Raw genomic sequence first — 55456 nt, forward strand, 5'->3', positions numbered from 1 at the left:
GTTGCATGGTGTCGTCGCCCTGGGCGAAGGCATCCAGGTGGGTGTTGATTACCGCCATTTGGCCACCGTCGCGGATCGGCAAGTAGCTGACCAGCATGGCGCGCTTGAGGTTGAACTGGCGCGTGAGCAAATCAGCCGGCGGCGTTGGCAGCTGCAAACGCTCGGCCTGGCTGATGCGGTAACGGCTCAGGGTGCCGAGTTTCATGCCCACGCTGCCGCGAATTTTCGGGTGCGGCACAAACGAGGCTTTCCAGTAGAACGCTTGGCTGCTGCACGGATAAAGGTCGGCCAGCCGCTCATGCAGCAGGGCCATCTGGTCTTGGTAATCGGTGGCCTTGGTGTTCTCGTGCAGCTCTTGCAGCAGCACGACATCGGCCTGTTCATCACGCAGGATGCGCACCACTTCGTCCAGGCTGTAGGCCAGGTCCGCGGCGGTGGGGCGGGTGTCGGGGCCGCTGCCGTCGGCCAGGTCGTACCAGAACACGTAGCGCTTGCCGGCCAGGTATTGCACGTTCCAAGTCACCACCTTGAGCGCCTGACCGGGTTGCAACGTGGCGGTATTCGCCTCGCAACTCAGCGCAGCGGGTTCGCGGTCGGCCGGGTGCCAGGTGATGCTGTACACCAGCACGCAAAGGGCAACGGCAAACAATACGGTGATCAGCAGTAGTTTTCGGAACGGAAACGGGCGTAACACAGGCATGAGCAGTGGCCAATTGGCGAGAAAGATGCGAACCGGAGCATAACCGAGCACAGCGTTTAGCCCAAATGGCCCGGGTGGCTGGCGAATGTCATAGACAGCACTGTAGATTACGCCGCGGTTGTACGATCTCTCGACAATCCCGCCCGAGCCAAGGGTACGGGCCTCTTATTAAGGATGATAAATGCGCTGGGCATTGTTGCTGCTCACCGTGCTCTGCCAGCTCGTGGTTGCTGCCGAGCGCGCGCCGTTGCGGGTGATGACCGACCTCTGGCCGCCGTTTCGCATGCTCAATGCGCAGGGCGAACTGGTGGGGCTGGACATCGACGTGCTGAACGAAATCGGGCGCCGTAGCGGGCTGCACTTCGACATCCAGCGCGCACCGTGGGCGCGGGGGCTGGCGGACCTGCAACAAGGCCGCGCGGACCTGATGATCGGCCTGGCGAAAACCGCCGACCGCGAACAGTACGTGCAGTATCTGCCCACCCCGTATTACGCCTGCGCACCGCGCTTCTATACCGCCAGTGCGGCGGCCGGCCAGGTGCAGCGCTACGCGGACTTGCAAGGCAAAGTGATCGGCTTCGTCCATGAGTCGGTTTATTTCGAGCCGTTCGACTCCGACACCGCCTTGGTCAAACACGGCGTCAACAACGAGCAGCAGTTGCTGGAAATGTTGCTGCGTGGAAGGTTGGCCGCGTTTATTGGCACCGACTGCCAGGTCGACTATGAGCTGCTGCAGCCGCAATACGCCGCCACCATCGCCAAGACCCGCTATCAGCCCCTGGCAAAAACAGAGCTGTTTATAGGTTTTTCCCGCGTGCTGGAACAGTCCAGCGAGCAGGCGCTGATGAGCGCGGCATTGAAGAAAATGCTGGCGGAGGGCTGGATCACGCGCCAGGCCAAGCGCTACCAGGCGCAGCGCTAGGGCGCTTCAGCCTGCCGGAGGCTCTACATAGATTTCATACAGCGAGGTCGCTTCCCAATAGGTGGCCTCGATCTTGTGGCCGTCCAGGTCGCGCACAAAGCAGCCGTAGTACTGCTCGCCATAGTGCGGGCGCGGGCCGGGTGGGCCATCAGCGCTGGCACCGGCGTTGAGGGCAGCGGCGTAGAAGGCGTCTACCGAGGCTTTGTCTTGGGCGACAAAGCCAATGTGCGTGCCGTTGCCGACCGTGGCGGGTTGCTCGTCGAAGGGGGTTTGCAGCCAGAACTCGGGGTACATGCGGCCGTACGCCACGGCGCCGGGATGCTCCAACAGCCGCTGGCAACCCAGGGTCGCCAGCACCCGGTCGTAAAACGCCACCGCGCGCTCGAAGTGATTGGTACCTACAGACACGTGGGAAAGAACGCTGGGATTGCTCTCGGGCATGGTTTGGGCTCCGGAAACGGCACTCCCCAAGCCTAGCTGGAAATCAGCCGCGCGCCGTTTCGCTGCTGATCAGCATAAACAGCCGGAACGTCACCACACTGGCGAACAACTGCAGGAAGCCGTTGGCGCAATCCAGCACGAACAGCATCAGCTCGTTGTCTTTGCCAGCGAGGTTGAAGCTCAGCAGATCCAGCGCCCAGAGCGGCACCATCACGCAGAGCACGCACAGCAGAATCCGCGCGAAATGGCCGTTGGTTTGGCTGAAGCTGTCCCGCATCGCCGCCAGCGGGCTGAGGCCACGCAGCACCAGCAGGTATTCGGAAAAGGCCAGCTTGACGATCACATACAAGCCGGGAATCACCATCAGGCTGATGCCCACCATGATCAACAACGTGCTGAGCGCCGCCAGCACCGCAAAGCACGGCCACAGGCTGAGGGCCAGTGCCCACACATTGCTGCGCGCCGGCTGTTCACCACTGCTGCGCGCCGCCAGGAAAATAATCAGCGAGCCGGTGTACAACGGGTAGAAAAACAAGCCGATCACCACGCTGTAAGCCGGCGAGGTATCCGGCCCGCTGGCGCTGGCCAAGGCGTATTGCGCCAGGCTTTCCAACATGATCAGCGGCAGACAGAGCAGGGCGATGCTCAGCAGGTTACGGCTGAAAAAGAACCAGGCATCGCGGATAACGGGAAAAGGATTCATCGCAAACGGTCACGGCAGCAGGAGCAAGGCCGCCACTGTAGCCGAAGGGCGGCGGTGCACCAACGGGCCAATTGTGGCGACCGGTTGGCAGATTGCTTCGGCCATTTCCTACGCGGTGATGGCATACTGCCCACACTTTGGCCGCCCAGGAGTTAGGGCTGGTGAAAAGAATTGCCGTGTTCGCCGATGTGCAGAACCTTTACTACACCGTACGTCAGGCCCATGGCTGCCACTTCAATTACTCGGCGCTATGGGCAGACATCGCCCAGCACGGGGAAATCGTCGAGGCGTACGCCTACGCCATCGATCGTGGCGATCCCAAGCAGCAGCAATTCCAGCAAATTCTGCGCAACCTCGGCTTTACCGTGCGGCTTAAACCCTACATCCAACGCAGCGACGGCTCGGCCAAAGGCGACTGGGACGTGGGCATCACCATCGACATCATGGACGCCGCCCAACGCGTCGACTGCGTGGTGCTGGCCTCCGGCGATGGTGACTTCGACATGCTGCTCGACAAGGTTCGCAGCTACGGCACTGAAGCTGTGGCGTACGGCGTGCCGGGCCTTACGGCGCAATCATTGGTGCGGGCTGCCACACGCTATGTACCCATCGAAGGCGCGCTACTGCTGCGGTAACTACCGGCCGGCTGCGCGTCGGCTGCGCGGCGTTAAAAATGGTTTTTGAATGCTCATTGGCTACAGCCAACTGCGCTTCAAAAACCATTTTTGCCTTGCGCAGCTCTAGCTCGCTCGGCCTTGAGCGGCGTTAGAAGGCGAAAACGCTGTTAACCTACGCGGCCGTTGAAACCGCCGAGACCGACCGTGGAACCCATCGCTGTAATCGACTTTGAAACCACCGGCATTTCCCCTGGCCAGAGTTGCCGTGCGACTGAAATTGCAGCGGTAATCGTCGAAGACGGGCGCATCGTCGGGCGCTTTCAAAGCCTGATGAAAACGGGCGTGTGGGTGCCGCCGTTCATTGAGAACCTGACCGGCATCAGCAACGCCATGTTGCGCGCCGCGCCGCCGGCCGATGAGGTGATGGAGGCGGTGGCCGAGTTCGTTGGCGACATTCCGCTGGTGGCGCACAACGCTTCGTTCGACCAAAAATTCTGGGACGCCGAGCTCGCGCTGATCCGCCGTCAGCGCCGGCAAACCTTCGCCTGCTCCATGCTCCTGGCGCGTCGGCTGCTGCCGCAGGCGCCGAACCATAAGCTCGGCACGCTCAACAGCTGGGCGCGCTTGCCCGTCACCGGCAAGGCTCACCGGGCCATGGCCGACGCCGAAATGGCCGCCAACCTCACCCTGTTTATGACCGGTCAACTGCGCGACGAGCACGGCATTCAAGCCATCTCCCACAACCTGTTGTGCCGCCTGCAAAAAGTGCCGGCCGCGAAAATTGGCGAAGCGCTGAAACTGGCGCGTAACGCCTGAAGAAGCGGACAGGGTAAACTGCGCGCTTTCCTGGCAACGCCCCCTGGTTACCCTTATGACTTTCGCCGCCCTTGGTCTGATCGAACCCCTGCTGCGCGCGCTCGAAGCGCTCGACTACAAAACCCCGTCGCCGATTCAGGCCCAGGCCATTCCGGCCGTGCTGGCCGGCCGCGACCTGATGGCCGCCGCCCAGACCGGCACCGGCAAAACCGCCGGTTTCGCCTTGCCGCTGCTGCAGCGCTTGACCCTCGAAGGGCCGACCGTTTCCAGCAACTCGGTGCGCGCGCTGGTGCTGTGTCCGACCCGCGAGCTGGCCGAGCAGGTGCACGAAAGCATTCGTGTGTATGGGCAGAATCTGCCGTTGACCACCTACGCGGTGTACGGCGGCGTGAGCATCAACCCGCAGATGATGAAACTGCGCAAAGGCGTCGATATTCTGGTCGCCACGCCGGGGCGGCTGCTTGACCTGTTCCGCCAGAACGCCGTCAAGTTCGGCCAGCTGCAAACCCTGATCCTCGATGAAGCCGACCGCATGCTCGACTTGGGCTTCTCTGAAGAACTGCGCGATATCTACGCGGCGCTGCCGAAAAAACGCCAGACGTTACTGTTCTCCGCCACCTTCTCGGACGCCATCCGCGCGCTGGCCGGCAACACCCTGAACGACCCGCTGAGCATCGAAGTGAGCCCGCGCAACGTGGCGGCCAGCAGCGTGAAGCAGTGGGTTATTCCGGTGGATAAAAAGCGCAAGCCTGAGCTGTTTTCCCACCTGCTGAAAAAGCACCGCTGGGGCCAGGTACTGGTGTTCGCCAAAACCCGCAACGGCGTCGATCAGCTCTGCGAAATGCTTCAGCAGCAAGGCGTCAACGCTGATGGGATCCACGGCGACAAACCGCAAGCCACCCGCCAGCGCGCCCTGGACCGGTTCAAAACGCGTGAGGTTCAAATACTCGTGGCCACCGACGTAGCGGCGCGTGGGCTGGACATCGACGACCTGCCGCTGGTGGTCAACTTCGACCTGCCTATCGTCGCCGAAGACTACGTGCACCGCATCGGCCGTACCGGCCGCGCGGGCAACAGCGGTCAGGCGATTTCCCTGGTGTGTGCCGATGAAGTGCAGTTGCTATCGGCCATCGAAGTGCTCACCCGCCAGACCCTGCAACGCAGCGAAGAGCAAGACTTCGAACCCGAGCACCGCGTACCGATGACCGACCCCACCGGCCAGGTACTGAAAAAACCGAAGAAACCGAAAAAGCCAAAAACCGGCGGCGGTGGCGGCAAGAAAACCCTGGGCAAATGGACCGAAAGCGCCGAGCCGCTGGACGCACCGGTGAAAGCCATTCGCAAAGTGCCCAGCTTTAACACCGGGCCGCGCAAGAAGAAATGACCGACCGCCCCGCTTTTTGTAGGAGCGGCTTCAGCCGCGATTGGCCGGGCCTGGAACCGCAGGGGTTAAGGTCAAGAGCATCGCGGCTAAAGCCGCTCCCACAGGTGCAGGGCGATAAGTGTGGGAGCGGCTTCAGCCGCGATTGGCCTGGACAAAACGAGCGCGAAGCGCGCGGCGGGGCTCACGACACGCGCTTGTGCACCGCCGCCTCAGTCGCGTCGTAGATCACCACGCAAATGTGCTCCACCTGCCCGCCGCTAGAGGCTAGCGGCAGCAGGGTGACGTTCTGGTACATAAAGTCGGCGCGGCCGGTGATGGGTTGGTAGTTTTTGAAATGCACCAAGTACGGCCGCTGCTCCCACAGGCTGAACGCCCGCGTGCCGAGGGTGACCACGGTGTCGACCTTGCGCCGAAACCAGTCTTCGTCAATTTCCTTAAACAAGTCGAATAACGACTTGCCGTGCACCTCATCCGGGCCCAAGCCGGAGTGGTTTTCCATAAAGCTGTTAAACACTTCCACGCGGTATTGGCGGTCGAGCACGATCACGCCCACATCGATGCATTGCACGATATCCAGCAGCCAGTGAACTTCTTTGATGTCGATCTGCGCAGGCATGGGCCGGGTCTCAGTTCATCAGGTAATTGATTTTGTACGTCAGGCGCTGAATCGAATCTTCGGTAAACAGCAGCAGCAAGTCGAAGTGCACGTTGTGGCCTTCCAGGCTGTAGCTGATTTCCACCGCCAGGGTTTTGCGCCAGCGCTGTTTGTTCACCGTGATCAGGCTTTCAATCGAGCTGTGCAGGCCGAGCAGTTGCGGGTGGCCTTGGGAAAAGCGTACGTCGATCTGTTCGGAAATGCCGCTCAGGCACGCGCCGATCAGAATACTCGCCAGGTCCAGGAGCATTTCCGATACATCGTGTTCGTCCTTGGGCTGCCACTTGAACAGGCGGCCGATATCGGCAATTTCCGAATCGTGAAACAGCAGCAGCGCTTCGCCAGCGATGCCGTCGCCGATGAAGCCCTGGCACAACGCGCTGTAGCGCTCGCCGCGTTGCGCATCGGCCAGGGTCATGTGCAATTCGCTGACTTCGAAGATATTGACGGTCGGCACCGGCAGCTCGACAAACACCCCCAGCACCTTGGCCAGCAACGCGGCGGCGCGGCCCATGGCCACGTTGGTGATCTCGCGCAGGGCATCGCGGAAATTCACTTTCAGCTCAAACGCCGGACGCTCCGGCACGTCAGCCGGCGGGGCAGGCTGGCCCAGCAAGTTCAGGCGTTCGAGGGTTTCGCGCAGCTTTTCGGGCTCAGCCGGCTTCTTGATAAAGGCCAGCGCGCCCAGTTCCATCACGCGGCGCATGGCCTCTTCTTGCACGTCGCCGGAGACCACCACCACTTTCGCCGCCAAGCCTTCAGCGCGCAGGGCGGCAAGCACTTCGTAGCCGTCCATCACCGGCATCGTCAGGTCGAGCAACACCACCTGGCCGAGGCCTTGGCGAATCGCCTGCATGGCTTCCTGGCCATGGGCGGCTTGGGTGATAGACACCGGCCAATCCGCTGGGAGTGAGCGGATCAACTGTTTGCGGGCCATCATGGAGTCGTCGCAGACCAACAAAGGAATCACTATCGCGTTACCACCATGAGCAAGAAGAAATGCGGCCAGCCGCTGACCGAATGAAAGCAAGCATAGTCGTCAGTGCTGGTTGCCGCTCAGCGGAGCAGGCGTTACCTGCAGTGACGTTTACTGGTGCCGATTGGCCCATGCTGGTGCATTACCGAGCCGGTTAAAAGCGCCATCGGGCGCCAGGCTGGGGGTTTCAGGATAATGGCGCAAAACCTGCATTCTCGTTCGCTATTCTGAACATTGGCTGAAGCCCCACCGCTATGCGCCACAAGGACCTGAAACACTGGACCACCGGATTCGCCCATTTGCTCACCCTGCCAACCGGCCGGCCGCGCTTGCTGGGCCTTAGCCAGTGGTTGAAGCAAATCTGCCCGGTCGATCACTTCGTACTCTTCATCTATGAAGGCAACCACCGCCCGCTGGCGCTGTTCGACACCTTTGCCGCAGACAAACGCAAAATCTACGTCGACGACTACCAGGTTGGCCCCTATTTGCTGGACCCGTTCTACCTCGCCTGCACCCGAGATCAGCCGCCTGGCCTGTGGCGTTTGCGCCAATTCGCGCCGGACCACTTTTACCTCGGCGAGTATTACCTCAACTATTACCAACTCACCGGACTGGCCGAGGAAGTGGCGTTTTTCGTCGACCTCGCCGACGGCGCCAAGGCCGTGCTGTCGCTGATGCGCAGCACCACCAGCCCGGCATTCAGCCGCGACGAAGTGCAATTGCTGGAATGTGCCGAAGCGGTGGTCAGCGAGGTGGTGCGTGAAGCGTGGCAAGCGTGTCGGGTCCAACGCCCGGCGCAAGACCTTGACCATAAAATTCGCGCCGCCTTCGACCAATTCGGCGCCCACAGCCTGACCGCGCGCGAGCAGGAAATTGTGCAGCTGTTGCTGCGCGGCCACTCCAGCGCCTCGGTGGCCGAGCAGCTGGAAATCAGCCCCGGCACGGTGAAAATTCACCGCAAGAACATCTACGCCAAGCTGGGTATTGGCAGCCAGGCCGAGTTGTTGGGCTTGTTCATTCGCGAGCTGGCAGGGTCCGAAGGCGGCGAAGAGTTCGCCTTGCGCCACGCTTCGTGAGCCATCAATCGAGGCTAAAGCCTCTCCCACACTGAATCGCGACTCTGTAGGAGAGGCTTCAGCCTCGAGCTTTTGCTTTCATGGGCTCTCTATCCCCCAAGGGATATATACGCCCGCAAACCCCCGTTGCTAGTTTCTCCCCAACGCAGATAAGAACCAGAAAGGGGCGAGCGGTGAGCGATTCCAGCCAAGCATTCGATATCGAATTCCGTCAGGTGGTTAAGCGCTACGGCGCCACGCCGGCGGTGAACGGCGTGAGTTTCCAGGTGCGGCGCGGCGCCTTTCATTCGTTTCTCGGCAGCTCAGGCTGCGGCAAAACCACCACCTTGCGCATGATTGCTGGCTTCGAGCAGCCGTGCGAAGGCGAGGTATTGCTCGCCGGTCGTTCGGTGGCGGGCGTGCCGGCGTTCCAGCGGCCGGTGAACATGGTGTTCCAGAGCTACGCGCTGTTCCCGCACCTGAGCGTGGCCGACAACATCGCCTATGGCCTGCGCTACCAGACCCCGCGTCCAGACAAAAAACAACAGCGCCGCCTCGCCGACGAAGCCCTGGAAATGGTTCGCCTCAGCGGCTACGGGCAACGCAAACCGAGCGAGCTGTCGGGCGGGCAACAACAACGCGTGGCCCTGGCCCGCGCGCTGGTGAACAAGCCAACCGTATTGCTGCTCGACGAACCCCTGGCCGCGCTGGACCGCAAGCTGCGCAAGGAAATGCAGTCCGAATTGCTGCGTTTGCAGCGCGAGGTGGGCATCACCTTTGTGCTGGTTACCCACGACCAGGAAGAGGCGTTGTCCATGAGCGACAGCATCAGCGTGATGCAGGACGGCCTCATCGTGCAGACCGCCAGCCCCGAGCAACTCTACGAAACCCCCGCCAGCCGTTACGTCGCCGACTTTATCGGTGAATCCAACCTGTTCAACGGCACCGTGCGCCGTATCGACGGCGACAGCGTGGTACTAGAAACCGCCCAGGGCCTACAACTGAGCAGCCCGCGCAGCCCGAAGCGGCGTGGCCTTGAGCCCGCAAGTGGAAGGCTGCATCGCGGTGCGCCCCGAGCTGATCAGCATCGGCGCCGCCAACACACCGCTGGGCCGGGAAGTGACCCTGAACGGCCGCGTGGAAGACCGCATTTATCTGGGCAACCTCACTGAATACCGCGTGCGCACCGATCCCTTCGGCATCGTCTGCGTGCGCGTTCCGCGAGTGCGCGAACACAACCAGGCAAGTTTCGAACACGGCGCCGCCGTGCAGATTGGATGGGACCAGGCCAATGGCTTGGCGATGGGGCTTTGATAGGCAGCGCAGTTCAGCAGGTACACCAATAACTAACCGACACGTTTAAGGGGATGACCGATGGATGGCAAAGACTTCATAAAAACGATGCGTAGCTGGCAGAACGGCTCAATCACCCGTCGCGACTTCCTCGGCCGTACCGGCCTGGGCGTGGCCGCCGCGGTGGTCGCCACCAACATGCCCGGCATGCTCACCAGCAACGCCTTCGCTGCCGAAAAAGGCGCCATCGGCGACCGCGTGGCCATCGCCACTTGGCCCAACTACCACAACGCGAAAAACCTCGAAGCCTTCGCCAGCCAGACGGGCGCCAAGGTGCAAATGAGCGTGTTCGGTTCCAACGAAGAAATGCTCGCCAAACTGCAAGCCGGTGGCAGCGGCTGGGACGTGTTCGTGCCCACCAACTACACCATCAGCACCTACGTCGAATTGGGGCTGATCGAGCCGCTGGACCTCACGCGCCTGAGCAACTTCGACCCCAACGCCTACGAAAAGCGCTTTATGGAACAGGGCATCGTCAACGGCAAGGTGTACGCCGTGCCGAAGAACTGGGGCACCACCGGGTTTGTTTACGACGACCAGAAAATCAAAGGCAAACCCACGTCCTGGAAAAGAATTCTGGGACCTGGCCAAAGGCCCGGCCACCGGCCGCGTCATGGTCCACGACTACCAGCTGACAGCGATTGGCAACGCGCTGAAATCGTTCGGCTACAGCTTCAACTCGCTGGATGAGAAAGAACTGGCTGACGCGGAAAAGCTGCTCATCGAAGTGAAACCGCACCTGTTCGCCATCAACTCCGACTACCAGCCGAGCATGCGCAGCGGCGATGCGTGGATGTCTATGTGCTGGACCGGCGACGGCTCGCAGTTGCACCGCGACCTGCCGAATCTGCAATTCACCCTGGGCAAGGAAGGCGGCGAATTGTGGAGCGACTTCTTCGCCATTCCCAAAGATGCCGAACACCGCGACGCGGCGTACGCCTTTATCAACTTCCTGCTCAACCCGCAGGTGAACAAACTGGAAGTCGAAGCCCACGGCTACCCGAGCGGCGATAAACGCGTAGACGCCTTGCTGCCCCAAGAAATGCTCAGCGACCCGATCATGTACCCGGCCGCTGAACTGCTCAGCGCCCTGGAATTTGGCGCCGCGGCCACGCTTACCAGCCCGGTGCGGGCGGAATTGATGGCGCGGTTCAAAGCCGCGTAACGCCACCACGGTCTGTCCCCTCTGCCCGCTTGCGGGAGAGGGGCTGACCGAGTGAGACTGACATATGCCCAAGGACAATCCCATGAACATTGCCGTTAGCGCGCCGCTCTCCACGGCGGCCGCGCCTGCCCCGGCGCAACCGGCCAGCCTCGGTCGGCGTATCACCTGGCTGCTGCTATTGCCCTCGACGCTGTGGTTCGTGCTGCTGCTGTTGATGCCACTGGTGGTCATTCTGCTGTTCAGCGTCGGCGAGCGCAGCGCCGTCGGCGGTTACAGCCCGGCGTTTACCTTTGCCAATTACCTGAACCTGGCCTCGCGCGCGGCGGCGTTCAGCAACACATTGATTCTGGCGCCGCTGGGCACATTGGTGTGCCTGCTGGCGGCCTATCCGCTGGCGTATTTCCTCGCAGTGAAGGTGCGGCGCAACCGCTCGTTGCTGCTGACGCTGGTCATCGTGCCGTTCTGGACCAGCTTTCGATCCGCACCTATGCGTGGATTTTTATCCTCAGCGGCAAAGGCATTCCCGCGCTGCTGGCCAGCCTGGGGCTGGACGACGTGCGCCTGATCACCACGCCGACGGCGGTGCTGATCGGCATCGTTTACGGCTACCTGCCGCTGATGGTGTTTCCCATCTACGTGAGCCTGGAAAAACTCGATAAGCGCTTGCTTGAGGCGTCCCACGACCTAGGCGCCGGCGCGCTGGAAACCTTCCGCCGCGTGACCTTGCCGTTGTCTGCGCCGGGCGTGATTACCGGCGTGATGCTGGTGTTCATCCTGCTGATGGGCGAGTTCCTGATTCCGGCGATTTTGGGCGGCGGCAAGGTGTTCTTTGTCGGCAACGCGCTGGTCGACTTGTTTCTGCAATCGCGCAACTGGCCGTTTGGCAGCGCGGTGGCCATGACCCTGGTGGCGATGATGCTGGCGATTATCGCGGTGTATCTGAAACTGGTGGCGCGCTACGGCGGCCGCCAGCAAGACGGGATGCTCTGACATGAACGACAAAGCGTTATGGCTGCGTGGCTACTCCACGTCGGTGTACCTGTTTCTGTATGCGCCCATCGCCCTGATCATGCTGTTCAGCTTTAACGCCGGGCGCAGCGGCCTGTCGTTCGAATGCTGCTCGACGCAGTGGTTTGGCCGGGCGTTTGAAAACCCGTTCATCATAGAAGCGCTGGGCAACAGCGCGCTGATCGCCCTGTGCTCGGCCACGCTGGCGACGCTGTTTGGCACCTTGGCGGTGTTCGGGTTGCAGCGCGTCAGCGGCCGCGTGCGGATGCTGTTCGATGCGCTGACGTACTGCGCGATCATCGTGCCCGGCATTGTGATTGGCATCGCCACGCTGATCGCCTTTATCACCTTGTTTGACCTGTTCAACCCGCTGCTGGCGGCGCTGGACATGGGCATTCCGAAACTGCGCATGGGCTTTTTCACCGTGGTGGCGGCGCACTCGCTGTTCACTATGGCGCTTGTGATGGTGATTGTGCGCACGCGAGTCGATGCGCTGGATAAATCGCTGCTCGAAGCCTCGGCCGACCTCTACGCGCCGCCGCTGGAAACCTTCTGGCGGGTGATTCTGCCGCAGATTGCGCCGGCGATCATGGCCGGCTTTCTGCTGGCGTTCACCTTCAGCTTTGACGATTTCATCATCGCGTTTTTCGTTGCAGGTTCGGAAACCACCTTGCCGATTTACATTTTTTCATCGATCCGCCGGGGCGTTACCCCGGAGATCAATGCCGTATCCACGGTGATCATCCTCGCCTCACTGGCGCTGTTGTTCACCTCCCGTTATTTGCAAAACCGCCGTACCGGCGTGTCGGCGTAAGGAGAGCGTCATGCGCGATCAGCTGTATATCAACGGGCAATGGGTGAGCCCCGATTTGGGCGGCCATTTCGAAACGTTGGACCCGGCCACCGAAACGGTCATTCAGCGCGTGCCAGCAGGCACCGAAGAAGACATCGACCACGCGGTGCGCGCGGCGCGGCGTGCGTTCGACAATGGCTGGGGGCAAACCACCGGCGCCGAGCGCGCGCAATGGCTGGACGCGCTGGCCAGCGAACTGGAAAGCAGCCAGGACGACCTCGCGCAATTGGAAGTGCGCGACAACGGTAAACCCCTGCCCGAAGCGCAGTGGGATATTGGCGATGCCATCGGTTGCTTTCGCTACTACGCCGACCTGGCGCGCGAGCTGGATGGCCAGCAGAACGAACCGTTGGCATTGCCAGATGAGCGCTTTCGCTGCCATATCCGCCGCGAGCCGATTGGCGTAGCCGGACAGATAATCCCGTGGAATTACCCGTTGCTCATGGCCTCGTGGAAAGTCGCCCCGGCGTTGGCAGCGGGCGCCACCGTGGTGCTCAAGCCTTCCGAACTGACGCCGCTCACCGCCCTGGAACTGGCCGCCGCCGCTGACCGTATCGGTTTGCCGGCGGGCGTGCTGAACATCGTCACGGGGCTTGGCGCGGAGGCGGGCAGTCCGCTCAGTCAGCACCCACAAGTGGACAAACTAGCCTTCACCGGCAGCGTGCCGACCGGGGCGAAAATCATGTCGGCCGCGGCTGCCGACATCAAAAACATCAGCCTCGAACTGGGGGGCAAGTCAGCCTTTATCGTTTTCGACGACGCCGATGTCGAGGCGGCGGTGGAGTGGATTCTGTTCGGTATTTTCTGGAACCAGGGCCAAGTGTGCAGCGCCACGTCGCGGCTGCTGGTGCAGCAAGGCATCGCCGATAAATTGCTCGAACGTCTGGTGGAAGCCGCGCGCGCCATCACCATTGGCAACGGCATGGAGCCGGGCGTATTGCTCGGCCCGTTGGTAAGCCAAGGGCAGTTGGAAAAGGTGATCGGCTTTGTGGAACAAGCCAAGCTAAGTGGCGCGAAATTGCTCACCGGCGGCAAACGCCCAGCGCATCTTGATCGCGGTTATTTCATAGAGCCGACCATTTTCGACGAGCCGGCCGAGAACAGCATTATCTGGCGCGAGGAAGTCTTCGGTCCGCTGTTGTGCGTAAAGCGTTTTACCACCGAGGCCGACGCCATTCGCATGGCCAACGCCAGCCGCTTTGGCCTGGCCGGCGCCGTGATGAGCGCCGACCCGCAGCGCGCCACGCGCGTGGCTAATGGTCTGCGCGCAGGCATCGTGTGGGTGAATTGCTCGCAACCCACCTTCAACCAGGCGCCATGGGGCGGCATGAAACAAAGTGGCATCGGCCGCGAGCTGGGCCGCTGGGGCCTGGACAATTATCTGGAGGTGAAACAGGTCACCGAATACATCGGCACCGAGCCGTGGGGGTGGTACCTGAAGTGACTCGGTGACGCGCCCGCCGCGCTGCGGGCGAGCGCAGCGTGTGAAGCCGCGGACCGGCTACTGCCGATCCGCGTGTGTGGCGCACTGAAGTCATTGCGAAGATCAGTCGTCCCACTTTGCACTTAGGTCTTCAAGCGCTTTCTGAAGCTCAGATGGGTTAGCGGCGTAGAACCTCAGATTGGCGACAGGCGCGCTATTTTGCTTGGCAATCTTGTCCGCCAGTAGTCGTTTTTCCGGTTCCGTCATGGCCGTGTTAGCAGCCAGTTGCTCGTTTATTTGCCGAAGCGAAATAAGTACTCTTTTTTCAGTTTGCAGCTTTGTTATCTGTTGTAACGCTGTTCGCGTGTAGGTGCCGTCTTCTTTCATCAAATTGGCTTGTTTGGCGAATGTGATGAACGCTTCATTTTTTTCCAGCGCGCCGGATAAAAGCGGGCGCATGCCGAATACTTTTTTCTTTGCCGGCAGTGCCTGGGTTGCAGGTGGCGTTGTGCTTGAATCACTTGACCCAGATTGAGCGGGTGTTGGTGCGCTGGGGGGCGTTGGCAGCATAGTCTCGCCGCTCGTGGAGACGACGGCGGGCGGCGGTGTGGCAGACCGTTCAGTTGCTGAAGGCGGCATCAAATGTTCAAACCCGACGAGTAAATCTCGCTCGGTCAAGTTGTCCGTCTCAGTAGAATGGATCGGATTCTGGGACACCAGTTGGATGTCTGCCCCTGCCGGCAAAGTGATCGGCGAGGTGGCCGCTACGTTATCCGCTGTATCGGTGACGGGCCCGTCCTGGATGACCCCGTGCAGTAACGCCCAGTTGCGCCAGCCACCCACACTTTCTTGTTGTGCTGGGGTCAGGTTGTTCCAAGCGAGTATCTGCTCAGGGTTAATGACACTTGTCGGGGCGGGTTTCACTCGGGAGGGGCGTTCAGTTTCTGCGCGCTTCGCAGTTGGGGCTGCTATGTATTTAGCGTACATTTTTCCGGTTGTGGATAGGCGATCTCGATCACGGGCACGCCATTGACGGCACTCGTCATGCTGGTTCCGGCAACATTTCGATCCAGCACAATCTCGGCGGCGACCCAGCCGGGAGCGCCGGCGAGGAGCAAGGACAGCATCAAGGTTGGACGTCGGAGTTTGGCTGGTTGCCGCCCAGCTTTGCGCTGGGCGGTGGCGATTTCGGCGACAGGAATTAAAAAGCCCAGCGTCTTGCTGAAGATAAGGCGAAAGCAGTGCTTGTTCATGACCGACGTCCATCGCAGGGGAGATCGGTCAACGTTAAAAACCAGCGCGAAACAGAACTGTAGGACGGCTCAGAAGCCGCCGCGGATCAACCGCTCTATTGAGACTGAACGAGCCAGTCAACGACCCCTTTGCCGGCTTTAAGGCCGCTGGCAAAGCAGGCAGTCAATAAATAGCCACCGGTGGGCGCTTCCCAGTCGAGCATTTCGCCGGCGCAAAACACGCCGGGAAGGATGGTGAGCATCAGGCGGGCGTCAAGCGCTTCGAACGGCACGCCGCCTGCGCTGCTAATGGCTTCGTCGAGGGGCCGGGTGCGCACCACGGTCAGCGGCAGCGCCTTGATGGCTGAAGCCAGCTTTGCCGGATCGGCGAAGGTCGCGGCGTCGGTCAGTTCGCGCAACAGGCCGGCGCGCACGCCATCCAGGCCGAGGGCACTGCGCAAATGGTTGCTGATGGATTTGCTGCCCCGAGGTTTGTTCAGCAGGCCCAACACCTGCTCGGGGCTTTTCTGCGGCAGCAGGTCGAGGTAGACGGTGGCGCTGCCGTGCTCGGTGAGGGTGTCGCGAATCGGCGCCGACAAGGCGTAAACCAAACTGCCTTCAACGCCGTGCGCGGTCACCACGAATTCACCCAGGCGCGGCGCCTGGCCGGGCAGCGCGAGGGCGCACGACTTAACCGGCGCACCGGCAAATTTCTCCGCGAATACGGCGCTCCAGCCTGCCACCTCGAAACCGCAGTTGCTCGGTTGCAGAGGCTGCAACGGCACGCCGCGCTCGGCCAGCAGCGCCTGCCAGGCGCCATCGGAACCCAAGCGCGCCCAACTGCCGCCGCCCAGCGCCAGCACCACGGCACGGGCTTCGATTAGCTGCTCACCGTCGACGCCCGCCAGGCGCAGACGGCCATCGGCGCTCCAGCCTAACCAGCGCTGGCGCGTATGAATCGCCACGCCATGTTCGCGTAGGCGTTTGAGCCAGGCGCGCAGCAGCGGGGCAGCTTTCATGTCGGTGGGGAAAACGCGGCCGGAGGTGCCGACGAAGGTGTCGATGCCCAGCCCGTGAATCCAGGCGCGCAACTGCTCGGCGTCGAAGTCATGGAGTAGCTCGCCGATCTCGCCGGCCCGTTTGCCGTAGCGGCCGATAAATGCCGGTTTGGCTTCAGCATGGGTGATGTTCATGCCGCCCACGCCGGCCAGCAGAAACTTGCGGCCGACCGAGGGCATGGCGTCGAACAACTCGACCTGGATGCCGGCCAGCGCAAGCACTTCGGCGGCCATCAGACCAGCAGGGCCGCCACCGATGACGACGACGGGCAGGGAGGCGGTGGCTTGAGATGCGGGCATGGCGGCGGGCTACGACTGGGAGGTGCGGCATTCTAACCGAGGCCGGCAAAAACGGCCGCTACACTCAGCTGCGGGCACGCAACGCAAAGGATTGAGCGATGGCAAACGATGACAGCAGCGCAGCACCGGCCAAGCTTGGGCTGTTTCTGCTCAGCGGTGTGGTGATCGGCTCCATGATTGGCGGCGGCGGTTTCAACCTGCCGCAAAACATGTCGGCCCACGCCAGCCTCGGCGCGATCGCCATTGCCTGGCTGCTGACGTTGGTCGGCATGTTCTTTCTCGCCAATTGCTTTCGCCTGCTTTCGACGCAACGCCCCGACCTCACTGCCGGCGTTTACGCCTACGCCCGCGAAGGCTTCGGCAACCTGGCCGGCTTTCAGGTGGCGTGGGGTTACTGGCTGAGCGCGGCGTTTGGCAACGTGGCGTTTGCGGTGCTGATCATGAAATCGCTGGGCTATTTGTTTCCCGCGTTTGGCGACGGCAAGAACTGGTTGTCCATCGGCGGCGCCTCGCTGCTGATCTGGGTGATGCACTTCACTGTGCTGTTCGGCGTGCGCCGCGCGGCGGTGCTGGGCTCGGTGGCCAGTGTGCTGAACGTCGGCAGCTTGTTGGCGACCATCGCGATCATGGCGGTGATGGTCAAGGCCGACATGTTTCGCCTCGATGTCTGGGGAATGGGCCAGCAATTGGGCAGCGTCACCAGTCAGGTACAGAGCACGATGTTGGTGACGCTGTGGGTGTTCATCGGCATTGAAGGCGCCGTGGTGATGTCGGCCCGCGCGCGTAAGCCGCAACAGGTCGGCCAGGCCACCTACATCGGCTTGGTGGTGTGCACGCTGCTGTATTTCCTACTTTCGGCGTTACCCTTCGGTTTTATGACCCAGCCGGAGCTGGCCGCGCTGGATGAGCCGGCGGCGGCTTACATTCTTGAGCGGTTGGTGGGGCGCTGGGGCGCTTTGTTCGTGATCGTGTCCCTGCTGATTTCCCTACTCAGTTGCTGGCTGGCGTGGACCATTCTGGTGGCCGAGCTGCCGTTTGCCGGCGCCAGAGATGGCGTGTTTCCGCGCTTTCTGGCCCGTGAAAATCGCTTCCACTCGCCGGCGCCGTCGCTGTGGTTATCCAGTGCGGTGATGCAGGTGATTGTGTTTGTCGTGCTGTTTGCCGAGAACGCCTGGATCTGGCTGATCAGCGTGACGGGCGTAATGATCTTGCCGGCCTACTTGGCGAGCACCGCTTATTTGTGGCGGTTTGCGTTGCAGCACGGGCAGATGGCGGAGCGGGGCAGGGCGTTGCGCAGTGGGGTGTTGGGCAGCGTGTACGCGGTGTGGTTGCTGTATGCGGCGGGGCCGCAGTTTGTGTTGATGTCGAGTTTATTGTTTGTGCTGGGCTTGCCGGTGTTTTGTTTTGCACATCGGGAAAGTCGGCCACAGGTACCGTTCTTTTCTCGCGCTGAAGGGGTGGCGGCCGGGGCGTTGGTGGTGGTGGCGGGGCTGGCTATTTGGGCGTTCTGGACGGGGTTGGTGGAGTTGGGGTGATTGAAATTCCACCGTCATTTCCGCGTAGGTGGGAATCCAGCATGGCTCGCCGCACGCGTTGGCTGAGCCACCATCGCGGCAATTCGCCGCTCCTACAGAAAGGCGCCTCTACCCTGTAGGAGCGGCTTTAGCCGCGATTGCTGCGCAACGGCAATTCGCCGCTCAGAGCACATAAAACAGAATCGCCACGAAGTTTTCGCCGTCATTCCCGCGCAGGCGGGAATCCAGTATGGGTCGCCGCACGCGTTGGCTGAGCCACCATCGCGGCTAAAGCCGCTCCTACAGAAAGGCACCGCTACTTTGTAGGGCGGCTTTAGCCGCGATTGCTGGCAACGGCAATTCGCCGCTCGAGAGCACATAAAACAGAATCGCCACAAAGTGCAGCAAGCTCCCGGCAATCACGAACAAATGCCAGATGCCATGCCAGTGGCGGAAGCGGCTGTCGAAGGCGAAGAAGATGATGCCCACCGTGTAGAGCACGCCGCCGGCAGCCAGCCATTTGAAGCCGGTGAGGCCCAGGGCGGCGATGAGTGGGTTGACGGCGATGAGCACAATCCAGCCCATCACGGCGTAGATGATCAACGACAACACGCGCGCTTCGGAGCGCGGTTTGATTTCCTGCAACATGCCGATGACGGCCAGCCCCCAGACGATGCCGAACAACGTCCACCCCCACGGCCCGCGCAAGGTAATGAGGCAGAACGGCGTGTAGCTGCCGGCAATCAGCAGGTAGATGGACAGGTGATCGAGCTTTTGCAGCAGCCGTTTCGCCGGGCCGCGCACGCTGTGGTAGAGGGTCGAAATGCTGTAGAGCAGCACCAGGGTGACGCCGTAAATGGCGACGCCGACGATTTTCCACACATCGCCCGTGAAGCTCGCCAATACCAGCAGCCACACCGCGCCGATGGCGGCCAGCACAGCGCCGACCAGGTGGGTCCAGGCGTTGAATTTTTCTCCGTAGTACATGGTGTCGAAGGTGCCTTGAGGCGCGATCAGGTTTGGCTTTGCCAGACCCGTTGCGCGCTGTGGTGAAGAATTCCATGACGCTGTGCCAGCGCCACGCGGTCTTTGTCGTAGCCGCCGCCGATCACGCCCATCACCGGAATGCTCCGGCTCAGGCAGTGCCGAATCACGCGCTCGTCACGCGCGGCCACGCCCGCGTCGGTGAGCTGCAAATAACCGAGGGCGTCGTCTTTGTGCACGTCGACCCCGGCGTCGTACAGCACCAGATCGGGCTGATACAGCGGCAGCAGATAATTGAGCGTGTCGTCGACTACTTGTAGGTACTCGTCGTCGCCCATGCCCATAGGCAATGGGATGTCCCAATCGCTTTGAGCTTTTCGGGCGGGAAAGTTCTTTTCGCAGTGCAGCGACACCGTCACGGCTTCAGGCGTGTCGGCCAGAATGCGCGCGGTGCCGTCGCCCTGATGAACATCGCAGTCGAAAATCAGCACGCAGTTCACCCGTCCGGCTTCGAGCAGGTAGCGGCTGATGATGGCCAGGTCGTTGAAGATGCAGAAACCGGCGGCGTGGTCGTAATGGGCGTGGTGCGTGCCGCCGGCCAAGTGACAGGCCAGGCCGTGTTGCAGGGCCAGTTCGGCGGTCAGCAGTGAGCCGCCGACCGCCCGCACGGTGCGCCGCGCAATCGCCTCGCTCCAGGGCAGGCCGAGGCGGCGTTGTTCGTCGTGGCTAAGGTTGCCGCTGAGAAAACGTTCGATGTAACTCGGTTCGTGGGCCAGGGCGAGGACGTCGGCGGGGCAGATGTCGGGGCGAAAAAGTTGCGCGTCTGTGGTCAAGCCGCTGTCTATTAAGTGGTCACGCAACAGACGAAATTTCTCCATCGGAAAACGATGGTTGGCCGGGAAGGGCGGACTGTAGTCGTCGTGATAGACCAGGGGCACACGCATACATTGAACCGATAAGAAGAGGTCGCCAATATCCCCGGCCCACCGGGTGACCTCCGGCCGAGCACTGTGAAGGAACCTTGCATGAGCGCACCGATTGAATTGCACACCGAGCGTTTGCTGCTGCGCACCTGGCGCGACGACGACTTGCGGCCTTTCGCCGAAATGGTTGCCGACCCCGAGGTGATGCGGTTTTTCCCGCCACGCAAAGCACCGCCGAAGCCGCCGCGTTGATGGCGCGCGTGCGGGCGCACTTTGCCGAGCATGGTTTTGGCTTGTGGGCGCTGGAGCGCAAGGACAACGGGGCGTTTATCGGCTTTACCGGTTTGGGGCTAGTGGGTTTCGAGGCGCCGTTTTGCCGGGCGGATGGCCCGACCATTGAAATAGGCTGGCGCCTTTCCGTGACAGCTGGCGCCAAGGCTTTGCCAGCGAGGCGGCGCGGGCCTCGCTGGCCTGCGCGTTTGAGCGCTTGGAGTTGCCGGAAGTGGTGGCCTTTACCGTGCCGGCAAACGCCGCGTCACGCGGGGTGATGGAGCGCATCGGCATGCGGCGTGATCCGGCGGACGACTTTCAGCACCCCAACCTGCCGGCGGGACATCCGCTGCGTGCGCATGTGCTGTATCGCATTGGCCGCCAAACCTGGTTGGCGTAATAGCCGCTGAGGTTGGACCAATGGCCACCGGGCTTTTTTTCCTCCAGTAGCCGACATCCGCCGGCAAAGCCTTTACCATTCCCTCCGCCTGAATAAATGCGTGATGAGGAAGACCGATGAGCCAATTACTCGATGATCTGGTGGCCCTGCTGAGCCTGGAGCAGATCGAGGAAAATATGTTCCGTGGCGTCAGCCAGGACCTTGGTTTTCGGCAACTCTATGGCGGCCAGGTGCTGGGCCAATGTGTGTCGGCCGCCAGCCAGACCGTGGACGCCGAGCGCCATGTGCATTCCTTGCACGGTTATTTTCTGCGCCCGGGCGATGCCAGCTTGCCGGTGGTGTATTTGGTGGACCGCGTGCGTGACGGCGGCAGTTTCAGCACCCGTCGCGTCACCGCCATTCAGAAAGGCGCGCCAATTTTCACCTGCAGCGCCTCGTTCCAGACCGACGAAGAAGGCTTCAGCCACCAGCTGCAAATGCCCGACGTGCCCGGCCCGGAAGAACTCAAGTCGGAAACCGAGCTGGCCGCCCTGGCCGCCGAGTTCATTCCGCCGCGCATGCTCGAACGCGCCACCAGCCCAAAGCCCATTGAAATTCGCCCGGTGACCATCGCCAATCCGTTCGAGCCAGTGGTGCGCGAGCCGATCAAGTACGTGTGGTTCCGCGCCGACGGCACCCTGCCGGACGAACGCCAGCTGCACAAATACCTGCTCGGGTACGCCTCGGACTTCAACTTGCTCACCACCTCGATGCTGCCTCACGGGGTGTCGGTGTTTCAGAAGTTCATGCAGGTGGCCAGCCTCGACCATTCGCTGTGGTTTCACGCCGACCTGCGCATGGATGACTGGCTGCTATACGCAATGGACAGTCCGTGGTCGGGCAATGGCCGTGGTTTTGCGCGCGGCAGTATCTTTAACCGCGCGGGTCAGTTAGTGGCTTCTGTTGCGCAGGAAGGGCTGACAAGAGTGCGCGAAGACTGGCGCTAATTCGCTCGGTTTAAAACCAAGTTGAAATAAAAGTTAGTGCCAATCGCTATATGGCGGCCTATAGGAATGTTGCCGCCTCGTCTACGGCGATGTTGTAAAACAGTTGAGACAACAAGCGCTTATCTGACATATCAATTTGCCGTTAGCCCCTCTCTAAGCCTCGGAATACAACGCGTGCCGGGGTTTGTTCGGGGTTTAATCGCGGTTTGTTTTGTAAGTGATTGGCTACAGCAACCGACTACTTTCACTTACAAAACTAACGACCTGTTCCAAAGAACAATTACTTACTGCTCCTACAGATTTTACCGACACGGTTTTGCTTGTTAGTTGACGCCATAAAGTTGTTTTGAATGCGGCCGAATTTCTACTACGTTGCAATTAAGCGTGAAAACGCGACTATTTCGTAGGAGTTCTTAGAGATGAAACGCCGCTTTCTGCTGTTCCCTGCCTTGCTGTTGGTGCCGTACTCGTTGACGGTGGACGCAGCAGGATCCGTGCAGGGTCAACTGGGCATCCAGATCATTATTGGCGCCGGCTGCACCGTGAATAACGGCACCAGTAACGCCACCACCAATAACTTCGGCAGCATCACCTTCGGCTCCTACCCAAGTTTGGCCAACAACATCGACGCTCAGTCGGTGGGCGCCAGTGCCGGCAGCTCGTTCGGCATCGAATGCGCCAACGCCACCAACTACAGCGTGGCCCTGAACTCCGGCCTGAACAGCACCGGCACCCAGCGGCGCATGGCCAGTGGCGGCAATTACGTGCTTTACAACCTGTATCAGGACGCTGCGCGCGCCACGCCGTGGGGCAATGGCACCAATGGCGGCACCGCCTTGGCAGGCGTTGGTAACGGCGCGAATCAGGACATGGTCGTTTACGGCCGTGTGCCGAACCAGACCACGCCGGCCACCGGTACTTACACCGACACCGTACAAGTGACCATCACCTGGTAACGCCGGACGTTCGCGTGCAGTGGGCTGAAGTCGCCGCCTTCCCGAGGGCTCCGCTCACCGGCGCAACACGAATGTTCGCCACTGCCACGCTTTCCAACGCCAGGATCTGCCATGCGTTGCCTACGTGATCCGTCTTGCCGGTGGCTATTGCTGTTCAGCGTAATGCTGGGCAGCACTGGCGCTTTCGCTGTCACCAAGTCCGCCACCATCGGTCTTAGCGCCGAGGTTCTTCCCGCGTGCAGCGCCGGCAGCACCGCGCCCACTACGCTGGGGCAATTCGGAACGCTGAATTTCGGTACCTACTTTTCCCTCAATACACTGGTGTCAGCCAGCAGCAGCGTCGGCAATGGCTCGCTGCGGGTGAACTGTTTGCTCAACACGCCGTACCGCGTGCTGCTCAGTGCCGGCGGCAGCGGCAACGTGGCGGCGCGCCGCATGAGCGGGCCGGCCGCCGCGCAGATCAGCTACAACCTCTACACCTCGGCGGCGTACAGCGTCATTTGGGACAACACCACCGGCGTCACCGGCACGGGCAATGGCGCCGACCAATACCTGCAAGTGTTCGGCCGCGTGCCCAAACAAGCCGCGCCCACCCCCGGCACTTACACCGATACCGTCACCGTGACTGTGAGTTGGTAATGAGCGTGGACCGCCTCCGTGCGCCAACGCTTGCCCGTTTGCTCGGTGCTTTGCTGCTGGTGCTCAGCGCCTTCAGCTGCGCCGATACCAATGTCAACGACACCCCCATTCAAAAGAACTTTCTGGTCAAGGCGGCCATCGTCAACGGCTGCATCCTGGGCAGTGGCGGGGCGGACGTGACCACCTTTGGCAGCATCAATTTCGGCCAGGTCAGCCTGCTGCCAAGCAATGTCGATGTGACCAGCACCACGGGCGCCGGCTCGATTTTGCTCCAGTGCACGCCCGGTACCAGCCTGACCATCGGCATCAGCGCCGGCCTTAACACCAGCAACATCGCCAGCGGTCGCTTCCTCAACAAAGGCGCCGAAACCCTGCGCTACCAGTTGTACCAGGACACAGGGACTACCCTTTGGGGAAACGGTAGCAACGGCGGCACGGTAAAAAGTCTGACCTTCCCAGCCGGCAGTGCAACCGTGGCGTACCCGGTATTCGCGCGGTTGTTCGCCGTTACGCCAATGCCATCTGCCGGGATTTACAGCGATACGGTGACGGTGACCATCACCTATTGAACTGAAAGAAATGAGCAAAACCTACAAGGAGCTTCCAATGTTCGCATGGAGCCGATATCGCCTTCTGCCCGTTGCCGCACTGCTGCTCGTCCTTGCCAGCAGCTTCGTCCAGGCGGCCAGCTCGGTGCTGATCTGGCCGATCAATCCGCAAATCGAGAGCAGGCAAAAAGCGGCCGCGTTGTGGCTGGAAAACCGCGGGCAAGCGCCCATCAGTCTGCAGATACGGGTATTGGCCTGGGGCCAGGCCGACTACGGTGACCAGCTCAGCGCCCAGCGCACGGTGGTGGCCAGTCCGCCCGTGGCGACCATCGAGCCAGGCAAGCGGCAGATGATTCGTCTGATGAAAATGCAGCCGGTGCCCGCTGCCACTGAACAAACCTTCCGCGTGCTGGTGGATGAATTGTTGCCGCCCGACGCCAAAACCGATGCCGCCCTCGGCGTGAAATTCCAGATGCGCTATTCCGTGCCGCTGTTCGTGTTCGGCGATGGCGTTAGCCTGGCCAGCGCTGCCAGCAAGCCGGAACCGGGCATTCAACTGCTCAAACCCGACCTGCGTTTCCAGGTGCAGAACGAGGGCGGCAAGCGCTTCCTGCTACTCAACAATCAGGGACCGGCCCACGCACGATTGGCGAGCGTGTCGGTAAAACAGGGCGAAAAACGCACGGTAATCGCCGAAGGCTTGCTCGGTTACGTATTGCCCGGTGCGCGAATGCGCTGGGAGTTGCCAGCTGCCGTGGCGGGCGACTCGTTTGCGTTGGAAGCTCGAATAAACGAACTGGCTGATCTCCAGCCGATTTCGCCGCAACGATAGCCAGCACAGCGGATGCGGAGCGTCAGGGAAGCGCCGACGCCGTCGCCCTTTAAGGGCGGCGCCGGTGGCGCGTATGTGCTGTTCACCTGCCTGGCGGTGTGGTTGCCCAGCGCGCAGGCGGCCAGCTCAATGCCCTGGCCCTTGCGCGACGCCTTGGCCGCCGCGCCTGCCGTGCCGGTGGCCGCCGCGCCTCAGCAAACGACGGCGGGGCCGACAGTGGTGGTCGCGGCAAACGAGCCCATGCCCTTGCGTGACGCCGTGGCCGCGACGCCGCCTTCAGCAACCGCCGGGGCGCCGCAGTTGCCGGCGCCGGCTCCGGAGCTGGACGGCTTGCCGGCCGCACGAATGCGCCCCAGCGCAGTGCCCGAGGCAACGCCCGACGTACCGGCGGCAGCGGACGCCGCAGCCGGCGAATACACCTTGTTTCTGGAATTGGTGGTGAATGAATTGCCCAGTGACCGCGTGGCGCAAGTGACCGTACGTGGCGAACGCTACTTCGTGGACAGCGAAGACCTGCGCGCCGTCGGCGTGCGGGTGCCGGAGGGCGCTGCCGGCGAGCTGGCGCTCGATAGCATCAGCGGATTGCAGTTCGCCTACGACCAAGAACTGCAGCGCCTGAAACTGGTGCTGCCCAGCGACTGGCTGCCCGAACAGCAGGTCGGCGCGCGCTCGGTCTACGCCTCGGTGCCGGCGCAAAGCTCGTTTGGGCTGCTGTTCAACTACGACGCCTATTACAACGACACCGACGACGGCGCCCATTACCTCAGCAGCTTCCTCGAACAACGCGTGTTTGGCAGCGCTGGCGTGTTCGGCAACACCGGCGTGTACCGCCACAGCTTCAACGAACTGGGCGCCGACCAGGACGGCTACATGCGCTACGACACCTACTGGCGCTACAACAACCAGGAAACCATGACGCGCTACATCGCCGGCGATCTGATCACCGGCGCGCTGGACGTGGAACAGTGCCGTGCGCATCGGCGGCGTGCAGATCTCGCGCAACTTCGCCCTGCGCCCGGACCTGATCACGTATCCACTGCCGCGTTTCACCGGCGAGGCCAGCGTGCCGACCTCGGTGGACCTGTTTATCAACAACGCCAAGGTCAGCAGTGACCAGCTCAACCCTGGCCCATACACCGTCAGCAACGTGCCGTATATCAGCGGTGCCGGTAACGCCACCGTCGTCACCACCGACGCCCTCGGCCGGCAGGTGGCGACCGACGTGCCGTTCTACGTCACCAACTCCCTGTTGCAGGAAGACCTCTACGACTACTCGGTGTCGGCCGGCAAATTGCGCGACGACTACGGGCTAAAGAACTTCTCCTACGGGGCGTCGGTCACCAGCGGCACGTTCCGCTACGGCGTGACCGATTCCTTCACCGCTGAAACCCACGCCGAGTTCGGCGAAGCGCTGCGCCTGGGCGGCCTCGGCGCCACTGTTGGCCTGGGCAATTTCGGCACCCTCAGCAGCTCATTCGCGCAAAGCCAGTACGAGGGCAGCAAAGGCCAGCAAGCCAACGTCGGTTACAGCTATTACTCCAACCGTTTTGGCTTCGGCGCCCAGCATGTCGAGCGCAGCAAGGGCTTTGTCGACGTGAGCATGCTCAGCGCGCTGGAGCTGGGGCGCGATGAGCTGACGCTGGCCAAATCCAGTGACCAGATCACCTTCCTTCAGCCCCGGCAACGTCGGCAATGTCGGCGTCGGCTACTTCGCCAGCGAAACCATGGACGGCCAGCGCACGCGCCTGGTTAACCTTTCGTGGTCGCGCAGCCTGTGGGGCAACAGCAGCATGTACGTGGCGATGAACCGCGACCTCGACGGCGAGGGTTACTCGGCGGTGATGCAGCTGATCATTCCGTTCGACGTGCGCTCCACCTTCAGCGCCAGCGTCGAGCGCGACACCCAGGGCCAGTTGCGCGAGCGGGTGAACTTCGGCCGCACGCCGCCGCCCAGTGGTGGCGTTGGCTACAACCTCGGCTACGCCACCGGCGGCGGCACCTACGAACAGGCCGACCTGACCTGGCGCACGCCCTACGCCCAGCTGCAAGGCGGCGTGTACCGCGACGACGGCCGCCTGACCCAGTGGGGCGATATCACCGGCTCGTTTATCGCCATGGACGGCGAGGTATTCCCCGGCAATCGCGTTGACGATGCCTTTGTGCTGATCAGCACCAACGGGGTAAGCGATGTGCCGGTGAGTTTCGAGCATCAGCTAATGGGCAACACCAACAAGAACGGCCATTTGCTGGTGCCTTCGGTGCCGTCTTATTACGGCGGTCAGTACGAAATCGACCCCCTCGGCCTGCCGGCGAATTTCCGCGTGCCGCAGGTGGAAAGCAAGATCGCCGTGCATCAGGGCAGCGGTGCGCTGCTGAACTTCGACCTGCACCGCGTGGTGGCTGCCAGCATTGTGCTCATCGACAGCCGTGGCGAAGTGATTGCCCGTGGCAGCGAAGTAAAGGTCGAAGGCACCAGCCTGCGCGCCTTCGTTGGCTGGGACGGCCTGGTGTATTTCGAAGGGCTGAGTGCGCAGAACCAGTTGCTGGTCACGCGCCCCGATGGTCAGGCCTGCAAAGCCGCGTTCGCCCTGGCCGATACCCATGAAGAAGTCAGTCTGGTGGGTCCGTTGACCTGCCGCTGAGCCTATAAAAACAGGAGCTGACATGCGCCCCACATCACCGCGTTCAAGCCTGCCAGGCTTGCTCCGACACCTGCACCGCTGGTTGCTTGGCGCGCTGCTGCTCAGCGCCAGCGGACTGGCCAGCGCCGTGTGCACCACCGGCGCCACCAACGTCAGCCTCGGCACCGTCAGCTCGCTGGCATTGAAAACCACCACCGTGGGCAACTACGGCGCAGCGGGCATCAGTTGCACGGGTGGGCTGTCGCTATTGTCCGGCTCGTATATTCGCCTGATGCTCGACACCGCCAGCCTCAACCTCACCAACGGCGGCTACAGCATTCCCTACACCGTGAGCACGACCCAGGGCGGCGCGCCGCTGCAAAACGGCGTCACCGGCACCGCCACCGGGCTTACCGTGTTGTCGCTGGGCGGTGGCAGCAACGGCATTGCCCTGTACTTCACCGTGCCGTTGGGGCCAAACGTAGCAAGCCGGCACCTACACCGGCACCGTGAGTTTTCGCTGGTACTACGCCATCTGCGACAGCGGCCTGCTCGGCGCCTGCGCCTGGGATCGTTCGCCTGGATTGGTACAAGCCTGCGCGCCGGTGCTGGGCATTGTGTTTTGCACCGACCCTACCAACTGGGGCACGGGTGTTCTGACCAGTGCGACCTTGACCCTGGTGGTAACCAAATCGTGCCTCATCAACACCGCCACCCTGGACGTCGACTTCGGCAGCAAAGCCCTGGTCAACCAGTTCGCCAAAGTGACCCAGACCGTCAACGTTACCTGCACCAACAACGAAGGCTACAGCGTCAGCTTCGACAACGGCGCCAACTACCTCGCCCCTTGGCGGCGCATGGCCAGCGGCGCGAATCGGATGAACTACAACCTGTATCAGCCGGACACCACGGTGATCTGGAACGCCGCCCAGCCGATGGCGTTTCTGGGCACCGGCTTGGCGCAGAACTTCACCTTTGATGCGCTCATCGACGCGACGCAGCAAAACGTGCCAGCCGGGAATTACCAGGACAGCATCATCATGACGTTGAATTACTGAGTTGCCGGTTGGAAAAAGCTCGAGGCTGAAGCCTCTCCTACAGGTTTGTGATTGCCTGTGGGAGAGGCTTTGGCCTTGATGCTCCGTATACTTCAGCGCCATCTCGCACTGGAGTGAACTGATGAGCCTGGCCGCTATTCGCCATTGGGTGTTCGATATGGACGGCACGTTGACCATTGCCGTGCATGACTTTGCCGCCATCCGCCGGCATCTGGACATTCCCCCCGAAGACGACATTCTTCATCACCTTGCCGCGCTGCCAGCCGATGTGGCGGCGGCCAAACATGCGTGGCTGTTAGAACACGAGCGCGAGCTGGCGCTGAATTCGCAGCCGGCGCCCGGGGCGGTCGAGTTGGTGCGCGAGCTGCACGGGCGCGGGCATCAGCTCGGCATCCTGACCCGCAACGCGCACTCGCTGGCGCTGTTGACGCTTGATGCCATCGGCTTGGGCGACTGCTTCGCGGTTGAGGATGTGCTGGGGCGTGATGAAGCGCCGCCAAAACCGCATCCCGGTGGGTTGTTGCACTTGGCCGAGCAGTGGCAGGTGTCGCCGAGTGAGATGGTGATGGTTGGGGATTACCGCTTTGACTTGGACAGCGGGCGGGCGGCTGGCACCCACACTGTGTTGGTGAATGTGCCGGAGAACTTGTGGCCGGAGTTGGCGGATTGGTATGTGGGGGATTGTTGGGGGTTGTTGGGGTTGAGTCGGTGATTTCGGATTTTCGTTTAGTCCGAAATTCTGGATCCCCGCCTGCGCGGGGATGACGGAGGTTTTTGCATAGTCATTCGTCATTCCCGCGAAGGCGGCGGTCCGACGATTCGGAAGTCAGAGTCTTGGATGAGTCGGGGTATTCAGACGCGCGTACCGTCCGAAATTCTGGATCCCCGCGTGCGCGAGGATGACGGGTGTGGGGGGGTGAGGGGCGATTGCCAGGGATGACGGAGGTTTTTGCAAAGTCCTCCGTCATCCTCGCGAACGCGGGGATCCAGAGTCGTGAAGGGGACGCCGTAAAAGCCACCACACCTTTCCCCACGGGGGAAAACAAAACCATCCCCCTAAAACAGAAAATACCGCTGCGCCATCGGCAGCACGTCCGCCGGTTCACACCACAACAATTGCCCATCCGCCTTCACCTGATACGTCTGCGGGTCCACGTCAATCTGTGGCGTGTAGTCGTTATGGATCAGGTCGCTTTTCTGCACGGTGCGGCAGCCTTTCACCACGCCAATCAGTTTCTTCAGTCCCAACTGCTCCGGCACGCCGAGGTCCAAGGCGGCTTGGCTGATGAAGGTCAGGCTGGTGGCGTGCAACATGCCGCCGTAGCTGCCGAACATGGGGCGGTAGTGCACCGGTTGGGGCGTGGGAATCGAGGCGTTGGCGTCGCCCATCAGGCTGGCGGCAATGGCGCCGCCTTTGAGAATGAGCGTGGGTTTCACGCCGAAAAATGCCGGACGCCAAAGCACCAGGTCGGCGAATTTGCCCACTTCGATCGAGCCCACTTCATGGCTGATGCCGTGGGTGATGGCCGGGTTGATGGTGTATTTGGCGATGTAGCGTTTAACCCGGAAGTTGTCGTTGCCGGCACCGTCCTGGGGCAGGGCGCCGCGCTGTTTTTTCATTTTGTCGGCGGTCTGCCAGTAGCGCGTGATCACCTCGCCAACACGGCCCATGGCCTGGCTGTCGGAGCTGATCATGGAGAAGGCGCCCAGGTCGTGAAGGATATCTTCAGCGGCGATGGTTTCGCGGCGAATACGGCTTTCGGCGAAGGCCACGTCTTCGGCAATGCTCGGGTCCAAGTGGTGGCAGACCATGAGCATGTCGAGGTGTTCGTCGATGGTGTTGCGGGTGAACGGGCGGGTCGGGTTGGTCGAGCTGGGCAATACGTTCGGCAGGCTGCAGGCCTTGATGATGTCTGGCGCATGACCGCCGCCGGCACCTTCGGTGTGGTAGGTGTGAATGGTGCGGCCCTTGAACGCGCCCAAGGTGGTTTCGACAAAGCCCGACTCGTTCAGGGTGTCGGTGTGAATCGCCACCTGCACGTCGTATTGGTCGGCCACGCTCAGGCAGTTGTCGATAGCCGCCGGCGTGGTGCCCCAGTCTTCGTGCAGCTTCAGGCCGATGGCGCCGGCTTTCACTTGTTCAATCAACGGCTCCGGCAGGCTGACGTTGCCCTTGCCGGTAAAGCCGATGTTCATCGGGAACGCATCCGCAGCTTGAAGCATGCGCGCCATGTGCCATGGGCCGGGCGTGACGGTGGTGGCGTAGGTGCCGGTGGCCGGGCCGGTGCCGCCGCCGATCATGGTGGTGGTGCCGCTCATCAAGGCTTCTTCGATCTGCTGCGGGCAGATGAAGTGGATGTGCGTGTCGATGCCGCCTGCGGTGAGGATCATGCCTTCGCCAGCGATCACTTCGGTGGCGCCGCCGATGGCGATGGTCACCTCAGGTTGAATGTCCGGGTTGCCGGCTTTACCGATGGCGGCGATGCGCCCGCCCTTGAGGCCGACGTCAGCTTTGACGATGCCCCAGTGATCAATGATCAGCGCGTTGGTGATCACCGTGTCCACCACGTCGGCGGCGCACAGTTGGCTCTGGCCCATGCCGTCACGAATCACCTTGCCGCCGCCGAACTTCACCTCGTCGCCGTAGCTGGTGAAGTCTTTCTCCACCTCGATCCACAACTCGGTGTCCGCCAGGCGCACCTTGTCGCCGACGGTGGGGCCGAACATGTCGGCGTAGGCTTGTCTGCTGATTTTCATAGTCGGTTTCCAGAAGTGCTTCTGTGTGTTCCCTTGCCCTCACCCCCAGCCCCTCTCCCATAAATGGGCGAGGGGGAGCCAAGCCAACGCCCCCTCTCTCGCTTGCGGGAGAGGGCCGGGGTGAGGGGCTCTTTAAAGCTCGCCCATCACCCGCCCAGCAAAGCCGAACACCCGGCGCAAGCCGGCCAGCTCCACCAGTTCCACATCCCGCGACTGCCCCGGCTCAAAGCGCACGGCGGTGCCGGCGGGAATGTTCAGGCGCATGCCGCGAGCGGTCGCGCGGTCGAAGGTGAGGGCGTCGTTGGTTTCGAAAAAATGGAAATGCGAGCCCACCTGAATCGGCCGGTCGCCGCTGTTGGCGACGTTGACCGTGGCGGTACGGCGGCCGACGTTGAGTTCGATGTCGCCGTCTTGAATGTGGTATTGCCCAGGAATCATGGCGCGCTCCTTTCAGGGGTGACGATCAGTTGCATAAAGGTCAGGTCCAGCCAGCGGCCGAATTTGCGACCCACCTGCGGCATCTGCCCGGTGATGCTGAAACCGAGGCGCTCGTGCAGACGAATCGAGGCGGCGTTGCCGCTTTCAATCGCCGCCACCAACACGTGTTTGCCGCAGCTTTTAGCCCGCCCGATCAGCGCTTGCATCAGCAGCGGGCCGAGGCCTTTGCCGCGCTGGTCGGCGCGCACGTACACCGAGTGCTCCACGGTGTTGCAGAAGCCGTCGAACGGGCGCCAGTCGCCAAACGAGGCGTAGCCGACCACGTCGCTGCTGTCGTCGAGAACCACCAGAATCGGGTAGCCCTGCTGCGCGCGGGCGGCAAACCAGGCCTCGCGGTTGGCCAGATCGACCGTGCTGTCCATCCAGATGGCCGTGGTGTTGAGCACGGCGTCGTTGAAGATGTCGCGGATGGCGGGCAGGTCAGCAGAAATGGCGTCACGAATAATCATCAGGGCTTTCTCACGCGATGGGCTGGTGAACGGTGACCAGCTTTGTACCATCGGGAAAGGTGGCTTCAACCTGAATTTCCGCAATCATTTCGGGGATGCCTTCCATCACCTGATCGCGGCTGAGCAAGGTGGTGCCGAAGTGCATCAGCTCGGCCACGGTACGACCGTCGCGCGCGCCTTCGAGCAGGGCAGCGGAAATGTAGGCCATGGCCTCGGGATAGTTGAGTTTCACGCCCCGGGCCAGGCGCCGTTCGGCCACCAGGCCGGCGGTGAATATCAACATTTTGTCTTTTTCGCGTGGGCTCAGGTCCATCGGTCAGGTACTCCAGATTCGCGGCGCGACGGCAGCGCGACCCAGCAGGGCCGGGCGCAGCACACGCCAAAGATCGATCAGCCAGGCTCGCGCGTGCAGCGCCTCGACAGCGAGGCAGCGTGCAACCAGCAAACCGGGCAATTGGCTAAGGTCACCGCGCACGCGGGCATGGGGCCCGGCGCAGAGTTCGCGGCACTGTTCAAGTAAGTCAGCGTCCAGCTCGCCGGTGATCAGCAGCGTGGCAAATACGGGGTGGCCGTCGAGGCCGATGGATGAGTCGAGCAGGCCATCGCCGCCGATTACCCGTTGGCGTTCGTGCCACAGCAAGGTGCCGTCGCGGCGGATGTCCAGGTGCGCTTGAAAGTGGCCCTTGTCGAAGCGCTCGCCAGCCGCCGGGCGGCCCAGGGCGACCATGTCCCAATACATCAGGCGGGCGTCGCCGTGCAGTTCGATTGAGGTGGTGAGTTCGGCCTGGGCGGCGGAGTAGACGATGGTCTCTTGCGGCAGCCATTCCAGGGTGCCACCGGCGGCGACGTCGATGGTCAGTTGCTGAAACGCCGGCCCTGCGGCCCGATACCACTTGGCCGCGCCGGGGCTGGTGAGCTGCGCCCAGGCGTGGTCCTGAACCTGCACGCTGATGTTCAAGCGGTCGCCACCGGCAATGCCGCCCGGCGGGTGCACGATGATGTGCTGACACACCTCAGGTCCTTCGGCATACAAATGCTTTTGCACCCGCAGCGGGCCTTGGTGTCGACGCATGACCGGGCGCGTGCTGTCGCCTTGGCGCGCGTAGGCCAGCTCCAACTCGGCGTACCAGTTGGGGGTGAACAGGGCTGGGGGAAGGGGTGCGTTCATCAAAGGCTTAGGTCAATTCGGACCCAGGGGCTAGAGCAATAGCCGTGCCTCTTGCGCTGAAGCGGTGCGCGCGGCTGGCGAACGCTGCGAAGGGTGGCGGGTTTGTTGGCCTGCTGATCAGCTTTTGCCAGCGAGCGGATGGGCAAACGAATCGGTTGTGCGCACGATTTTGGTGCGCTCCGGAGGCAAGGGGCAAAAACGGTGCAATACGCGCCAGCTGGCTCGGTAACTTGGCCGATCTGGCCCTCGCAGCGAGGCGAGCCCCCTCCTTACACTCGCGCCACCACTACCAGGGGCGCCTGACATGCTGTTGATACTCGCCTTCGTCGCCGGGCTGTTGCGCGGCTACAGCGGCTTCGGTTTTGCCATGGTGCTGGCGTTGGGCTTGCTCACCGTGTGCCCGCCAGCCTTGGCGATTCCCGTGGTGCTGCTGCTCGACCTGCTGTGCAGCGCGAGCTTGCTGGTCGGGCGCGGCCAAACAGGTTCACCGGGGCGTGGGCATTCGCTTGGTGCTGGGCATGGTGCTGGCGGTGCCGGTGGGTTCACTGGCGTTGGCTCGCGTGCCTGAGCAGTGGATGGCGCCCGTGGTGGCGGTGCTTTGCCTGGTTGGCGGCGTGCTGGTGCTGTGGCGTAAACCGGTCGCGGTCAGTGAGGTTAAGACGGGTTGGGCAATGTCGGCCGGGTTTGTCTCCGGGCTGGTCACGGCCATGGCCTCGGCGGGTGGGCCGCCGGTGGTGGTGTACTTGCTGCGCAGCGGGCTTTCGCCAGCAAGCGTGCGGGCCACCGCCATCGTATTTTTTGCCGCGAGCGATGTACTGGCGCTGGGAAGTTTGTACTGGCTGAACGTACTCGGCCACGAACACGTGAGTCTGGCGGCCAGCTTGCTGGTGCCGGCGCTGCTGGGGAATGTAGCGGGGCAGGTGTTGTTTCGGCGTAAACCGATGGCGCTGCATGGCGTCATCGGCGGCGTGCTGGTGTTGATGTCAGCGGCCACCCTGGCCAAAAGCCTGTTCTAGAAGCGGCTCAAGCCGCTCCCCGAACGGCGAGAGTCAGAGCGGTTGTTGCTTGTCTACGGTAGGCGGCACAGGCGCTTGCTCGGTTTTCAGCAGGTCGCGAATTTCGGTCAGCAACACCACTTCAGCCGTCGGCGCAGCCGGCGCTTTGGCGTGCTCTTTGTGCAGTTTGTTGATGACCTTCACGCCCATGAAAATGGCGAAGGCCACGATCACGAAGTCCAGGCAGGTTTGCAGGAACTTGCCGTAGGCCAGCAGCACGGCCGGGGCGTCGCCCTGGGCGGCTTTGAGGGTGATGGCGAGATCAGAAAAGTCGACGCCGCCAATCAACAGACCCAGAGGCGGCATGATCACATCGCCCACAAACGACGACACAATCTTGCCGAACGCGGCGCCGATGATGATACCGACCGCCATGTCGACGACATTGCCTTTGACTGCAAACGCTTTGAACTCGCTGAGTATGCTCATAGATCGACTCCCTGTTGCTAATGATGGTTGGGGGGCAGTGTAGAGCACCCGTTTCGCCGCTCCCAGCTTCAAGTGACCGGCCCTGGCGCAGTGCGTTCCCGTTTTTGCCGCTGGTCTAGGCTGTCAGAGAGTCAACCCACCCATTGCGACAGGAGACGGCCTATGACCCTCGAACACCATCCGCTGCACGTGGAATACCCTGAGTATCAGGACGAGCTGCAACGGCTGCTGGGCCAGGACGCGCACTTCAGCAAACTCGCCGCCAACTACGCGGCGCTGGATAAGCAGATTTTCCAGGTGGAGGACGGGCGTCAGGCCATGGATGACATGGCGCTCAAGGCGCTGAAAAACGAGCGGGTGACCTTGAGTCTGGAAATCGCCCAGCGGTTGGAAGCGGCGGCCAAAGACCGCTAGCGAAGCCTCGCGAACCAAGCCTGATAGTTGTCCAGCGTTTGGTTCGCGTTTGTCGCTTATATATTGGAAGAAAGAACCGGTTTGCGTATCGGATATTTCTAATTTAACGTGTCCGCCCTCAGGCTTTTATTTCATATTGATTCGCGTCAGTAACTTTCATTTTCATTAAGCTATTCGCGCGAATACGCCTGACGTTATTAACTAACGAGGAAGTTTTATTTATCGGGATGGTTAAAGTTTTCTATTTAGAAAACGTGGCTGTATCGCTCTAGTCTCCTAAAGCGCAACTGATGCGCTAAAAATAATAGGGAGACGATCATGACTAGAAAATCGCTTGTTCCTGCCACTTCACTGTTTTGTGTCGGGTTTCTTTCCTTCTCCGTTCAGGCCGCCACGCTCACGCGCGACAACGGCGCGGCGGTGGGCGACAACCAGAACTCGCAAACGGCCGGCGCCACGGGCCCGGTGCTGCTGCAAGACGTACAACTGCTGCAAAAGCTGCAACGGTTTGACCGCGAGCGCATTCCTGAGCGCGTCGTACACGCCCGTGGCACCGGGGCCCATGGCACGTTCACGGTTACCGACGACCTCAGCGACCTGAGCAAAGCCAAGGTGTTTGCCGCCGGCGAAGTCACGCCGGTGTTCGTGCGTTTCTCCGCCGTGGTACACGGCAACCACTCCCCCGAAACCCTGCGCGACCCCCGTGGTTTTGCCACCAAGTTCTACACCGCCGACGGTAACTGGGACTTAGTGGGTAATAACTTTCCAACTTTCTTTATTCGCGATGCCATCAAGTTTCCCGATATGGTGCACGCCTTTAAGCCGGACCCGCGTACCAACTTGGATGATGATTCGCGCCGGTTCGATTTTTTCTCCCATGTGCCTGAATCCACCCGTACGCTAACCGAGCTGTATTCCAACTACGGCACCCCGGCCAGTTATCGGCAAATGGACGGCAATGGTGTGCACGCGTACAAGTTGGTTAATGCCAACGGTGAAATCCATTATGTGAAGTTTCATTGGAAAACCTTGCAAGGCATTAACAACCTCGACCCCAAACAAGTCGAGCAAGTGCAGGGCAAGGACTACAGCCACTTGGGTAATGATCTGATCGCGCACATTAAAAAAGGCGACTTCCCCAAATGGGATCTGTACGTGCAAGTGCTCAAGCCTGAACAGCTGAGCTCGTTCGCTTTCGACCCGCTGGACGCCACTAAAATCTGGCCGGATGTGCCCGAGCGCAAAGTCGGGCAGATGGTGCTTAACCGCAATACCGACAACGTGTTCCAGGAGACCGAACAGGTGGCCATGGCGCCCGCCAATCTGGTGCCTGGCATCGAACCGTCCGAAGACCGTTTGCTGCAGGGTCGCGTGTTTTCCTACGCCGATACCCAGCTCTATCGCCTGGGCGCGAATGCCTTGCAGTTGCCCATCAACCAGCCGCGGGTGAAGGTGAACAACGGCAATCAGGACGGCGCCATGAACAGCGGCAAAACCACCTCGGGGGTCAACTATCAACCCAGTCGCCTGGAGCCGCGTGAAGAAGTTGCCAGCGCGCGCTACAGCAGCTTGCCGCTGTCGGGCGGCACCGAGCAGAAGAAAATTCAGCGTGAGCAAAACTTCAAACAGGCCGGTGATCTGTACCGCTCTTACAGCAAGAAGGAGCGCGATGATCTGATCGCAAGCTTCGGCGGTTCGTTGGCCACCACCGATGAAGAGAGCAAGCACATCATCCTGTCGTTCTTGTACAAGGCCGACCCTGAATACGGCACGGGTGTCGCGAAAGTCGCCAAGGGCGATTTGGAGCGAGTGAAAGCCTTGGCCGCCAAGCTGTCGGACTGAGGGTAATAGCGGCGGCCTTCTGCTGAAGGCCGCCGTTTTTTCAGGAGCGCTGTGATGATTATTCGAACCGTTGTACTGCTCGGCGCATTGGCATTCAGCGCGCTGGTTTCGGCGGCTACTCCGAGCGAGCCCGCCGATGTCCAGGCGCAACTGCGCAGCTATTTTTTCGAAGCCGCACGGGCAGGCGATGTGCCGGTGCTGCAAACCTTTATCGACGCCCATTACCCGCTCGATAGCCAGGATGAGAAGGGCTACACCGCGCTGATTCTGGCGGCCTACCACGGCCAGCAACCGGCCGTTGAGCTGCTGTTGCAGGCCGGCGCCGACGCCTGTCAGCAAGACCAACGCGGCAACACCGCACTGATGGGGGCGATTTTCAAAGGTGAGGTCAGCATTGCCCGGCGCCTGCTGGCAACCGATTGCAACCCGGACCAACGCAACGGCGCCGGCCAAACCGCCGCCATGTACGCCGGCCTGTTCAACCGCGCGGAGCTGCTCGATGCCCTGGCCGCCAAAGGCGCGGATTTGAACGCCGAAGACGGTCTGGGCAACAGCGCCGCTCGGCTGGCCACCGGCGAAATTCGCACGCCCGCCCCGCGTTGAAACGGGGTAGCTGCGCTATCATCGGCGCTTTTCGGCGAGGGGGTTGAGATGGCCAAGGCCAAGCGTATGTATGGCTGCACCGAGTGCGGTGCGACCTTCCCCAAATGGGCCGGCCAGTGCGGCGAATGCGGCGCCTGGAACACCTTGGTCGAAAGCATGATCGAGGTCGGCAGCGAAACGGCGGCCAGCGGTCGTGCCGGTTGGGCTGGGCAACAGGCGCAGCTGAAAACCCTGGCCGAAGTCAGTGTTGAAGAAATGCCGCGCTTTTCCACCGCCTCGGTGGAGCTGGACCGCGTGCTCGGCGGCGGTCTGGTCGACGGCTCGGTGGTGCTGATCGGCGGCGACCCCGGCATCGGCAAATCCACCATCCTGCTGCAAACCCTCTGCAACATCGCCACGCGCCTGCCGGCGCTGTACGTCACCGGCGAGGAATCGCAGCAACAAGTGGCCATGCGCGCCCGTCGCCTCGGTTTGCCGGAAGACAAACTCAAGGTGATGACCGAAACCTGCATCGAATCGATCATCGCCACGGCGCGGGTGGAAAAGCCCAAGGTCATGGTGATCGACTCCATCCAGACGATATTTACCGAACAACTGCAATCGGCCCCCGGCGGCGTGGCGCAGGTGCGCGAAAGCGCGGCGCTGTTGGTGCGCTATGCCAAACAGAGCGGCACGGCGATTTTTCTGGTCGGCCACGTGACCAAAGAAGGCGCGCTGGCCGGGCCGCGCGTACTCGAACATATGGTGGATACCGTGCTGTATTTCGAAGGCGAGTCAGACGGTCGCCTGCGCTTACTGCGGGCGGTGAAAAATCGCTTTGGCGCGGTGAACGAGCTGGGCGTGTTCGCGATGACAGACCGTGGCTTGAAGGAAGTGTCGAATCCCTCGGCCATTTTCCTCACCCGTGCTCAGGAAGAAGTGCCGGGCAGCGTGGTGATGGCCACCTGGGAAGGCACACGGCCGATGTTGATCGAGGTGCAGGCGTTGGTCGACACCAGCCACCTGGCCAACCCGAGGCGCGTGACCCTCGGCCTGGACCAGAACCGGCTGGCCATGCTGCTCGCCGTCCTGCACCGCCATGGCGGCGTTCCGACCCACGACCAGGACGTGTTTTTAAACGTGGTCGGCGGCGTGAAAGTGATGGAAACCGCGTCCGACCTGGCGCTGATGGCGGCGGTGATGTCGAGCCTGCGCAACTGGCCGCTGGCGCACGACTTGCTGGTGTTCGGCGAGGTGGGGTTGTCGGGTGAAGTGCGACCGGTGCCCAGTGGGCAGGAACGGCTGAAAGAGGCGGCTAAACATGGCTTCAAACGCGCCATCGTGCCCAAAGGCAACGCACCGAAAGAGTCGCCGCCTGGGCTGCAGATTATTGCGGTGACGCGGTTGGAGCAGGCGTTGGATGCGTTGTTTGAGTAGAGGCGTTTGGTCAACGCGTTTTATCACGCGGGTTTTTAAATCGGCCCGGATAGGCGTTTGACGGGATAGCCTGGATCCCCGCTTTCGCGAGGATGACGGTGAAGTTCGTAGGTTGGGTTGAGCGCCGAACTACCCAACCTACGCGTTACGCCTCGCCGAGCGAGGTCAATTCACGCTCAAGCAAATCTTCGTCGCCCAGATTCAGCTCCACCAGCCGGCGTAAATGGCTGACCGAGTCGAGGTCGATGTGCCGGCATTCGAAGCCCAGCAAACCGCCTTCGTCGCGGGCCAGGGTGGCTTCCATGCGCACATGCACGTCGGGGCTCAGGTGCACATGGGCGTCGAACGGCTGGCTGACATCGCCGTTCCAGTTTTCCGGACGCTGGACCAGCAGGCCTTTTAGCGAAAGGTCGTGCAGTTCAACCGTCCAGCGCTGATCGCCTTGGGCGATTTCGGTGCTGGCGTCGAAGGCAATGCGCTGGAAGCGCCGACGCTCGTTGGTTGACTCACTCATGGGGTTTGCTCCAGTAGGCAGTGTCTATCCGATTTCATCGGGGCATTTCGGTTCCATCACTATAGCCAAGGCTACGGCGCCGGCTATGGCTGCGGTGGCTGAAGTGTGACGGCGCGCTTTTTTCGCCGGTAGCCGACCACTGCCAGGCCGGCGACCAGCGCTAGGCCGAACAGCCAGAATTTATGCGGGCGCAGGGCTTTCCAGGTGGTGTCGAGGCGGTACTGCCACAGGCGCTGGGTGACGTGCTCGAAGTCCGGCTCCTCGCAGTTCTGGCCGAAATTTCCGGACCAGGGCACCACTGGTCCGTTGTCCACGTAACGCCGGTAATAGCGCTGCGCCAGCGGCAGGTCGCTGTAGATAATCCAGCCGGTGGCGCGGCACAGGGTGGCGGCGTAGGCCTGGCTGGTGGTCGGTAGCAAGTCGGCGGCTTGATTAGCCAGTTCGGCCGCGACCCAGCGGTAGTGGTAGCGGTTGTTGGGCTGCGCCAGATTGGCGTTTTGCCGCTCGGTTTCGGCTTGGCTCAACAGTCCACCTGGCGTCTGAACCTGCACCCGGTCGAGGGAATACATACCGTCGAACCAGGCAAAGTCGGGCGACATTTCGTAGCCGAGCAGTTCCATGCCCTGCGTGCGCGCCAGTTTGCCGGCCTGATACAGCGCTTCGGCTTTGCCTGTGTCGGTCCAGCGCGACTTCGCCGCTTGCCGGGCTTGGCCGTACTCGCGGGCAGCGGTTTGCAGGCTCACTTCGTAGAAATAGTTCGGCGCCTCGTCATAGCGCCCATCGCGCAACAGGCGGCGTGCCAACAGTTGCCGCAATTGGGCGGCAACCGGGCGCGGTTGGTAAACGTAAGGCTCGGGCGGCGTGGCAATCGAGGGCGGAGCCGGCACGTTGGCATCGACGAAGGCTTTCAGCTCGTCGGTGGTCAGCACCCGTTCGGCGACTTCCGCCGTGTCGCCCCAGTAGATATAGCCGCTGCGGTACAAGGCTTCGAAGGCTTCGAGGTAGTCGCCGCGTTGCAGCGCCAGAATGGCGCCTTCGCCCTCGACGCGGCAGTGCGGCTGCAGGGTTTCGCTGTTCCAGTTAGCGTCGCGGCGCCAGCCCCAGGACTCGTCTTCAGGAAAGGCCTGGGCGGCTTTGGCATAGGCGGCCTGGGCGCTGTTCTGGTCGCCGTTGCGCAAGGCGATTTTTGCCCGCAGCCACCACGTCAGGCCATTGTCGGGCGCATGTTCGAGCAGGGCGGCGGTGGCGGCGTAGTCGCCCACTTGATAACTCAACGCGGCGAGGCGGTCGGCGTTGGCCATATTGGCAATGTCGCCCCGTTGCAGCAGTTTCACCAAGGTTTGCTCGCCCGCTGGCTGCTCGCCGTACGACCAGCCGGCATGGCTGATGAGGTACGCCGTCAGCAGGCGCTGCACCGGCAGTTGCTGAAGCAGCGGCGCCAGTTGCTCTTCCGGCATCTGGCTGAGATCGACGGCAAGCGCCTTCATGGAGCTGTAGCCGGTGGTGGAGCCGAGTTTTAGCTGACTGGCGTACAGCCCGATAGCAGCCGACCAGTCGCCTTCATCCAGCTCCAGGCGCGCTTCTTCACCGAGGCTGGCGATGCCCAGTTCCATGGCATCGCTGGCACCGTCCAGCACCAGTTGGCGGGTTTGCTGAAAGGCTTGTTTGGCGCCGTCGACATCTGCCTGGCGCGCTTGGGTCAGTTGTTCATCAGTGAGGTCTGCGGCGCGCGCCGCGTCGGCGGAACGAGCGAGGCTGCGTCCCAGGGAATAGGCCGCCCAGGCGCCGCGCAGCTGACGTTCGCCGGCCGGCAGCGCCAGCACCTGACGGAAATAGGCCTGCGCCGTGGCATCGTCCGCCTGCATGAACGCCACCGCGCCGGCGGTGTAAAGGCGCAGCTCGGCGGGCAAGCTTGCGCCCGCTGCTTCGGCCTGAGCGGCGTCGGTGAGCTGGCGCAGTTCGAGGATCTTCGCCACTTGCTCAGGGCTTAAACCTTTGGGCTCGGCCACTTCCCGCTCGTCGAGGTAGCGGTTTTGCGCCTCGTCCCAGCGGCTCTCGGTGTCTGCTGGCGCTGCGGGCTTCAGGGCTGGCACCGAGACGGCGAGACGTCCGGCCTCGAAGGTGAAGTTGCTTTCAGGCAACTCGGCCAGGCTGTTGGCGCGGTCGCCCAGCAATCGCAACGGGTAATCCGGGCCGCAGGCCTCGGCGGCGGCACTCGCCAGAACCGCACTGACGGCGACGGCAAGCACGTGACGACGCAACTTAAGGTGTGACACGAAATCCTCCTTGATCGAGATGGTGGCAGCGTACCCAGCCGACTACGCGGGTCTGGCCGGCGGCGAGTTGGGCGGGCTGTTGGCGCACGAAGCGCGGGTTGTCGAGCGGACGTTGCAGGCGGTAATCGCGCGCGCCGTCGCCGGCTTCGCAGCCTTGGGCTGACGTCGTCAGTTCTGCGGGCAGCGGGGCGGACGCGTTGCCCCGGTTGGTCACGCGCACTTCATACAGCGAACCTTGCTCAAGCACGACGACCCGCACATCGCCGCGCAACGGCTGCTGGTGCAGCACCGCTTGCAGGGTTGCCAGCGGCCAGGCACGGCGGTCATCGGCCAGCGGCAGGCGAAACCATATCAGCCCGGTCAAGTGATTGATGGGCGTGCTTTGCAATTGCTTGAGCAATGCGGCCACTTGGTGTGGATCGGCTTGCAGCTCGCGGCGCGTGCCACCTTGCGTCAGCGGCGCTTCGCTTTCCACCTCGCCGTTGTCGGTCAGCGCCACGCCATAGGCGGGAAGGGCAAGCAAAAACGGTTTCGGGCTAAGCGCGCCGTAGGCAACGGCCCAACGCAGCGCCTGCTCTGGCTCGAACAAGCCAAGCGAAGGGCGGCGAACGGCGTGCACTTGCAGCACCGAACTGTCGACCTCGGCAAGCACAGCGGTCAGCGCCGGACTGCTCAGCCAGGCGGGCAGGGCGGTGATGCTCAGGGTTACGTCGTGTGGGATTTGGTTACGCAGGGTATGAAGCAAGGCGGCGTACTCGCTTAGCCGATTACTTGCACAGTCGTGGTCAATTTCCACGCCACGCAGGTTCAAACCCATGGCCTGCCAGGTGCTGATCAAGGTCTGCATCTGTGCGGCGATGGCGGCGCTGTCGAGACGGGGCAGTTGACCATCGAGGCGGATGACCGCCACCAGCGGCCGGCCATCTTGCTTGAGCAACTGCGGGTCGATGCGTGCCTGAATCCATCCTTCGCGCGGATGCAGTTGCGCGGCCAATATGCGCAGCGTGGAAAAGTCGGCATGGCTTTGCGCAAGTGCTTGGGCATGGCTCGCACGCCATTGCCGCTGCCAGATATAAACCTGCTGATCCAGCGAAATCGCGGGCGGCCGCTCGCAGCCGGCCAGGGTGATGACGGCCAAAAAAACGACGCAAAGGGTTCGCCACAAAGGCAGTGGAACGGGCACGTGCGGCAGGGCTCAAGGGAGGCGGCGCGCCATGGTGCATGAGCGCTGAGGGCGTGCCAAGCCTACCGGTCGTCCGGCGTCGATTTGACAGGGGGGTATGTGTCACCGAAGCTGCAAGAGCGTTTAAAAAACAATCACTGCGGAGCGCAGACATGGATAAGCGATTGCTTGGCAAAGGTTTGATAGTGGCAGTACTCAGCGCGGCCAGCTTTGCGGCCCAGGCCGATCAGGCCGGCGGCGGTGGCTGTGGGTGGGGCAACATGCTGTTTGAAGGGCAGCGCGGTTTGGCGCCGCACCTGCTTGCGACCACCACCAATGGCACTTCCGGGAACGCCACGTTTGGCCTCACCTCTGGCACCAACGGCTGCGACTCCCACGTAAAACTCGGGTACGGCGGCCGCTCCATGCTGGCCATGAACGGCATGCTCGACTCAATTGCTGAAGACATGGCCCAAGGTCAGGGGGAAGCGTTAGACGCCTACGCCACGTTGCTCGGCGTTGAAAAAGGCGACCGCGCGCACTTTGCCCAGGTGACCCACGCCAACTTCGACAGCATCTTCTCGAAGGCTGACGTGACCAGCGAACAGGTGCTGGCCAATACGCTGGATGTGATGAGCAAAGACGCCCAGTTGGCACGGTATGCCAAGCAACCGGCTTAACGTCCAACGCTAAATTGCAGGCGTAAAAAAGGGCTGGTTAGAAACCAGCCCTTTTTTGTTGAAGTTGGTGGGTTAGCGAGAACCCACCGTTGTTGCGTTAACGAGCCTTACTTTTTCAAGGGCGCCGGTTCCCTGCTTATGAAGTTGTAGATGAATTTCCCTGGCGATACTTTCGTAATATTGATGAACGTCTCTGAGCTTTTACCGTGCTGACTCCCCTCCGGCTTGATGCCGACCGCCTGTTCACCCGTCACGACGCGCATCCCATGCAGCTGTTGCAGGGACGAGGCATCGGTGACTTTTATGTCAACGGTTTTGCCAGAGGCGTCCATAACCTTAACGGTCACCGGCGCGGTTTTCAGCGAGTTCACCGTGGCGTTGTCAGCCGCGTTGAGTTTTGCCAAGGCATTTTTTAGCTGCGTACCGACCTGTTGCGACGTCACGTGGCGAGCCAAATCGTTACCACCTTGGCCGGCCGGCTTTTTCGATGGCACGTTAACCGCAACGTCTGCGCTCGCTGTACTGACGGGCTGCTTGGATGATGCGTCGGGAGCATCCACGTCTGTGCTCGCGGGCCGGGTTGCGGTCGGCACCCTCACGTCTGCGCTCGCCACATTGGTTGGCCGCGACGGCACGTTCGGCAAGTCAACGTCGGCGCTCGCCGTGCTGGTTGGTCGAGACGGAGCGTTAGGCACATCCACGTCTGCGCTCGCCGCGCTGGTTGGTCGCGATGGAGCGTCTGCCGAGCCGGTGTCAGCAAGCGTTCGTTGCGGCTCAACTTTATTTTTCTTCTTCTGCTTGTTATAGGTCGGCAAGCTAAGCTCGATTTTAATGTCGGTACCCGCGATCTTCCGATCCTGCGTTACGTTAGTCAGATTATTGCCGTCGCGGTTGAGTTGCCCTACCACGCCGCCGCCCACACTCATCTCCATACCACCCAAGTCGACGGTACTGTTTTGCGTGGCGTTGTATTTAACCTGATCAACGCGACCGGCCTGAATGGTCACCGACGGCACGCCCGTCTTGCTCACGCCAGCGCCTCCGCCACCGTAGCCACCATCTTTGTTACGGAAGTCATCCAGAGCAGCAGCCGTAGTGGTGCCCTCTACTCGATATGAGCCTTGACCCGAAGAGTTAAGAATGTGAGCGCCGGTAAGCGTTTGGTTGCCCCCTACGTAGAAGTCCATGGAACCGGAGCTGATACCCGATTGCTCAGCGGTCAGGCGGCTATCGTCATAGTCCTTGCCGCCAGAAGCCGAGAAGCTACCGGTTGGCTGGATAATTCCATTGGTAGTGAGTGCGACCCCTACAGAAGCGCTCCAACTGCCACGCTCATGCTCCATGTTATGAACATCCTGTTTGCTCGTGATGTTCTGGTTGCCGTCAATGTGATAATCCAAATGGCCGGCCTCGATGTTGGCGCCTTCCAAATTGTGGTCACCTTTGGCCTTGATGCTGACCTCGGTGCCGCTAATCATCCCGTTAGTGAAAGTCTGCCAGCTTTCCTTCGTTTTGTCGTAGTTACCGTCCGCGCCTATCGACGCTCCAGCCCCGGCTCCCATTGGGCCCACGCTGATGGCTTCTGTATAGCCAACGTTATGGATCTTGGTTTCCGATTTGCTGGTGCTACTGCTTTCAGCTGCGCGCTGATTGATATTTCCCGCAGAATCGAGGGCTACGCTACCTCCGGCGATATTCACTCCGTTTAGATCAATGTCGCCCTTGGTGGTTGTCAGACTGATGTTGCCGCCGATTTGATTGATGTTTTCGGATTTGCTTTCTGTCTCAGTTCGGCGATTTCCATCACCGGTACGCCGTTGGAGGATTGGCTCATACCTTGTTGTTGGTTCGGCGCTATCGCAATTTGTGCGAATGCCTGGGGCAAGATTCCAAGCAGCGCGAGCGGCAGCGCTTTCAAAGCCCAGCGATGTGTACTGGTAGCGGATGCGCCCCGTGTTTGCCCGGGTTTGCGTTGCGCTGTACAGATTTCTGCGACGGGGATCAAGCAGCCGATGGTTTTGCTAAATATCAGTCGAAAACAATTTTTGTTCATGAAAGTGCATCCTCTAAAATCTAAATAGTTTAAAAGTTGACGTAGGTGCTCATATAAAGGACGGCACTGTCATTGCCGTCCTTTAATTCATCCTGCATATATAATGGGAGGCCTAGCGTTATTGAGGCGCCGCCATAGCGCCAATTTCCGCTGGCTCCTATTGCTAAGCCGGCAATCGCGCCACCGTTTGTCTCTTTGGTTACGTCTCGCGCATAGCCGGAGTCGAGGCCGATTAATGGAGAAATAGATCCTCCTAGTATTTGCAGTGAGCGCGTCAAGGTGTTTGATATATAAATTCCTTGGTCGCCCCATAGAGGCGGGCCCCTGAATCCTCTAACGGTGAATTCATCGCCAAGGCCCATTTTTTCAGCGACTAACAAGTTATCTTTTGAGTACTGGCCGCCAACCCGGGACGAAAAGCTAAAGTCCCTGTCTTGCCATTTGAATGGGCGCGACCACGCTGTATTGAATCCAAGCTTTTGAAAGTGTTTAGGTTGGTGGTGTTCGTCGTAAGCCGCTTGTTTCGAACCCCAGGCAGATACGCCTTGGCTAAACGTGGCGTCGGAATATAAGGAGCCGCCAGCGAGCTGCGTGATATGTTCCAGGCCGAACTTGACGTTGGAATAAGGCATACTATTAGTGCCCAGAAAGGCATCTTCTAGATAGTTGGCGCTTTCTTTGTGTTCTATTTCAGCTGACGCAGTTGATTTGTCCGTTTTCCCGCGGTTGAGTACATGGCTGAACTTGGCAGCGTAGGTTTGCGAGTCACCGCTGGTGTTATAGGTGCCGTAGTTACCGCCAGGCGTTAGGCGCTCGTACTGCGAATGGTTGAAGCGAAGATCAATTTTAGAAAATCCGAACGGAACCGAGTATGTGACACCGGCGTTGTACTCTGAATTGCTTTCACTGAGTTCATAGCGCCGGGTACTCAGGTTAAGGCCGACGGTATCGTTGCCCAGTAACAGATCACTAATGCTGGTCGAAGCGCTGAAGCGGTAACGGCCCTTGCTCGGGCTGTCCATTCCAGAATTATCAACCTTGACCGTGACGCTCGGGAGCCCTTTGTCTTCAATAACCAAATTCAAATATGAATAACCGAAACGCTCAGAAGGTTGAATATCAACGCGGGCGGTTTTCGCTGCGTTATTAAGGTTTTCTACCATTTGGTCAACTTGTCGAATATTTAATGGCTTGCCTGAAAGTGCGGGCATGGCCGATTCGGTTAACAGTTTCTGGTACGGGCCGCTGGGCGGTTTTCCATTAATTAACCAACCCTCGACGTAGCCCCAATTTATCTTCAGTTCTACTTCGCCTTGCTTCATGTTTTTTGGCACAAGGCTGACGGTTGTTGTAGAAAAAACCTTCATCGGTATATCGATTGCTGACGTCTCGAATCAAGCCGAACAGATCGCTGCTGCCGAGCTCGCGGTTTTTATACTTAGCGAGTACCTCATCAACAATGACAGTGCTACTGCTGTGATCACCGCTATTGATTGTGATTGTAGTGATCAGGAACTTAGGCCCATTGTCAGTTGGCTCGGGTGACTCGGGCAGTTGCAGTTGAGGGGCCTGGGAATCCCGTTGGTTTTTGTCGAGTTGGCGGTTTATTTCCTCCTGTTGCCGCTGTTTGTTTTGCAAGTCTTGTTCGCGGTCAATAGGGCTAATCCGTGGAATTGGATCTGCCGCTTGTAGCAACGGTGAAACTGCGCTCGCGAAAACGCCGATTAACACCGCTTTACCTATCGCGTCGGAGAGCGAGCAGAAGTGGCGTCGTGAAAATATCGGTTTGGTGTCGCTGGCTTGTGAAACGGTAGATGGGCGCATGGTCGGTAATCTATGCATCTATGGGGAGGTGCATTCTTAATGTGCCTGGTGCTACCGAGTAGAATGTGGTTCGCCTGCGGATGTAAGTTGCTGCCTACATGGCTGTAGGTGGAAATATAAAACGTAGGAAGTTAGCCTTATCGGCGTAGGACATGTGGAAGTTGCCAGGTTTTTCACGTCGCCGAATAATGTTATTGGTTTGAGTTGATGTGCCGTTTTCGATGTCAACACCACGCTTTGGCTCGACCAATCAACCTGCGGTTTTGGCATTACGTAGAGAGATTTCTCTGGCCGCTACGGTCTTGTTCTTTGCGCCTAGACCAACGTCGGATACCTTGCGGCACGGAAACGTCTAAACTCGAAAGGCCGCTTGTACGTCCATCCATTCGGAGTTTTCCATGAACAATAACAATAGCGTCCTACGCCATCTGCCTTGGGCAGTGTTGGCCGTAGTGGGCGCCGGTGCCTTGGGTGTCGTGGCCTTGCGCCGCGGTGAAGCCATCAACGCGTTATGGATAGTGGTGGCCGCTGTGGCCCTCTATCTGGTTGCCTACCGTTACTACAGTTTGTTCATCGCCAATAAGGTGATGCAGCTGGACCCCAACCGCGCCACTCCCGCTGTGTTGAATAACGATGGTCTGGACTACGTGCCGACCAACAAACACATTCTGTTCGGTCACCACTTCGCTGCTATCGCTGGCGCAGGTCCCTTTGGTGGGCCCGGTGCTTGCTGCGCAGATGGGGTATCTGCCCGGTACGCTCTGGCTGATTGCGGGGGTGATTCTCGCCGGTGCGGTACAAGACTTCATGGTGCTGTTCATTTCCACGCGCCGTAACGGCCGCTCGCTCGGTGAGCTGGTGCGCGAAGAAATGGGCCAGGTGCCCGGCACCATTGCGCTGTTCGGCGCGTTCCTGATCATGATCATCATCCTTGCGGTGCTGGCGCTGATCGTGGTGAAGGCCCTGGCGTCGAGCCCGTGGGGTATGTTCACGGTGATGGCGACCATCCCGATCGCGATGCTCATGGGCGTGTACATGCGCTATATCCGCCCGGGCCGAATTGGCGAGATCTCCGTGGTGGGCCTGCTGCTGTTGCTCGGTTCCATCTGGCTCGGCGGCCAGGTTGCCGCCAGCCCGGAATGGGCGCCGATGTTTACTTTCACCGGCATTGAAATCACTTGGATGCTGATCGGCTACGGCGCCGTGGCGTCGGTGCTGCCGGTGTGGTTGCTGTTGGCCCCGCGTGACTACCTGTCTACCTTCCTCAAGATCGGCACCATCATCGCCTTGGCGCTGGGCATCCTGATCACCATGCCCGATCTGAAAATGCCAGCGCTGACGCAATTCGTCGACGGCACCGGCCCGGTGTGGAAAGGCGGCTTGTTCCCGTTCCTGTTCATCACCATTGCCTGCGGTGCGGTGTCTGGTTTCCACGCACTGATCTCCTCGGGCACCACGCCGAAGCTGCTGGCGAGCGAGTCCCATGCGCGCTACATCGGTTACGGCGGCATGTTGATGGAATCGTTCGTGGCAATCATGGCCATGGTCGCTGCCTCGGTGATTGAACCGGGCGTGTACTTCGCCATGAACAGCCCACCCGCTGTAGTGGGTGCGGATGTTGCCTCGGTGGCGGCAACGGTCAGCAGTTGGGGTTTCCTGATCACGCCCGAGGTGCTGGAAGCCACGGCGCGTGACATTGGTGAAACCACCATTCTGGCGCGTGCCGGTGGTGCGCCGACGTTGGCGGTGGGTATCGCGCAGATTCTTCACCAGGTGCTGCCGGGTGAAAACACCATGGCCTTCTGGTACCACTTCGCGATTCTGTTTGAGGCGCTGTTTATCCTCACGGCGGTCGATGCGGGCACCCGAGCGGGGCGGTTCATGCTGCAGGATTTGCTCGGCAACTTCGTTCCCGCGCTGCGCAAAACCGACTCCTGGATCGCCAACATCATTGCCACGGGCGGTTGCGTAGCGATGTGGGGCTGGTTGCTGTACCAGGGCGTAGTCGATCCGTTGGGCGGCATCAATACGTTGTGGCCGCTGTTCGGTATTTCCAACCAGATGCTGGCCGGCATCGCGCTGATGCTCGGCACCGTTGTGCTGATTAAAATGAAGCGTCAGCAGTACGCGTGGGTCACGGCGTTGCCCGCCACCTGGCTGCTGATCTGCACCACGACAGCCGGCTTGATCAAGTTGTTCGACAGTAACCCGGCAGTGGGCTTCGTGGCGTTGGGTCGCAAGTACAGCGATGCATTGGCCGCAGGCCAAGTGATCGCCCCGGCTAAAGACGCCGAGCAAATGCAGCACGTGATCTTCAACGCATACACCAACGCCACTCTCACGGTGCTGTTCCTGTTCGTGGTGTTCAGCGTGCTGTTCTACGCCATCAAAGTTGGCCGCGCGGCCTGGGTTCGCCCAGAGCGCAGCGACAAAGAAACCCCGTTCGAACCCATTCCGCACATCTGAGCCAATCACGTGCGTGGACACCGGCCGGCGTCGCGCCGGCCCGCTTTATTGAGGACAGACCATGTTCAATGACCTGAGTCGCATGGGCAAATACCTGGGGCAGGCCGCGCGCATGCTGGTGGGCATGCCCGATTACGACAATTACGTCGAACACATGGCCAACAAGCACCCGGACAAACCGGTAATGACGTACGAAGAGTTCTTTCGTGAACGTCAGGAAGCCCGTTATGGCGGCGGAAAGGGGCGGCCCATTCGCTGCTGCTGAATCGACCGCACTTTTCTTCTGTTGAAATTTCTGGCGCCACGCTTGTCGTGGCGTTTTCTATTCAGGCGCCCCACGGCGTCACTGTTCAGGACGTAACCATGAGTCCCGCTCCCATTCCGGTCACCGTTCTCAGCGGGTTTCTCGGTGCCGGCAAAACCACCTTGCTGCGGCATATTCTCAAGGCCGAACACGGGCTGAAAATTGCCGTCATCGAGAACGAGTTCAGCGAAACGCCCATCGACAGCGAACTGCTCGGCACCGAGCCGGTGCAGGTGATGACGCTCGCCAACGGCTGCGTGTGCTGCTCCATTCACGTCGAGCTGGAGAAAGCCCTCTACCTGCTGCTCGACCGCCTGGACAGCGGCGAGCTGGCGTTTGATCGCCTGGTGATCGAGTGCACCGGCCTGGCCGACCCCGCGCCAGTCGCGCAAACCTTTTTCGCCGAAGAAGAACTGTGTGAGCGCTACGTGCTCGACGGCATCATCACCGTGGTCGACGCCGCCAATGCCGAGCGCCACCTGGCCGAGCCCATCGCCCAGGCCCAGGTTGGGTTCGCCGATCGCATTCTGGTGAGCAAGCGCGACTTGGTGACCGACGAGCACTACGACGCGCTGGTGCAGCGCCTCGGGCGCATCAACCGCCGGGCGCCGATTCGTGTGGTTGAACATGGTCAAATCGATTTGGCCGAACTGCTGGATGTACGCGGCTTCAACCTCAACGCTGACCTTCCCACCACCATCAGCCTGCGCCCGCTAACCCCGGCCGCCAGCCCGGACCGCATCGGCACCCTGGTGCTGAAAAGCGAGCAGCCGCTGGATATCGACAAGCTCAGCGCCTTCATGGAAAACCTGCTGGAAACCCACGGCAATTCGCTGCTGCGCTACAAGGGCGTGCTGAACATTGCCGGCGAAGACCGGCGCATGGTGTTTCAGGGCGTTTTGCGCCTGTATGGCTTTGACTGGGACCGCGAGTGGCTGGCCGGCGATGTGCGCGAAAGCGTGATCGTGTTTATCGGTGACCAGTTGCCCGAAGAAGAGATTCGCGCTGGGTTCGCCGCCGTAGCAGCTGACTGAACTCAGGGCGCGATCACTGCGCCTTGAACTGGCACGTCAGGTAGCGATTGCTAAAGCCATAGCGAAGCATCGAACCCAGGCGCGCCAGCAGATAGAACGGGTGGCGCCGGTAATACTGCAACACCGCATTGCCCACCCCTTCAGAGCGATGCTGTTTCTGGTGATCGGCTTTCTTGCTGAACAGCCCCTTGAATTGCCACCACTGAACTTGCTCGAACTCCTTCACCGAGCGCAGGCCTTGGCTGCGGAACAGCCGCGCGAACGAGCCTTTGCTGAAGTCGTGCAGGTGATGGGGATTGCCGTCCAGGGTCGGCGTAATCGGCACCGAGGCAATCACCTGACCGCCGCTGGCCAACAGGCGACTGTAATTGGCGACGAGGCGGGCAGGGCTGGGCAAATGTTCGATGGTTTCCAGGCTGACGATGGTGTCGAACGCCTGTTCGCCCGCGAAGGTTTCGGCATTGGCGCACACGTAGCTGAGGTTGCTCAGCCGATAGTGCTGCTCGGCGTAGGCGATGGCGTCGGGGTCGATGTCCACGCCGATCACAGTCTTGTCCGGGTTCTGCTCGGCCAATAACGCCGTGCCGTAACCGCAGCCGCAGGCCATGTCCAGAACGCGCGAGCCACTGAGCAAACCCGAGGCGAATTCATAGCGCTGCATATGAATGGCCAGCGTGGCGTGGTCGTCGGGGTTTTGCGGGTTGAGGTCTTTGGGGTAAATGCGTTCGATGCTGTGCACGTGGGGCGTCCCTGTCCGTTACGTCTAAGGTGCGACTATACCGATGCTGCTGTGGGAATTAGCGGTAAATGGTCGACAACTGCTGGCGCTCTTCCAGGCATTCCGCTGAGCCGGTCTCAAAAATCCGGCACACCCAGGGCCGGTTTTCGTAGATGGTGCAGCGCATCGTGTCGCGGTCCAGCGCAATGCACCAGCCGTCGTCGAGACGCGCCATCACCTCGCCGCCCCACTCATCGGTGTCGATGTAGCGCTCGGGTACGCCGGTGTCGGTGAGCAGCATCACTTCCAACTGGCAGCAGCACGCCGCGCAGTTGGAGCAGGCCACGGCAGGCGTGGGCTCGAGGGTGACGAGGGGAATGGCAGGAAGGTCGCTCATGGGGGCGACAGTGTACAGATTGCCGCCCGACGCAGGCTGCTATTCGTCCGGGTGTAGGCGCCGCGCCAGGGCGTGCAGCAATGGAAACAGCACGGCCCACAGCATCGCCAGAGTCAACAGACTTGCCGCCAGCCCGAAGGGCAATTGCACCCCGGTGAGCCGAGCGCCGGCGTAGTACGACAACGGCGCACTCACCGCGCCCAACACGCAGGCCAGCCCCAGCGGCCGTGCCGTCCAGGCCAGACAATGGCGCAAGGTGGTGGCCAGCAGCGTCCACATCAGCACCAGCCAAGCGGGAATCAGCCAGCCGCCCATCAAGGCTTGCCCCTCGGCAAACACAAACAGCCCGCCGTGCATCAAAGCACTGTCGATGGCAGTGCCCAACAGCGTCACCGCCAGTAGCAAGCGCACCTCGCCGCGACCGAGCCAGGCCAGGTGAATAACCACTACCAGCGCGATGACCCCTAGCAATGCCGGGTACTGCGGGTTGTACACGCCAGCGAACCAACCGAGCTGAAACAGCACGGCGTTCGCCACCGTCTTAAGCGTCAAAGCGGCCCAACAAAGGCGCAGGTTGCGCCGCTGGTTTGGCCAATAGCAGCTGGGCGGTGCCGATGGTGCGCTCGATAAAACCGCCCTCGCAGTAGCACAGGTAAAACTCCCACAGCCGGAAGAAGTAATCGTCGTAACCCTTCTCGTGCAGGGTGTGGCGAGCGTTACGCAGGTTGTCGTGCCACAGGCGCAAGGTGCGGGCGTAATGCAGACCGAAATCTTCCATGTGCAGCAGGTTCATATCGGTTTCTTCGGTCACCACCGTGAGCATGGTGGTCAGCGAGGGCAGGGCGCCGCCGGGAAAGATGTAGCGCTGGATAAAGTCGACGCTGCGTTTGGCCTGCTCATAGCGCTGGTCGCGGATGGTGATGGCTTGCAGCAGCATCAAACCGTCGTCTTTAAGCAGGTACGCGCATTGCTTGAAGTAGGTGGGCAGAAAGCTGTGGCCCACTGCCTCGATCATCTCGATGGAGACCAATTTGTCGTACTGGCCAACCAGGTCGCGATAGTCCTGCAACAGCAACGTCACGCGATCTTGCAGCCCCTGCGCTTCAATGCGTTGGCGGGTGTAGGCGTATTGCTCGCGCGACAGCGTGGTGGTGGTTACCTGGCAGCCGTAATTCACCGCCGCGTAAATCGCCATGCTGCCCCAGCCGGTGCCGATCTCCAGCAAGTGGTCGGTCGGCTTTAGCGCGAGCTTCTGGCAGATGCGTTCCAGCTTATTCAGCTGCGCCTGCTCCAGGGTGTCGTCCGCGCGTTGGAACATGGCAGCGGAATACATCATGGTCGGGTCGAGGAACTGCTCGAACAGCTCGTTACCCAAGTCGTAATGCGCCGCGATGTTTTTCTGCGAACCCTTGTGCGTGTTGCGGTTCAGCCAATGCAGGCCGGCAACCAGCGGGCGCCCCAGTTGTGCCAGGCCACGCTCCATGGAATCGAGCAGGTCGAGGTTGCACACAAACACGCGCACCACGGCGGTCAGGTCGGGCGAACTCCAATAGCCATGGATATACGCTTCACCGGAACCAATCGAGCCATTGCTGGCGACCAGCGACCACAGGGCCGGGTCGAGCACGTGAATTTCCGCCTGCAGCTCAGCGCCAGGCTGGCCGAACACCAGGCGCTCGCCGTTCTCGACGATGCTCAGTTGGCCGTGGCGCAGTTGCCCGAGCAGGCGCAACACGGCGCGGCGCAATAGGCCGGCGCCGATGCCATTGCCAGTGCGGGAAAAGGTTTTACTGCTGAGGCTAGGGCTTTTCATGGTGGCTTTCCGGCGAAGCCACGCGCACAGAACCCTGCGCCGGCTGGTGGGAGAAAAGGGGCGTGCGTTTAAGCAGCAGGCGCAGGGCCTGCCAGTAGATGGCCAACACGGTTTTGGCGGTCATCCAGGGAAAGCTCAGCAAATGCCGGTGCAGGCTCGCGCGCGTCAGCGGGCTGCGCGTCAGACTCAGGCTGGCGTCGAACAGTTTGTGCTCGCCTTGCCAGTCGGCCATGAACACGCCCAGGCGTGCAGTGGGCTGGCTGAAGGTCATGCGGTACTGCAAATCGCGCGGCAAAAACGGCGATACATGGAACGACTTGTCCACCCGCACATGGTGCGGGCCGGAGTGGCCGTCTTCGCACGGCAACACATAGTGATAACGCTCGCGCCACGGCGTGTTGCTGACTTCGCACAACACCGCCTGCAACTGCCCGACGCTGTCGTAGCAGTAGAAAAAACTCGCCGGATTAAACGCCACGCCCCAGCTGCGCGGCTGTGCCAGCAGGCAGATTCTGCCCAGCAGCGGCGTGCCCAGTGCCTCGCTGACTACGCCGCGCACGGCATCGCTCAGGCGAGTGCCGGCGCCGGTAAAGGTCGGCAGAAAGTCGGTTTCGCGAAACGCAAACGGCGCCCAGCGACTGCGCCCCGCCAATGGCGATAGCGCCAGCACCTGCTCCTGTTCATCCAGATCAAGAAACAGAAAACCCATGCGATAACGGAAATCATGGGCGCGCGGGCTGAAGCGCCGGTGCTGCACCCAGCCGCTGTACAAGGCGCTGTTCATTGCAGCGCCTCGCCAAACGCCTGCCCAACGCGCAGGGCGCTGACGACGCCATCTTCATGAAAACCGTTGGCCCAGTAAGCGCCGCAGTAGTACGTGTGGTTCACGCCGAGCAACTCGTGCCAGCGCCCTTGTGCTTCGACGCCGGCCAGGCTGTATTGCGGATGCGCATAGGTGTGGCGCGACAGCACCTTTGCCGGGTCGATCACCTCGTTCTGATTCAGGCTCACGCAGAACGTGGTGTCGCTCTGAATGCCTTGCAGAATGTTCATGTCGTACGTCACCGCCGCCGCGCGCTCGCGGTTGCCGTCGAGGCGGTAGTTCCAGCTGGCCCAGGCCAGGCGGCGCTTGGGTAGCAGGCGCGTATCGGTGTGCAGCACCACGTCGTTTTCGGCATACGGCAACGCGCCG

55 protein-coding genes and 6 pseudogenes (2 of these 61 only partly in view) are annotated in these 55456 nt (G+C 61.2%); 32 read left to right on the forward strand and 29 right to left on the reverse strand.

Features of this window, described 5'->3' with window-relative positions; translation table 11 throughout:
- On the reverse strand, nucleotides 1–700 hold the 5' portion of the coding sequence (locus ACZZZP_RS03040; protein ID WP_463381758.1) for an endonuclease/exonuclease/phosphatase family protein. The gene continues 404 nt to the left of window position 1, outside the view; only the first 700 of its 1104 coding nucleotides appear in the window; the start codon lies at nucleotides 698–700; the stop codon falls past the left edge of the window.
- 181 nt (nucleotides 701–881) lie between these two features.
- Here ACZZZP_RS03040 and ACZZZP_RS03045 point away from each other — a divergent pair, with 181 nt between their 5' ends.
- A complete protein-coding gene (locus tag ACZZZP_RS03045; RefSeq protein WP_122492935.1) occupies nucleotides 882–1622 on the forward strand; it encodes a transporter substrate-binding domain-containing protein in 741 nt (246 codons plus the stop codon).
- Between the two features lie 6 nt (nucleotides 1623–1628).
- On the opposite strand, the gene ACZZZP_RS03050 is transcribed toward ACZZZP_RS03045, so the two are convergent.
- Both ACZZZP_RS03050 and ACZZZP_RS03055 read right to left on the reverse strand, forming a co-directional pair.
- On the reverse strand, nucleotides 1629–2063 hold the full coding sequence (locus ACZZZP_RS03050; RefSeq protein ID WP_463381759.1) for a VOC family protein: 435 nt from the start codon (nucleotides 2061–2063) through the stop codon (nucleotides 1629–1631).
- 43 nt (nucleotides 2064–2106) lie between these two features.
- Nucleotides 2107–2766, reverse strand: coding sequence for a YciC family protein (locus ACZZZP_RS03055; RefSeq protein ID WP_463381760.1), 660 nt, complete (start codon nucleotides 2764–2766; stop codon nucleotides 2107–2109).
- A gap of 161 nt (nucleotides 2767–2927) precedes the next feature.
- Here ACZZZP_RS03055 and ACZZZP_RS03060 point away from each other — a divergent pair, with 161 nt between their 5' ends.
- The 3 genes from ACZZZP_RS03060 (at nucleotide 2928) to ACZZZP_RS03070 (ending at nucleotide 5583) form a co-directional block, all read left to right on the forward strand.
- Nucleotides 2928–3401: a LabA-like NYN domain-containing protein gene (locus tag ACZZZP_RS03060; protein WP_122492932.1), complete on the forward strand. Its 474-nt coding sequence runs from the start codon at nucleotides 2928–2930 to the stop codon at nucleotides 3399–3401.
- A 186-nt stretch (nucleotides 3402–3587) separates the two neighbouring features.
- On the forward strand, nucleotides 3588–4199 hold the full coding sequence (locus ACZZZP_RS03065) for a 3'-5' exonuclease (protein ID WP_463381761.1): 612 nt from the start codon (nucleotides 3588–3590) through the stop codon (nucleotides 4197–4199).
- A gap of 55 nt (nucleotides 4200–4254) precedes the next feature.
- On the forward strand, nucleotides 4255–5583 hold the full coding sequence (locus ACZZZP_RS03070) for a DEAD/DEAH box helicase (RefSeq protein ID WP_463381762.1): 1329 nt from the start codon (nucleotides 4255–4257) through the stop codon (nucleotides 5581–5583).
- Between the two features lie 181 nt (nucleotides 5584–5764).
- Here ACZZZP_RS03070 and ACZZZP_RS03075 read toward each other — a convergent pair whose 3' ends face one another.
- Nucleotides 5765–6199 carry a PAS domain-containing protein gene (locus tag ACZZZP_RS03075; RefSeq protein ID WP_122492929.1) on the reverse strand — a complete coding sequence of 145 codons (435 nt, stop codon included), beginning with the start codon at nucleotides 6197–6199 and terminating at the stop codon, nucleotides 5765–5767.
- A 10-nt stretch (nucleotides 6200–6209) separates the two neighbouring features.
- Nucleotides 6210–7208 carry a response regulator gene (locus ACZZZP_RS03080; protein WP_463381763.1) on the reverse strand — a complete coding sequence of 333 codons (999 nt, stop codon included), beginning with the start codon at nucleotides 7206–7208 and terminating at the stop codon, nucleotides 6210–6212.
- Between the two features lie 260 nt (nucleotides 7209–7468).
- On the opposite strand from ACZZZP_RS03080, the gene ACZZZP_RS03085 reads away from it, so the two are divergent.
- The 6 genes and pseudogenes from ACZZZP_RS03085 to ACZZZP_RS03110 all read left to right on the forward strand — a co-directional run bounded on the left by ACZZZP_RS03085 (nucleotide 7469) and on the right by ACZZZP_RS03110 (nucleotide 14092).
- Complete coding sequence (locus tag ACZZZP_RS03085; protein WP_463381764.1) at nucleotides 7469–8290, forward strand: LuxR C-terminal-related transcriptional regulator; 822 nt, start codon at nucleotides 7469–7471, stop codon at nucleotides 8288–8290.
- Nucleotides 8291–8463: 173 nt separating this feature from the next.
- Nucleotides 8464–9583: pseudogene (locus tag ACZZZP_RS03090) on the forward strand (ABC transporter ATP-binding protein).
- Between the two features lie 60 nt (nucleotides 9584–9643).
- Nucleotides 9644–10787 (forward strand): annotated as a pseudogene (locus tag ACZZZP_RS03095) (ABC transporter substrate-binding protein).
- An 82-nt stretch (nucleotides 10788–10869) separates the two neighbouring features.
- A pseudogene (locus tag ACZZZP_RS03100) lies at nucleotides 10870–11777 on the forward strand (ABC transporter permease).
- A 1-nt stretch (nucleotide 11778) separates the two neighbouring features.
- Nucleotides 11779–12609: an ABC transporter permease gene (locus ACZZZP_RS03105; protein WP_463381767.1), complete on the forward strand. Its 831-nt coding sequence runs from the start codon at nucleotides 11779–11781 to the stop codon at nucleotides 12607–12609.
- A gap of 10 nt (nucleotides 12610–12619) precedes the next feature.
- Nucleotides 12620–14092, forward strand: coding sequence for an aldehyde dehydrogenase family protein (locus tag ACZZZP_RS03110; protein ID WP_463381768.1), 1473 nt, complete (start codon nucleotides 12620–12622; stop codon nucleotides 14090–14092).
- Between the two features lie 102 nt (nucleotides 14093–14194).
- Here ACZZZP_RS03110 and ACZZZP_RS03115 read toward each other — a convergent pair whose 3' ends face one another.
- The 3 genes from ACZZZP_RS03115 to ACZZZP_RS03125 form a co-directional block, all read right to left on the reverse strand.
- Nucleotides 14195–14995 carry a hypothetical protein gene (locus ACZZZP_RS03115; RefSeq protein ID WP_463536249.1) on the reverse strand — a complete coding sequence of 267 codons (801 nt, stop codon included), beginning with the start codon at nucleotides 14993–14995 and terminating at the stop codon, nucleotides 14195–14197.
- Nucleotides 14996–15039: 44 nt separating this feature from the next.
- Entirely contained in the window at nucleotides 15040–15324 is a 285-nt protein-coding gene (locus tag ACZZZP_RS03120; protein WP_463381770.1) for an ESPR domain-containing protein, read from the reverse strand.
- Nucleotides 15325–15419: 95 nt separating this feature from the next.
- Entirely contained in the window at nucleotides 15420–16661 is a 1242-nt protein-coding gene (locus ACZZZP_RS03125) for a TIGR03862 family flavoprotein (RefSeq protein WP_463381771.1), read from the reverse strand.
- A 98-nt stretch (nucleotides 16662–16759) separates the two neighbouring features.
- Between ACZZZP_RS03125 and ACZZZP_RS03130 the strand changes: the two genes are divergently transcribed.
- Nucleotides 16760–18196 (forward strand): basic amino acid/polyamine antiporter, encoded by a 1437-nt coding sequence (locus tag ACZZZP_RS03130; protein WP_463381772.1) that lies wholly within the window; start codon nucleotides 16760–16762, stop codon nucleotides 18194–18196.
- 351 nt (nucleotides 18197–18547) lie between these two features.
- Here ACZZZP_RS03130 and trhA read toward each other — a convergent pair.
- Both trhA and ACZZZP_RS03140 read right to left on the reverse strand, forming a co-directional pair.
- A pseudogene (gene trhA, locus ACZZZP_RS03135) lies at nucleotides 18548–19162 on the reverse strand (PAQR family membrane homeostasis protein TrhA); the annotation flags it as partial.
- Between the two features lie 26 nt (nucleotides 19163–19188).
- Complete coding sequence (locus ACZZZP_RS03140) at nucleotides 19189–20103, reverse strand: histone deacetylase family protein (protein ID WP_463381774.1); 915 nt, start codon at nucleotides 20101–20103, stop codon at nucleotides 19189–19191.
- An 81-nt stretch (nucleotides 20104–20184) separates the two neighbouring features.
- On the opposite strand from ACZZZP_RS03140, the pseudogene ACZZZP_RS03145 reads away from it, so the two are divergent.
- From ACZZZP_RS03145 to ACZZZP_RS03195, 11 genes and pseudogenes are all read left to right on the forward strand, one after another.
- A pseudogene (locus ACZZZP_RS03145) lies at nucleotides 20185–20752 on the forward strand (GNAT family N-acetyltransferase).
- 116 nt (nucleotides 20753–20868) lie between these two features.
- Entirely contained in the window at nucleotides 20869–21738 is an 870-nt protein-coding gene (gene tesB / locus ACZZZP_RS03150) for an acyl-CoA thioesterase II (RefSeq protein WP_463381776.1), read from the forward strand.
- 419 nt (nucleotides 21739–22157) lie between these two features.
- On the forward strand, nucleotides 22158–22694 hold the full coding sequence (locus ACZZZP_RS03155) for a Csu type fimbrial protein (protein WP_463381777.1): 537 nt from the start codon (nucleotides 22158–22160) through the stop codon (nucleotides 22692–22694).
- Between the two features lie 162 nt (nucleotides 22695–22856).
- Complete coding sequence (locus ACZZZP_RS03160; protein ID WP_463384637.1) at nucleotides 22857–23333, forward strand: Csu type fimbrial protein; 477 nt, start codon at nucleotides 22857–22859, stop codon at nucleotides 23331–23333.
- Nucleotides 23333–23902 (forward strand): Csu type fimbrial protein, encoded by a 570-nt coding sequence (locus ACZZZP_RS03165; RefSeq protein WP_122492913.1) that lies wholly within the window; start codon nucleotides 23333–23335, stop codon nucleotides 23900–23902. The genes ACZZZP_RS03160 and ACZZZP_RS03165 overlap by 1 nt, the downstream gene beginning before the upstream one ends.
- A 37-nt stretch (nucleotides 23903–23939) precedes the next feature.
- Nucleotides 23940–24713 carry a fimbrial biogenesis chaperone gene (locus ACZZZP_RS03170; RefSeq protein ID WP_463381779.1) on the forward strand — a complete coding sequence of 258 codons (774 nt, stop codon included), beginning with the start codon at nucleotides 23940–23942 and terminating at the stop codon, nucleotides 24711–24713.
- 12 nt (nucleotides 24714–24725) lie between these two features.
- Nucleotides 24726–25826 (forward strand): hypothetical protein, encoded by a 1101-nt coding sequence (locus tag ACZZZP_RS03175; RefSeq protein WP_463536250.1) that lies wholly within the window; start codon nucleotides 24726–24728, stop codon nucleotides 25824–25826.
- On the forward strand, nucleotides 25738–26466 hold the full coding sequence (locus ACZZZP_RS03180; RefSeq protein ID WP_463536928.1) for a fimbria/pilus outer membrane usher protein: 729 nt from the start codon (nucleotides 25738–25740) through the stop codon (nucleotides 26464–26466). Before ACZZZP_RS03175 ends, ACZZZP_RS03180 begins: the two co-directional genes overlap by 89 nt.
- Nucleotides 26366–27355, forward strand: a complete 990-nt coding sequence (locus tag ACZZZP_RS03185; protein ID WP_463536251.1) for a fimbria/pilus outer membrane usher protein — start codon at nucleotides 26366–26368, stop codon at nucleotides 27353–27355. The genes ACZZZP_RS03180 and ACZZZP_RS03185 overlap by 101 nt, the downstream gene beginning before the upstream one ends.
- Nucleotides 27356–27843: 488 nt before the next feature.
- On the forward strand, nucleotides 27844–28392 hold the full coding sequence (locus tag ACZZZP_RS03190; protein ID WP_463536252.1) for a Csu type fimbrial protein: 549 nt from the start codon (nucleotides 27844–27846) through the stop codon (nucleotides 28390–28392).
- 121 nt (nucleotides 28393–28513) lie between these two features.
- A complete protein-coding gene (locus ACZZZP_RS03195) occupies nucleotides 28514–29104 on the forward strand; it encodes an HAD family hydrolase (protein WP_463381780.1) in 591 nt (196 codons plus the stop codon).
- A gap of 344 nt (nucleotides 29105–29448) precedes the next feature.
- On the opposite strand, the gene ureC is transcribed toward ACZZZP_RS03195, so the two are convergent.
- The 5 genes from ureC to ACZZZP_RS03220 all read right to left on the reverse strand — a co-directional run bounded on the left by ureC (nucleotide 29449) and on the right by ACZZZP_RS03220 (nucleotide 33264).
- Nucleotides 29449–31149 (reverse strand): urease subunit alpha, encoded by a 1701-nt coding sequence (ureC, locus tag ACZZZP_RS03200; protein WP_463536253.1) that lies wholly within the window; start codon nucleotides 31147–31149, stop codon nucleotides 29449–29451.
- A gap of 132 nt (nucleotides 31150–31281) precedes the next feature.
- Nucleotides 31282–31587 (reverse strand): urease subunit beta, encoded by a 306-nt coding sequence (locus ACZZZP_RS03205; protein ID WP_463381782.1) that lies wholly within the window; start codon nucleotides 31585–31587, stop codon nucleotides 31282–31284.
- Entirely contained in the window at nucleotides 31584–32096 is a 513-nt protein-coding gene (locus tag ACZZZP_RS03210; RefSeq protein ID WP_463381783.1) for an N-acetyltransferase family protein, read from the reverse strand. The genes ACZZZP_RS03205 and ACZZZP_RS03210 overlap by 4 nt, the downstream gene beginning before the upstream one ends.
- A 10-nt stretch (nucleotides 32097–32106) precedes the next feature.
- Nucleotides 32107–32409, reverse strand: a complete 303-nt coding sequence (gene ureA, locus ACZZZP_RS03215; protein ID WP_122452160.1) for an urease subunit gamma — start codon at nucleotides 32407–32409, stop codon at nucleotides 32107–32109.
- 3 nt (nucleotides 32410–32412) lie between these two features.
- Entirely contained in the window at nucleotides 32413–33264 is an 852-nt protein-coding gene (locus ACZZZP_RS03220) for an urease accessory protein UreD (RefSeq protein ID WP_463381784.1), read from the reverse strand.
- Between the two features lie 304 nt (nucleotides 33265–33568).
- Here ACZZZP_RS03220 and ACZZZP_RS03225 point away from each other — a divergent pair, with 304 nt between their 5' ends.
- Nucleotides 33569–33832 (forward strand): hypothetical protein, encoded by a 264-nt coding sequence (locus tag ACZZZP_RS03225; RefSeq protein ID WP_463536254.1) that lies wholly within the window; start codon nucleotides 33569–33571, stop codon nucleotides 33830–33832.
- Entirely contained in the window at nucleotides 33759–34280 is a 522-nt protein-coding gene (locus ACZZZP_RS03230) for a TSUP family transporter (RefSeq protein ID WP_463536255.1), read from the forward strand. Before ACZZZP_RS03225 ends, ACZZZP_RS03230 begins: the two co-directional genes overlap by 74 nt.
- Nucleotides 34281–34313: 33 nt before the next feature.
- On the opposite strand, the gene mscL is transcribed toward ACZZZP_RS03230, so the two are convergent.
- Nucleotides 34314–34748: a large-conductance mechanosensitive channel protein MscL gene (gene mscL, locus ACZZZP_RS03235; RefSeq protein ID WP_122492904.1), complete on the reverse strand. Its 435-nt coding sequence runs from the start codon at nucleotides 34746–34748 to the stop codon at nucleotides 34314–34316.
- A 162-nt stretch (nucleotides 34749–34910) separates the two neighbouring features.
- Here mscL and ACZZZP_RS03240 point away from each other — a divergent pair, with 162 nt between their 5' ends.
- The 4 genes from ACZZZP_RS03240 to radA all read left to right on the forward strand — a co-directional run bounded on the left by ACZZZP_RS03240 (nucleotide 34911) and on the right by radA (nucleotide 39023).
- Nucleotides 34911–35162: a YdcH family protein gene (locus ACZZZP_RS03240; RefSeq protein WP_463381786.1), complete on the forward strand. Its 252-nt coding sequence runs from the start codon at nucleotides 34911–34913 to the stop codon at nucleotides 35160–35162.
- Nucleotides 35163–35480: 318 nt separating this feature from the next.
- Entirely contained in the window at nucleotides 35481–37004 is a 1524-nt protein-coding gene (katB, locus tag ACZZZP_RS03245) for a catalase KatB (RefSeq protein ID WP_463536256.1), read from the forward strand.
- Nucleotides 37005–37058: 54 nt separating this feature from the next.
- Nucleotides 37059–37607 (forward strand): ankyrin repeat domain-containing protein, encoded by a 549-nt coding sequence (locus tag ACZZZP_RS03250; RefSeq protein ID WP_122492901.1) that lies wholly within the window; start codon nucleotides 37059–37061, stop codon nucleotides 37605–37607.
- Nucleotides 37608–37655: 48 nt separating this feature from the next.
- The gene (gene radA / locus ACZZZP_RS03255) at nucleotides 37656–39023 is read left to right on the forward strand and encodes a DNA repair protein RadA (RefSeq protein ID WP_463536257.1); all 1368 of its coding nucleotides are present in this window, start codon (nucleotides 37656–37658) and stop codon (nucleotides 39021–39023) included.
- A gap of 145 nt (nucleotides 39024–39168) precedes the next feature.
- Here the strand turns inward: radA and ACZZZP_RS03260 are convergent, their stop codons facing one another.
- The 3 genes from ACZZZP_RS03260 to ACZZZP_RS03270 form a co-directional block, all read right to left on the reverse strand.
- Nucleotides 39169–39537 (reverse strand): PilZ domain-containing protein, encoded by a 369-nt coding sequence (locus ACZZZP_RS03260; RefSeq protein ID WP_122492899.1) that lies wholly within the window; start codon nucleotides 39535–39537, stop codon nucleotides 39169–39171.
- An 83-nt stretch (nucleotides 39538–39620) separates the two neighbouring features.
- Nucleotides 39621–41813, reverse strand: a complete 2193-nt coding sequence (locus tag ACZZZP_RS03265; RefSeq protein ID WP_463536258.1) for a hypothetical protein — start codon at nucleotides 41811–41813, stop codon at nucleotides 39621–39623.
- Nucleotides 41800–42951, reverse strand: coding sequence for a DUF3142 domain-containing protein (locus ACZZZP_RS03270; protein WP_463381789.1), 1152 nt, complete (start codon nucleotides 42949–42951; stop codon nucleotides 41800–41802). The genes ACZZZP_RS03265 and ACZZZP_RS03270 overlap by 14 nt, the downstream gene beginning before the upstream one ends.
- 197 nt (nucleotides 42952–43148) lie before the next feature.
- Between ACZZZP_RS03270 and ACZZZP_RS03275 the strand changes: the two genes are divergently transcribed.
- A complete protein-coding gene (locus tag ACZZZP_RS03275; RefSeq protein WP_122492896.1) occupies nucleotides 43149–43655 on the forward strand; it encodes a DUF3015 domain-containing protein in 507 nt (168 codons plus the stop codon).
- A 107-nt stretch (nucleotides 43656–43762) separates the two neighbouring features.
- On the opposite strand, the gene ACZZZP_RS03280 is transcribed toward ACZZZP_RS03275, so the two are convergent.
- From ACZZZP_RS03280 to ACZZZP_RS03295, 4 genes are read right to left on the reverse strand one after another with little or no spacing between them, the layout of a single operon-like run.
- Nucleotides 43763–45481 (reverse strand): hemagglutinin repeat-containing protein, encoded by a 1719-nt coding sequence (locus ACZZZP_RS03280; protein ID WP_463384639.1) that lies wholly within the window; start codon nucleotides 45479–45481, stop codon nucleotides 43763–43765.
- On the reverse strand, nucleotides 45388–45708 hold the full coding sequence (locus ACZZZP_RS03285; RefSeq protein WP_463381790.1) for an ESPR domain-containing protein: 321 nt from the start codon (nucleotides 45706–45708) through the stop codon (nucleotides 45388–45390). Before ACZZZP_RS03285 ends, ACZZZP_RS03280 begins: the two co-directional genes overlap by 94 nt.
- Nucleotides 45709–45737: 29 nt before the next feature.
- A complete protein-coding gene (locus tag ACZZZP_RS03290; protein WP_463536259.1) occupies nucleotides 45738–47030 on the reverse strand; it encodes a ShlB/FhaC/HecB family hemolysin secretion/activation protein in 1293 nt (430 codons plus the stop codon).
- On the reverse strand, nucleotides 46969–47532 hold the full coding sequence (locus ACZZZP_RS03295; RefSeq protein ID WP_463536260.1) for a POTRA domain-containing protein: 564 nt from the start codon (nucleotides 47530–47532) through the stop codon (nucleotides 46969–46971). Before ACZZZP_RS03295 ends, ACZZZP_RS03290 begins: the two co-directional genes overlap by 62 nt.
- A 398-nt stretch (nucleotides 47533–47930) precedes the next feature.
- Between ACZZZP_RS03295 and ACZZZP_RS03300 the strand changes: the two are divergent.
- From ACZZZP_RS03300 to yjiA, 3 genes and pseudogenes are all read left to right on the forward strand, one after another.
- Nucleotides 47931–49998: pseudogene (locus ACZZZP_RS03300) on the forward strand (carbon starvation CstA family protein).
- A gap of 61 nt (nucleotides 49999–50059) precedes the next feature.
- Nucleotides 50060–50263, forward strand: a complete 204-nt coding sequence (locus tag ACZZZP_RS03305) for a YbdD/YjiX family protein (protein WP_122452145.1) — start codon at nucleotides 50060–50062, stop codon at nucleotides 50261–50263.
- Nucleotides 50264–50361: 98 nt separating this feature from the next.
- Nucleotides 50362–51336: a GTPase gene (gene yjiA, locus ACZZZP_RS03310; RefSeq protein WP_463381792.1), complete on the forward strand. Its 975-nt coding sequence runs from the start codon at nucleotides 50362–50364 to the stop codon at nucleotides 51334–51336.
- Between the two features lie 13 nt (nucleotides 51337–51349).
- Here yjiA and ACZZZP_RS03315 read toward each other — a convergent pair whose 3' ends face one another.
- The 6 genes in view from ACZZZP_RS03315 to ACZZZP_RS03340 are tightly spaced (at most 58 nt apart) and all read right to left on the reverse strand, a layout consistent with a single transcriptional unit that may run on beyond the window.
- Nucleotides 51350–52075, reverse strand: a complete 726-nt coding sequence (locus ACZZZP_RS03315; RefSeq protein ID WP_463381793.1) for a class I SAM-dependent methyltransferase — start codon at nucleotides 52073–52075, stop codon at nucleotides 51350–51352.
- A 58-nt stretch (nucleotides 52076–52133) separates the two neighbouring features.
- A complete protein-coding gene (locus tag ACZZZP_RS03320; protein WP_122492890.1) occupies nucleotides 52134–52451 on the reverse strand; it encodes a YkgJ family cysteine cluster protein in 318 nt (105 codons plus the stop codon).
- Nucleotides 52452–52490: 39 nt separating this feature from the next.
- Nucleotides 52491–52976: a DUF2878 domain-containing protein gene (locus ACZZZP_RS03325; RefSeq protein ID WP_463536261.1), complete on the reverse strand. Its 486-nt coding sequence runs from the start codon at nucleotides 52974–52976 to the stop codon at nucleotides 52491–52493.
- A 16-nt stretch (nucleotides 52977–52992) separates the two neighbouring features.
- Nucleotides 52993–54264, reverse strand: a complete 1272-nt coding sequence (locus tag ACZZZP_RS03330; protein ID WP_463381795.1) for a class I SAM-dependent methyltransferase — start codon at nucleotides 54262–54264, stop codon at nucleotides 52993–52995.
- Nucleotides 54251–55048 (reverse strand): DUF1365 domain-containing protein, encoded by a 798-nt coding sequence (locus tag ACZZZP_RS03335; protein WP_463381796.1) that lies wholly within the window; start codon nucleotides 55046–55048, stop codon nucleotides 54251–54253. The genes ACZZZP_RS03330 and ACZZZP_RS03335 overlap by 14 nt, the downstream gene beginning before the upstream one ends.
- Nucleotides 55045–55456, reverse strand: partial view of an NAD(P)/FAD-dependent oxidoreductase gene (locus ACZZZP_RS03340; protein WP_463381797.1) — the 3' portion only. The gene runs 839 nt beyond the window's last position; 412 of the gene's 1251 nt are visible here — the last part of the coding sequence; its start codon lies beyond the right edge, outside the window; its stop codon occupies nucleotides 55045–55047. Before ACZZZP_RS03340 ends, ACZZZP_RS03335 begins: the two co-directional genes overlap by 4 nt.

Source organism: Pseudomonas sp. AC211 (assembly GCF_979258055.1).

Bases quoted from the DNA above. Each gene is read 5' to 3' on its own strand.
- ACZZZP_RS03045 (WP_122492935.1), top strand. From the start codon at position 882: ATGCGCTGGGCATTGTTGCTGCTCACCGTGCTCTGCCAGCTCGTGGTT.
- ACZZZP_RS03050 (WP_463381759.1), bottom strand. From the start codon at position 2,063: ATGCCCGAGAGCAATCCCAGCGTTCTTTCCCACGTGTCTGTAGGTACC.
- ACZZZP_RS03055 (WP_463381760.1), bottom strand. From the start codon at position 2,766: ATGAATCCTTTTCCCGTTATCCGCGATGCCTGGTTCTTTTTCAGCCGT.
- ACZZZP_RS03070 (WP_463381762.1), top strand. From the start codon at position 4,255: ATGACTTTCGCCGCCCTTGGTCTGATCGAACCCCTGCTGCGCGCGCTC.
- ACZZZP_RS03075 (WP_122492929.1), bottom strand. From the start codon at position 6,199: ATGCCTGCGCAGATCGACATCAAAGAAGTTCACTGGCTGCTGGATATC.
- ACZZZP_RS03085 (WP_463381764.1), top strand. From the start codon at position 7,469: ATGCGCCACAAGGACCTGAAACACTGGACCACCGGATTCGCCCATTTG.
- ACZZZP_RS03105 (WP_463381767.1), top strand. From the start codon at position 11,779: ATGAACGACAAAGCGTTATGGCTGCGTGGCTACTCCACGTCGGTGTAC.
- ACZZZP_RS03110 (WP_463381768.1), top strand. From the start codon at position 12,620: ATGCGCGATCAGCTGTATATCAACGGGCAATGGGTGAGCCCCGATTTG.
- ACZZZP_RS03120 (WP_463381770.1), bottom strand. From the start codon at position 15,324: ATGAACAAGCACTGCTTTCGCCTTATCTTCAGCAAGACGCTGGGCTTT.
- ACZZZP_RS03125 (WP_463381771.1), bottom strand. From the start codon at position 16,661: ATGCCCGCATCTCAAGCCACCGCCTCCCTGCCCGTCGTCGTCATCGGT.
- ACZZZP_RS03130 (WP_463381772.1), top strand. From the start codon at position 16,760: ATGGCAAACGATGACAGCAGCGCAGCACCGGCCAAGCTTGGGCTGTTT.
- ACZZZP_RS03140 (WP_463381774.1), bottom strand. From the start codon at position 20,103: ATGCGTGTGCCCCTGGTCTATCACGACGACTACAGTCCGCCCTTCCCG.
- tesB (WP_463381776.1), top strand. From the start codon at position 20,869: ATGAGCCAATTACTCGATGATCTGGTGGCCCTGCTGAGCCTGGAGCAG.
- ACZZZP_RS03155 (WP_463381777.1), top strand. From the start codon at position 22,158: ATGAAACGCCGCTTTCTGCTGTTCCCTGCCTTGCTGTTGGTGCCGTAC.
- ACZZZP_RS03160 (WP_463384637.1), top strand. From the start codon at position 22,857: ATGCTGGGCAGCACTGGCGCTTTCGCTGTCACCAAGTCCGCCACCATC.
- ACZZZP_RS03165 (WP_122492913.1), top strand. From the start codon at position 23,333: ATGAGCGTGGACCGCCTCCGTGCGCCAACGCTTGCCCGTTTGCTCGGT.
- ACZZZP_RS03170 (WP_463381779.1), top strand. From the start codon at position 23,940: ATGTTCGCATGGAGCCGATATCGCCTTCTGCCCGTTGCCGCACTGCTG.
- ACZZZP_RS03175 (WP_463536250.1), top strand. From the start codon at position 24,726: ATGCGGAGCGTCAGGGAAGCGCCGACGCCGTCGCCCTTTAAGGGCGGC.
- ACZZZP_RS03195 (WP_463381780.1), top strand. From the start codon at position 28,514: ATGAGCCTGGCCGCTATTCGCCATTGGGTGTTCGATATGGACGGCACG.
- ureC (WP_463536253.1), bottom strand. From the start codon at position 31,149: ATGAAAATCAGCAGACAAGCCTACGCCGACATGTTCGGCCCCACCGTC.
- ACZZZP_RS03205 (WP_463381782.1), bottom strand. From the start codon at position 31,587: ATGATTCCTGGGCAATACCACATTCAAGACGGCGACATCGAACTCAAC.
- ACZZZP_RS03210 (WP_463381783.1), bottom strand. From the start codon at position 32,096: ATGATTATTCGTGACGCCATTTCTGCTGACCTGCCCGCCATCCGCGAC.
- ureA (WP_122452160.1), bottom strand. From the start codon at position 32,409: ATGGACCTGAGCCCACGCGAAAAAGACAAAATGTTGATATTCACCGCC.
- ACZZZP_RS03220 (WP_463381784.1), bottom strand. From the start codon at position 33,264: ATGAACGCACCCCTTCCCCCAGCCCTGTTCACCCCCAACTGGTACGCC.
- ACZZZP_RS03225 (WP_463536254.1), top strand. From the start codon at position 33,569: ATGCTGTTGATACTCGCCTTCGTCGCCGGGCTGTTGCGCGGCTACAGC.
- mscL (WP_122492904.1), bottom strand. From the start codon at position 34,748: ATGAGCATACTCAGCGAGTTCAAAGCGTTTGCAGTCAAAGGCAATGTC.
- ACZZZP_RS03240 (WP_463381786.1), top strand. From the start codon at position 34,911: ATGACCCTCGAACACCATCCGCTGCACGTGGAATACCCTGAGTATCAG.
- katB (WP_463536256.1), top strand. From the start codon at position 35,481: ATGACTAGAAAATCGCTTGTTCCTGCCACTTCACTGTTTTGTGTCGGG.
- ACZZZP_RS03250 (WP_122492901.1), top strand. From the start codon at position 37,059: ATGATTATTCGAACCGTTGTACTGCTCGGCGCATTGGCATTCAGCGCG.
- radA (WP_463536257.1), top strand. From the start codon at position 37,656: ATGGCCAAGGCCAAGCGTATGTATGGCTGCACCGAGTGCGGTGCGACC.
- ACZZZP_RS03260 (WP_122492899.1), bottom strand. From the start codon at position 39,537: ATGAGTGAGTCAACCAACGAGCGTCGGCGCTTCCAGCGCATTGCCTTC.
- ACZZZP_RS03275 (WP_122492896.1), top strand. From the start codon at position 43,149: ATGGATAAGCGATTGCTTGGCAAAGGTTTGATAGTGGCAGTACTCAGC.
- ACZZZP_RS03285 (WP_463381790.1), bottom strand. From the start codon at position 45,708: ATGAACAAAAATTGTTTTCGACTGATATTTAGCAAAACCATCGGCTGC.
- ACZZZP_RS03290 (WP_463536259.1), bottom strand. From the start codon at position 47,030: ATGAAGCAAGGCGAAGTAGAACTGAAGATAAATTGGGGCTACGTCGAG.
- ACZZZP_RS03295 (WP_463536260.1), bottom strand. From the start codon at position 47,532: ATGCGCCCATCTACCGTTTCACAAGCCAGCGACACCAAACCGATATTT.
- ACZZZP_RS03305 (WP_122452145.1), top strand. From the start codon at position 50,060: ATGTTCAATGACCTGAGTCGCATGGGCAAATACCTGGGGCAGGCCGCG.
- yjiA (WP_463381792.1), top strand. From the start codon at position 50,362: ATGAGTCCCGCTCCCATTCCGGTCACCGTTCTCAGCGGGTTTCTCGGT.
- ACZZZP_RS03320 (WP_122492890.1), bottom strand. From the start codon at position 52,451: ATGAGCGACCTTCCTGCCATTCCCCTCGTCACCCTCGAGCCCACGCCT.
- ACZZZP_RS03330 (WP_463381795.1), bottom strand. From the start codon at position 54,264: ATGAAAAGCCCTAGCCTCAGCAGTAAAACCTTTTCCCGCACTGGCAAT.
- ACZZZP_RS03335 (WP_463381796.1), bottom strand. From the start codon at position 55,048: ATGAACAGCGCCTTGTACAGCGGCTGGGTGCAGCACCGGCGCTTCAGC.